General features: G+C 39.9%; 82 protein-coding genes and 1 pseudogene (1 of these 83 cut by a window edge). 76 read left to right on the top strand and 7 right to left on the bottom strand.

From position 1 onward, the window contains the following. The 9 genes from OC529_RS02670 to pcp all read left to right on the top strand — a co-directional run. Positions 1 to 33 carry the 3' portion of a hypothetical protein gene (locus OC529_RS02670; protein ID WP_000414803.1) on the top strand. The gene continues 147 nt to the left of window position 1, outside the view, so only the last 33 of its 180 coding nucleotides appear in the window; its start codon lies beyond the left edge, outside the window; it ends in the stop codon at positions 31 to 33. Positions 34 to 324: 291 nt separating this feature from the next. Further along, complete coding sequence (locus OC529_RS02665; protein ID WP_262081424.1) at positions 325 to 1,602, top strand: gamma-glutamylcysteine synthetase; 1,278 nt, start codon at positions 325 to 327, stop codon at positions 1,600 to 1,602. 75 nt (positions 1,603 to 1,677) lie between these two features. Then, a complete protein-coding gene (gene thrC / locus OC529_RS02660; RefSeq protein WP_262081423.1) occupies positions 1,678 to 3,162 on the top strand; it encodes a threonine synthase in 1,485 nt (494 codons plus the stop codon). Positions 3,163 to 3,222: 60 nt separating this feature from the next. Next, positions 3,223 to 4,503: an MATE family efflux transporter gene (locus OC529_RS02655; protein ID WP_173253265.1), complete on the top strand. Its 1,281-nt coding sequence runs from the start codon at positions 3,223 to 3,225 to the stop codon at positions 4,501 to 4,503. A gap of 3 nt (positions 4,504 to 4,506) precedes the next feature. Continuing rightward, positions 4,507 to 5,130, top strand: coding sequence for an HAD family hydrolase (locus OC529_RS02650; protein WP_173218876.1), 624 nt, complete (start codon positions 4,507 to 4,509; stop codon positions 5,128 to 5,130). A 162-nt stretch (positions 5,131 to 5,292) separates the two neighbouring features. Next, on the top strand, positions 5,293 to 6,468 hold the full coding sequence (locus tag OC529_RS02645; protein ID WP_262081422.1) for a LysM peptidoglycan-binding domain-containing protein: 1,176 nt from the start codon (positions 5,293 to 5,295) through the stop codon (positions 6,466 to 6,468). A 318-nt stretch (positions 6,469 to 6,786) separates the two neighbouring features. Further along, positions 6,787 to 7,212: a MarR family winged helix-turn-helix transcriptional regulator gene (locus OC529_RS02640; RefSeq protein ID WP_262081421.1), complete on the top strand. Its 426-nt coding sequence runs from the start codon at positions 6,787 to 6,789 to the stop codon at positions 7,210 to 7,212. 10 nt (positions 7,213 to 7,222) lie between these two features. Then, entirely contained in the window at positions 7,223 to 7,585 is a 363-nt protein-coding gene (locus tag OC529_RS02635) for a DUF1304 domain-containing protein (RefSeq protein ID WP_218764768.1), read from the top strand. Positions 7,586 to 7,697: 112 nt separating this feature from the next. Further along, the gene (pcp, locus tag OC529_RS02630) at positions 7,698 to 8,342 is read left to right on the top strand and encodes a pyroglutamyl-peptidase I (RefSeq protein WP_173275487.1); all 645 of its coding nucleotides are present in this window, start codon (positions 7,698 to 7,700) and stop codon (positions 8,340 to 8,342) included. A gap of 113 nt (positions 8,343 to 8,455) precedes the next feature. Here pcp and OC529_RS02620 read toward each other — a convergent pair whose 3' ends face one another. From OC529_RS02620 to OC529_RS02600, 5 genes are all read right to left on the bottom strand, one after another. Then, on the bottom strand, positions 8,456 to 9,334 hold the full coding sequence (locus OC529_RS02620) for a DUF975 family protein (protein ID WP_173275484.1): 879 nt from the start codon (positions 9,332 to 9,334) through the stop codon (positions 8,456 to 8,458). A 106-nt stretch (positions 9,335 to 9,440) separates the two neighbouring features. Further along, complete coding sequence (locus tag OC529_RS02615; RefSeq protein WP_262081420.1) at positions 9,441 to 10,586, bottom strand: tyrosine-type recombinase/integrase; 1,146 nt, start codon at positions 10,584 to 10,586, stop codon at positions 9,441 to 9,443. Between the two features lie 173 nt (positions 10,587 to 10,759). Next, entirely contained in the window at positions 10,760 to 11,356 is a 597-nt protein-coding gene (locus tag OC529_RS02610; RefSeq protein ID WP_262081419.1) for a DUF308 domain-containing protein, read from the bottom strand. Between the two features lie 230 nt (positions 11,357 to 11,586). Continuing rightward, a complete protein-coding gene (locus OC529_RS02605) occupies positions 11,587 to 12,021 on the bottom strand; it encodes a type II toxin-antitoxin system PemK/MazF family toxin (protein ID WP_262081418.1) in 435 nt (144 codons plus the stop codon). 184 nt (positions 12,022 to 12,205) lie between these two features. Then, positions 12,206 to 13,021 (bottom strand): S24 family peptidase, encoded by an 816-nt coding sequence (locus OC529_RS02600; RefSeq protein WP_262081417.1) that lies wholly within the window; start codon positions 13,019 to 13,021, stop codon positions 12,206 to 12,208. Between the two features lie 163 nt (positions 13,022 to 13,184). Here OC529_RS02600 and OC529_RS02595 point away from each other — a divergent pair, with 163 nt between their 5' ends. The 6 genes from OC529_RS02595 to OC529_RS02570 all read left to right on the top strand — a co-directional run bounded on the left by OC529_RS02595 (position 13,185) and on the right by OC529_RS02570 (position 14,777). Continuing rightward, positions 13,185 to 13,460 carry a hypothetical protein gene (locus tag OC529_RS02595; protein ID WP_173303013.1) on the top strand — a complete coding sequence of 92 codons (276 nt, stop codon included), beginning with the start codon at positions 13,185 to 13,187 and terminating at the stop codon, positions 13,458 to 13,460. 266 nt (positions 13,461 to 13,726) lie between these two features. Next, positions 13,727 to 13,885, top strand: coding sequence for a hypothetical protein (locus tag OC529_RS02590; RefSeq protein WP_153300024.1), 159 nt, complete (start codon positions 13,727 to 13,729; stop codon positions 13,883 to 13,885). Positions 13,886 to 13,900: 15 nt separating this feature from the next. After that, positions 13,901 to 14,110 (top strand): helix-turn-helix transcriptional regulator, encoded by a 210-nt coding sequence (locus tag OC529_RS02585; protein WP_001166514.1) that lies wholly within the window; start codon positions 13,901 to 13,903, stop codon positions 14,108 to 14,110. Between the two features lie 117 nt (positions 14,111 to 14,227). Then, on the top strand, positions 14,228 to 14,413 hold the full coding sequence (locus OC529_RS02580; protein WP_000274132.1) for a helix-turn-helix domain-containing protein: 186 nt from the start codon (positions 14,228 to 14,230) through the stop codon (positions 14,411 to 14,413). A 9-nt stretch (positions 14,414 to 14,422) separates the two neighbouring features. After that, entirely contained in the window at positions 14,423 to 14,569 is a 147-nt protein-coding gene (locus OC529_RS02575; RefSeq protein ID WP_262081416.1) for a hypothetical protein, read from the top strand. 46 nt (positions 14,570 to 14,615) lie between these two features. Then, positions 14,616 to 14,777 carry a hypothetical protein gene (locus OC529_RS02570; RefSeq protein ID WP_262081415.1) on the top strand — a complete coding sequence of 54 codons (162 nt, stop codon included), beginning with the start codon at positions 14,616 to 14,618 and terminating at the stop codon, positions 14,775 to 14,777. A 265-nt stretch (positions 14,778 to 15,042) separates the two neighbouring features. Here the strand turns inward: OC529_RS02570 and OC529_RS02565 are convergent, their stop codons facing one another. Beyond that, a complete protein-coding gene (locus OC529_RS02565) occupies positions 15,043 to 15,261 on the bottom strand; it encodes a hypothetical protein (protein WP_262081414.1) in 219 nt (72 codons plus the stop codon). Between the two features lie 144 nt (positions 15,262 to 15,405). Between OC529_RS02565 and OC529_RS02560 the strand changes: the two genes are divergently transcribed. From OC529_RS02560 to OC529_RS02545, 4 genes are read left to right on the top strand one after another with little or no spacing between them, the layout of a single operon-like run. Next, the gene (locus tag OC529_RS02560; RefSeq protein WP_166731631.1) at positions 15,406 to 15,594 is read left to right on the top strand and encodes a helix-turn-helix domain-containing protein; all 189 of its coding nucleotides are present in this window, start codon (positions 15,406 to 15,408) and stop codon (positions 15,592 to 15,594) included. After that, complete coding sequence (locus OC529_RS02555; RefSeq protein ID WP_262081413.1) at positions 15,591 to 16,466, top strand: DUF3102 domain-containing protein; 876 nt, start codon at positions 15,591 to 15,593, stop codon at positions 16,464 to 16,466. The genes OC529_RS02560 and OC529_RS02555 overlap by 4 nt, the downstream gene beginning before the upstream one ends. Next, positions 16,463 to 16,873 carry an ORF6C domain-containing protein gene (locus OC529_RS02550; RefSeq protein WP_166731633.1) on the top strand — a complete coding sequence of 137 codons (411 nt, stop codon included), beginning with the start codon at positions 16,463 to 16,465 and terminating at the stop codon, positions 16,871 to 16,873. Before OC529_RS02555 ends, OC529_RS02550 begins: the two co-directional genes overlap by 4 nt. 33 nt (positions 16,874 to 16,906) lie before the next feature. Further along, complete coding sequence (locus OC529_RS02545; protein ID WP_061438988.1) at positions 16,907 to 17,122, top strand: hypothetical protein; 216 nt, start codon at positions 16,907 to 16,909, stop codon at positions 17,120 to 17,122. A gap of 703 nt (positions 17,123 to 17,825) precedes the next feature. Here OC529_RS02545 and OC529_RS02535 read toward each other — a convergent pair. After that, complete coding sequence (locus OC529_RS02535) at positions 17,826 to 18,017, bottom strand: hypothetical protein (protein WP_125458557.1); 192 nt, start codon at positions 18,015 to 18,017, stop codon at positions 17,826 to 17,828. Between the two features lie 106 nt (positions 18,018 to 18,123). Here OC529_RS02535 and OC529_RS02530 point away from each other — a divergent pair, with 106 nt between their 5' ends. From OC529_RS02530 to OC529_RS02250, 57 genes and pseudogenes are all read left to right on the top strand, one after another. Then, complete coding sequence (locus OC529_RS02530) at positions 18,124 to 18,267, top strand: hypothetical protein (RefSeq protein WP_173275407.1); 144 nt, start codon at positions 18,124 to 18,126, stop codon at positions 18,265 to 18,267. 97 nt (positions 18,268 to 18,364) lie between these two features. Next, complete coding sequence (locus OC529_RS02525) at positions 18,365 to 18,655, top strand: hypothetical protein (RefSeq protein WP_261091258.1); 291 nt, start codon at positions 18,365 to 18,367, stop codon at positions 18,653 to 18,655. 10 nt (positions 18,656 to 18,665) lie between these two features. Then, positions 18,666 to 18,992 (top strand): hypothetical protein, encoded by a 327-nt coding sequence (locus tag OC529_RS02520; protein WP_262081412.1) that lies wholly within the window; start codon positions 18,666 to 18,668, stop codon positions 18,990 to 18,992. Between the two features lie 16 nt (positions 18,993 to 19,008). Next, positions 19,009 to 19,152, top strand: a complete 144-nt coding sequence (locus OC529_RS02515) for a hypothetical protein (RefSeq protein ID WP_000196747.1) — start codon at positions 19,009 to 19,011, stop codon at positions 19,150 to 19,152. A gap of 105 nt (positions 19,153 to 19,257) precedes the next feature. Then, positions 19,258 to 19,434, top strand: coding sequence for a hypothetical protein (locus OC529_RS02510; RefSeq protein WP_262081411.1), 177 nt, complete (start codon positions 19,258 to 19,260; stop codon positions 19,432 to 19,434). Further along, positions 19,431 to 20,183: a phage recombination protein Bet gene (gene bet, locus OC529_RS02505; protein WP_262081410.1), complete on the top strand. Its 753-nt coding sequence runs from the start codon at positions 19,431 to 19,433 to the stop codon at positions 20,181 to 20,183. The genes OC529_RS02510 and bet overlap by 4 nt, the downstream gene beginning before the upstream one ends. A 9-nt stretch (positions 20,184 to 20,192) precedes the next feature. Next, a complete protein-coding gene (locus OC529_RS02500; protein ID WP_262081409.1) occupies positions 20,193 to 21,257 on the top strand; it encodes a DUF1351 domain-containing protein in 1,065 nt (354 codons plus the stop codon). 2 nt (positions 21,258 to 21,259) lie between these two features. Continuing rightward, positions 21,260 to 21,529 carry a hypothetical protein gene (locus tag OC529_RS02495; RefSeq protein WP_262081408.1) on the top strand — a complete coding sequence of 90 codons (270 nt, stop codon included), beginning with the start codon at positions 21,260 to 21,262 and terminating at the stop codon, positions 21,527 to 21,529. Between the two features lie 94 nt (positions 21,530 to 21,623). Next, complete coding sequence (locus OC529_RS02490) at positions 21,624 to 21,749, top strand: hypothetical protein (RefSeq protein WP_262081407.1); 126 nt, start codon at positions 21,624 to 21,626, stop codon at positions 21,747 to 21,749. Positions 21,750 to 21,768: 19 nt separating this feature from the next. Beyond that, positions 21,769 to 21,960, top strand: a pseudogene (locus OC529_RS02485) (helix-turn-helix domain-containing protein); the annotation flags it as partial. Between the two features lie 148 nt (positions 21,961 to 22,108). Continuing rightward, entirely contained in the window at positions 22,109 to 22,534 is a 426-nt protein-coding gene (locus OC529_RS02480; RefSeq protein WP_262081406.1) for a hypothetical protein, read from the top strand. Positions 22,535 to 22,549: 15 nt separating this feature from the next. Continuing rightward, positions 22,550 to 22,717, top strand: coding sequence for a hypothetical protein (locus tag OC529_RS02475; RefSeq protein WP_262081405.1), 168 nt, complete (start codon positions 22,550 to 22,552; stop codon positions 22,715 to 22,717). Next, positions 22,704 to 22,892, top strand: coding sequence for a hypothetical protein (locus OC529_RS02470; RefSeq protein ID WP_262081404.1), 189 nt, complete (start codon positions 22,704 to 22,706; stop codon positions 22,890 to 22,892). Before OC529_RS02475 ends, OC529_RS02470 begins: the two co-directional genes overlap by 14 nt. Then, complete coding sequence (locus OC529_RS02465) at positions 22,885 to 23,388, top strand: DUF1642 domain-containing protein (protein ID WP_262081403.1); 504 nt, start codon at positions 22,885 to 22,887, stop codon at positions 23,386 to 23,388. The genes OC529_RS02470 and OC529_RS02465 overlap by 8 nt, the downstream gene beginning before the upstream one ends. After that, a complete protein-coding gene (locus OC529_RS02460) occupies positions 23,388 to 23,981 on the top strand; it encodes a hypothetical protein (RefSeq protein ID WP_262081402.1) in 594 nt (197 codons plus the stop codon). Before OC529_RS02465 ends, OC529_RS02460 begins: the two co-directional genes overlap by 1 nt. Then, entirely contained in the window at positions 23,978 to 24,238 is a 261-nt protein-coding gene (locus tag OC529_RS02455; protein WP_262081401.1) for a DUF1372 family protein, read from the top strand. Before OC529_RS02460 ends, OC529_RS02455 begins: the two co-directional genes overlap by 4 nt. Further along, positions 24,235 to 24,657, top strand: coding sequence for a hypothetical protein (locus tag OC529_RS02450; protein ID WP_262081400.1), 423 nt, complete (start codon positions 24,235 to 24,237; stop codon positions 24,655 to 24,657). Before OC529_RS02455 ends, OC529_RS02450 begins: the two co-directional genes overlap by 4 nt. A gap of 11 nt (positions 24,658 to 24,668) precedes the next feature. Next, on the top strand, positions 24,669 to 25,049 hold the full coding sequence (locus OC529_RS02445; RefSeq protein WP_262081399.1) for a YopX family protein: 381 nt from the start codon (positions 24,669 to 24,671) through the stop codon (positions 25,047 to 25,049). After that, a complete protein-coding gene (locus tag OC529_RS02440) occupies positions 25,042 to 25,221 on the top strand; it encodes a hypothetical protein (protein ID WP_160109930.1) in 180 nt (59 codons plus the stop codon). Before OC529_RS02445 ends, OC529_RS02440 begins: the two co-directional genes overlap by 8 nt. Further along, on the top strand, positions 25,172 to 25,732 hold the full coding sequence (locus OC529_RS02435) for an Lrp/AsnC family transcriptional regulator (protein WP_175879924.1): 561 nt from the start codon (positions 25,172 to 25,174) through the stop codon (positions 25,730 to 25,732). Before OC529_RS02440 ends, OC529_RS02435 begins: the two co-directional genes overlap by 50 nt. 94 nt (positions 25,733 to 25,826) lie before the next feature. After that, on the top strand, positions 25,827 to 26,252 hold the full coding sequence (locus OC529_RS02430; RefSeq protein ID WP_173214009.1) for an ArpU family phage packaging/lysis transcriptional regulator: 426 nt from the start codon (positions 25,827 to 25,829) through the stop codon (positions 26,250 to 26,252). A gap of 1,340 nt (positions 26,253 to 27,592) precedes the next feature. After that, entirely contained in the window at positions 27,593 to 28,039 is a 447-nt protein-coding gene (locus tag OC529_RS02425) for a terminase small subunit (protein WP_262081398.1), read from the top strand. Further along, a complete protein-coding gene (locus tag OC529_RS02420; protein WP_262081397.1) occupies positions 28,029 to 29,285 on the top strand; it encodes a PBSX family phage terminase large subunit in 1,257 nt (418 codons plus the stop codon). Before OC529_RS02425 ends, OC529_RS02420 begins: the two co-directional genes overlap by 11 nt. Before the next feature lie 11 nt (positions 29,286 to 29,296). Further along, positions 29,297 to 30,724 carry a phage portal protein gene (locus OC529_RS02415; protein ID WP_262081396.1) on the top strand — a complete coding sequence of 476 codons (1,428 nt, stop codon included), beginning with the start codon at positions 29,297 to 29,299 and terminating at the stop codon, positions 30,722 to 30,724. Further along, positions 30,693 to 32,579 (top strand): minor capsid protein, encoded by a 1,887-nt coding sequence (locus OC529_RS02410; protein WP_262081395.1) that lies wholly within the window; start codon positions 30,693 to 30,695, stop codon positions 32,577 to 32,579. Before OC529_RS02415 ends, OC529_RS02410 begins: the two co-directional genes overlap by 32 nt. Continuing rightward, a complete protein-coding gene (locus tag OC529_RS02405) occupies positions 32,572 to 32,841 on the top strand; it encodes a hypothetical protein (RefSeq protein ID WP_262081394.1) in 270 nt (89 codons plus the stop codon). The genes OC529_RS02410 and OC529_RS02405 overlap by 8 nt, the downstream gene beginning before the upstream one ends. Positions 32,842 to 32,892: 51 nt before the next feature. Further along, positions 32,893 to 33,171: a hypothetical protein gene (locus OC529_RS02400; RefSeq protein WP_262081393.1), complete on the top strand. Its 279-nt coding sequence runs from the start codon at positions 32,893 to 32,895 to the stop codon at positions 33,169 to 33,171. Between the two features lie 488 nt (positions 33,172 to 33,659). Then, entirely contained in the window at positions 33,660 to 34,226 is a 567-nt protein-coding gene (locus tag OC529_RS02395; protein WP_262081392.1) for a phage scaffolding protein, read from the top strand. A 26-nt stretch (positions 34,227 to 34,252) separates the two neighbouring features. Beyond that, positions 34,253 to 35,167: a capsid protein gene (locus OC529_RS02390; protein ID WP_173214028.1), complete on the top strand. Its 915-nt coding sequence runs from the start codon at positions 34,253 to 34,255 to the stop codon at positions 35,165 to 35,167. Positions 35,168 to 35,182: 15 nt separating this feature from the next. Next, positions 35,183 to 35,434: a hypothetical protein gene (locus OC529_RS02385; RefSeq protein ID WP_173214030.1), complete on the top strand. Its 252-nt coding sequence runs from the start codon at positions 35,183 to 35,185 to the stop codon at positions 35,432 to 35,434. Positions 35,435 to 35,451: 17 nt separating this feature from the next. Continuing rightward, positions 35,452 to 35,805: a hypothetical protein gene (locus OC529_RS02380; protein ID WP_173214032.1), complete on the top strand. Its 354-nt coding sequence runs from the start codon at positions 35,452 to 35,454 to the stop codon at positions 35,803 to 35,805. 1 nt (position 35,806) lies between these two features. Continuing rightward, positions 35,807 to 36,163 carry a hypothetical protein gene (locus OC529_RS02375; protein ID WP_112445688.1) on the top strand — a complete coding sequence of 119 codons (357 nt, stop codon included), beginning with the start codon at positions 35,807 to 35,809 and terminating at the stop codon, positions 36,161 to 36,163. Then, positions 36,150 to 36,578 (top strand): HK97 gp10 family phage protein, encoded by a 429-nt coding sequence (locus OC529_RS02370; RefSeq protein WP_050253783.1) that lies wholly within the window; start codon positions 36,150 to 36,152, stop codon positions 36,576 to 36,578. Before OC529_RS02375 ends, OC529_RS02370 begins: the two co-directional genes overlap by 14 nt. Next, positions 36,568 to 36,990 carry a DUF6838 family protein gene (locus tag OC529_RS02365; protein ID WP_050390754.1) on the top strand — a complete coding sequence of 141 codons (423 nt, stop codon included), beginning with the start codon at positions 36,568 to 36,570 and terminating at the stop codon, positions 36,988 to 36,990. The genes OC529_RS02370 and OC529_RS02365 overlap by 11 nt, the downstream gene beginning before the upstream one ends. Continuing rightward, the gene (locus OC529_RS02360) at positions 36,983 to 37,177 is read left to right on the top strand and encodes a hypothetical protein (RefSeq protein ID WP_173229635.1); all 195 of its coding nucleotides are present in this window, start codon (positions 36,983 to 36,985) and stop codon (positions 37,175 to 37,177) included. The genes OC529_RS02365 and OC529_RS02360 overlap by 8 nt, the downstream gene beginning before the upstream one ends. Beyond that, the gene (locus tag OC529_RS02355) at positions 37,177 to 38,460 is read left to right on the top strand and encodes a phage tail sheath subtilisin-like domain-containing protein (RefSeq protein WP_112445693.1); all 1,284 of its coding nucleotides are present in this window, start codon (positions 37,177 to 37,179) and stop codon (positions 38,458 to 38,460) included. Before OC529_RS02360 ends, OC529_RS02355 begins: the two co-directional genes overlap by 1 nt. Positions 38,461 to 38,478: 18 nt before the next feature. Then, entirely contained in the window at positions 38,479 to 38,943 is a 465-nt protein-coding gene (locus tag OC529_RS02350) for a phage tail tube protein (protein ID WP_173214034.1), read from the top strand. An 18-nt stretch (positions 38,944 to 38,961) separates the two neighbouring features. After that, on the top strand, positions 38,962 to 39,363 hold the full coding sequence (locus OC529_RS02345) for a phage tail assembly chaperone (RefSeq protein WP_050253802.1): 402 nt from the start codon (positions 38,962 to 38,964) through the stop codon (positions 39,361 to 39,363). Between the two features lie 168 nt (positions 39,364 to 39,531). Beyond that, positions 39,532 to 41,970, top strand: a complete 2,439-nt coding sequence (locus tag OC529_RS02340) for a tape measure protein (RefSeq protein WP_262081390.1) — start codon at positions 39,532 to 39,534, stop codon at positions 41,968 to 41,970. Between the two features lie 14 nt (positions 41,971 to 41,984). Continuing rightward, positions 41,985 to 42,647 carry a LysM peptidoglycan-binding domain-containing protein gene (locus tag OC529_RS02335; protein WP_262081389.1) on the top strand — a complete coding sequence of 221 codons (663 nt, stop codon included), beginning with the start codon at positions 41,985 to 41,987 and terminating at the stop codon, positions 42,645 to 42,647. Continuing rightward, a complete protein-coding gene (locus OC529_RS02330) occupies positions 42,644 to 43,609 on the top strand; it encodes a hypothetical protein (RefSeq protein ID WP_262081387.1) in 966 nt (321 codons plus the stop codon). The genes OC529_RS02335 and OC529_RS02330 overlap by 4 nt, the downstream gene beginning before the upstream one ends. Further along, positions 43,610 to 43,906, top strand: coding sequence for a DUF2577 family protein (locus OC529_RS02325; RefSeq protein WP_049500563.1), 297 nt, complete (start codon positions 43,610 to 43,612; stop codon positions 43,904 to 43,906). It begins immediately after the preceding gene. Further along, on the top strand, positions 43,903 to 44,301 hold the full coding sequence (locus tag OC529_RS02320) for a DUF2634 domain-containing protein (RefSeq protein ID WP_000106741.1): 399 nt from the start codon (positions 43,903 to 43,905) through the stop codon (positions 44,299 to 44,301). The genes OC529_RS02325 and OC529_RS02320 overlap by 4 nt, the downstream gene beginning before the upstream one ends. Further along, complete coding sequence (locus OC529_RS02315; protein WP_262081386.1) at positions 44,298 to 45,353, top strand: baseplate J/gp47 family protein; 1,056 nt, start codon at positions 44,298 to 44,300, stop codon at positions 45,351 to 45,353. Before OC529_RS02320 ends, OC529_RS02315 begins: the two co-directional genes overlap by 4 nt. After that, a complete protein-coding gene (locus OC529_RS02310) occupies positions 45,340 to 45,858 on the top strand; it encodes a DUF2313 domain-containing protein (RefSeq protein ID WP_049512697.1) in 519 nt (172 codons plus the stop codon). The genes OC529_RS02315 and OC529_RS02310 overlap by 14 nt, the downstream gene beginning before the upstream one ends. A gap of 10 nt (positions 45,859 to 45,868) precedes the next feature. Then, on the top strand, positions 45,869 to 46,915 hold the full coding sequence (locus tag OC529_RS02305) for a hypothetical protein (protein WP_262081385.1): 1,047 nt from the start codon (positions 45,869 to 45,871) through the stop codon (positions 46,913 to 46,915). Position 46,916: 1 nt separating this feature from the next. Continuing rightward, entirely contained in the window at positions 46,917 to 47,315 is a 399-nt protein-coding gene (locus tag OC529_RS02300) for a hypothetical protein (RefSeq protein WP_173278737.1), read from the top strand. Between the two features lie 8 nt (positions 47,316 to 47,323). Next, positions 47,324 to 47,731, top strand: coding sequence for a hypothetical protein (locus tag OC529_RS02295; RefSeq protein WP_262081384.1), 408 nt, complete (start codon positions 47,324 to 47,326; stop codon positions 47,729 to 47,731). Positions 47,732 to 47,748: 17 nt separating this feature from the next. Further along, complete coding sequence (locus tag OC529_RS02290) at positions 47,749 to 48,345, top strand: hypothetical protein (protein ID WP_262081383.1); 597 nt, start codon at positions 47,749 to 47,751, stop codon at positions 48,343 to 48,345. Beyond that, a complete protein-coding gene (locus OC529_RS02285) occupies positions 48,338 to 48,490 on the top strand; it encodes a hypothetical protein (protein ID WP_173214043.1) in 153 nt (50 codons plus the stop codon). Before OC529_RS02290 ends, OC529_RS02285 begins: the two co-directional genes overlap by 8 nt. 10 nt (positions 48,491 to 48,500) lie before the next feature. Beyond that, positions 48,501 to 48,938: a hypothetical protein gene (locus OC529_RS02280; RefSeq protein ID WP_262081382.1), complete on the top strand. Its 438-nt coding sequence runs from the start codon at positions 48,501 to 48,503 to the stop codon at positions 48,936 to 48,938. A gap of 17 nt (positions 48,939 to 48,955) precedes the next feature. Then, the gene (locus tag OC529_RS02275; RefSeq protein ID WP_112445810.1) at positions 48,956 to 49,432 is read left to right on the top strand and encodes a hypothetical protein; all 477 of its coding nucleotides are present in this window, start codon (positions 48,956 to 48,958) and stop codon (positions 49,430 to 49,432) included. Positions 49,433 to 49,438: 6 nt separating this feature from the next. Beyond that, positions 49,439 to 49,759 (top strand): hypothetical protein, encoded by a 321-nt coding sequence (locus OC529_RS02270; RefSeq protein ID WP_112445809.1) that lies wholly within the window; start codon positions 49,439 to 49,441, stop codon positions 49,757 to 49,759. A 5-nt stretch (positions 49,760 to 49,764) separates the two neighbouring features. Then, on the top strand, positions 49,765 to 50,547 hold the full coding sequence (locus OC529_RS02265; RefSeq protein WP_262081381.1) for a hypothetical protein: 783 nt from the start codon (positions 49,765 to 49,767) through the stop codon (positions 50,545 to 50,547). A gap of 8 nt (positions 50,548 to 50,555) precedes the next feature. Next, positions 50,556 to 50,873, top strand: coding sequence for a hypothetical protein (locus OC529_RS02260; RefSeq protein WP_112445805.1), 318 nt, complete (start codon positions 50,556 to 50,558; stop codon positions 50,871 to 50,873). A gap of 13 nt (positions 50,874 to 50,886) precedes the next feature. Then, positions 50,887 to 51,216 (top strand): phage holin, encoded by a 330-nt coding sequence (locus OC529_RS02255; RefSeq protein ID WP_262081380.1) that lies wholly within the window; start codon positions 50,887 to 50,889, stop codon positions 51,214 to 51,216. A 2-nt stretch (positions 51,217 to 51,218) separates the two neighbouring features. Then, the gene (locus tag OC529_RS02250) at positions 51,219 to 52,169 is read left to right on the top strand and encodes an N-acetylmuramoyl-L-alanine amidase (RefSeq protein ID WP_173214584.1); all 951 of its coding nucleotides are present in this window, start codon (positions 51,219 to 51,221) and stop codon (positions 52,167 to 52,169) included. Positions 52,170 to 52,669 lie beyond the last annotated feature (500 nt).

Raw genomic sequence — 52,669 nt, 5'->3', positions numbered from 1 at the left:
GAATATTATAAAATTGATGAAGAAATAAAATAGGTGAATACGCTAGTTCCTAAAAAGTTACTAAAAACAAAAAAATTGTTTTTTTAATAATAAAAATTGTTTTTTTATAACGTTGATTATGCTGACTTATAAAGATATAAAATCTTAAATACTAAAGCCTGCTGGGCTCAAAATCCAGTGTCCGCAAGGACGTGCCGGTTCGACCCCGGCCGCCGGTATAGTATAGAGTTAGGAACGTTGTTATTCTTCGTTCCTTTTTTATATTAGTTTTGGTATAATTATAGTTATTCAAATTTTATTTAGATTAAGAAAGTGTAGGATAGTATGTCTCGTTCTATCGATTTATTAAAACATCGGTATCTGAAAAATATTAAAGAAAATCCTGAATTGTTTGTCGGAATTGAGTTGGAGTATCCTGTTGTAAACTTGGAAGGGGATGCTACAAATGTTGAAATTATAAAGGATCTATTTCATTATTTAGTTTCCGCTCTGGATTTCATTGTAGAAAAGGTAGATGATTTTGGCAATCCTATCCAGTTAGTAGATCCGATAAGTCAGGATGCTATTTTATTTGAAGTTTCCTATACAACGATTGAGTTTGCGTTTGGTAAGGCTGAAACGATTCAAGAGGTCGAAAATCGTTTCAATAATTATATGGATGTAATTCAGAGACAATTAGGCGAATCCAATCATGCTATCGTTGGTTGCGGTATTCATCCCAACTGGGATAAAAATGAGAATTGTCCAGTGGCTTATCCACGCTATCAGATGTTGATGGATTATTTGAATTTGAGTAGAAATATTACTAAATCAGATTTACATCATTTCCCTGAATATGGTGCTTTTATCTGTGGGAGTCAGGTCCAGCTGGATGTTTCAAAGTCTAACTACCTACGGGTGATTAATGCTTTTACCCAAATTGAAGCAGTTAAGGCTTATTTATTTGCAAACTCTGAGTTTTCGGGTGCGGATTGGGATACGAAAATTGCAAGGGACATCTTCTGGGAAGAATCGATGCATGGCATCTATCCAGAGAATGTTGGGGTTAATGCTAGACTCTTTGATGATGAGGATGATTTTTTTGACTATCTAGATCATTCTGCAATTTTTACTGCGGAACGTGATGGACAAACCTATTATTTTTATCCGATTCAGGCTAGGGACTATTTGGCTACATCTGAAATCCAAGCATATGCTCTTAATGGGGATGAGATTCTTATTTACCCTCAAGAGAAGGATTTTGAAACTCATCGTAGTTATCAGTACCAAGACTTAACGACTCGAGGAACAGTTGAGTTTCGTAGTGTGTGTACACAGCCACTTGATAGGACTTTTGCTTCTGCAGCCTTTCATTTGGGATTGTTGGTTAATTTAAATAAGTTAGTAGCTTACTTAGAAACAGCACCTTTCTTTAAGAAATTTGATTGTGATTATAAGTTTTTAAGACGACAATTTTCTAAGAAAAAGCTTACAGATGAGGAAGAAACTACGATTATTGAATTTTCCAAAGACTTACTTATCCTATCTGAGGAAGGACTGGAGATGAGAAATAAGCAAGAAATGATTTATTTAGAGCCTTTGAAGAAAGAATTGGGACTATAATTTCTTTTATAAAGGGAGAATTTTCTGAAAAATCATGATATAATGGAAGAGACTATAGATAAAGGATAGAGAGTAATGACATTAGTTTATCAATCAACGCGTGATGCGAAAAATACAGTAACTGCCAGCCAAGCTATTTTGCAAGGTTTGGCTACGGACGGTGGTTTGTTTACACCGGTTACTTATCCAAAGGTAGATTTGGACTTTGACAAATTGCAAGATGCTTCTTATCAGGAAGTTGCTAAGTTAGTTTTGTCAGCATTTTTAGATGACTTTACAGCTGAGGAGTTGGACTACTGTATCAACAATGCCTACGATAGTAAGTTTGATACTCCAGCTATAGCGCCTTTGGTGAAATTAGACGGGCAATACAACTTGGAACTGTTCCATGGTTCAACAATTGCCTTTAAGGATATGGCCTTGTCTATCTTGCCATACTTTATGACGACTGCTGCTAAGAAACATGGTTTGGAGAACAAAATTGTCATCTTAACAGCGACATCTGGTGATACTGGGAAAGCTGCTATGGCGGGGTTTGCGGATGTGCCTGGTACTGAGATTATCGTCTTTTATCCAAAGGATGGTGTCAGCAAGGTTCAAGAGTTGCAAATGACCACTCAGACTGGTGACAATACTCATGTTATCGCTATAGATGGTAACTTTGACGATGCGCAAACAAATGTGAAGCACATGTTTAACGACGTGGCTCTTCGTGAAAAATTGGCTACCAACAAGTTGCAATTTTCATCAGCTAACTCGATGAACATTGGTCGTCTGGTGCCACAGATTGCCTACTATGTGTATGCTTACGCTCAGTTGGTCAAGACTGCTGAGATCGTGGCTGGTGATAAGGTCAATTTCACAGTACCAACAGGAAACTTTGGAAATATTTTGGCTGCCTTTTATGCCAAACAAATCGGTCTCCCAGTTGGTAAATTGATCTGTGCTTCAAATGACAACAATGTTTTGACAGACTTCTTTAAGACACGTGTTTATGATAAGAAGCGTGAGTTTAAGGTAACAACTAGCCCATCTATGGATATTTTGGTATCTTCAAACTTGGAGCGTCTCATTTTCCATCTTTTAGGTAATGATGCGGTTAAGACAGCTGAACTCATGAATGCTTTGAATAGCCAAGGTCAATATGAGTTGACTAATTTTGATGCAGAGATTTTGGACCTCTTTGCAGCTGAATATGCGACTGAGGAAGAAACAGCGGCAGAAATCAAGCGAGTTTATGAGTCAGATTCTTATATCGAGGATCCACATACGGCGGTTGCCTCTGCAGTTTATAAGAAATACCAAACGGCTACTGGCGATGCGACTAAGACAGTGATTGCATCAACAGCTAGTCCATACAAGTTCCCAGTAGTTGCAGTAGAAGCTGTAACAGGAAAAGCAGGCTTAACTGACTTTGAAGCCTTGGTTCAATTACATGAAATCTCAGGAGTTGCAGTGCCACCAGCAGTTGATGGCCTTGAAACAGCTCCAGTTCGTCATAAGACAACTGTGGCGGCTGCTGACATGCAAGCAGCGGTTGAGGCTTATCTAGGACTTTAAGACAGAGGGAGTAAACTCGGTTGGGAAACCAACTGAGTTTCTTTTCATCAGGAGGAAGGATTGTTTAAGAAAAATAAAGACATTCTTAATATTGCCTTGCCAGCTATGGGCGAAAACTTTTTGCAGATGCTCATGGGGATGGTGGATAGTTACTTGGTAGCCCACTTGGGCTTGATAGCTATTTCGGGTGTATCAGTAGCTGGCAATATTATCACCATTTACCAGGCGATTTTCATCGCTCTGGGAGCTGCTATTTCCAGTGTTATTTCAAAAAGTTTGGGGCAGAAGGATCAGTCTAAGCTAGTCTATCATGTGACTGAGGCCTTGAAGATTACCTTACTATTAAGTTTTCTTTTGGGAGCTTTGTCCATCTTCGCTGGGAAAGAGATGATAGGACTTTTGGGGACGGAGAGAGATGTAGCTGAGAGTGGTGGACTCTACCTATCCTTGGTAGGCGGATCGATTGTTCTTTTGGGCTTGATGACCAGTATGGGTTCCTTGATTCGTGCAACGCATAATCCACGTTTGCCCCTCTATGTTAGTTTTTTATCCAATGCCTTGAATATTCTCTTTTCCAGTCTAGCTATTTTTGTTCTTGATATGGGAATAGCTGGTGTTGCTTGGGGAACTATTCTGTCTCGTTTGGTAGGTCTTGTGATTTTGTGGTCACAATTAAAACTGCCTTATGCGAAGCCAACTTTTGGTTTAGATAAGGAATTGTTGATCTTGGCTTTACCAGCAGCTGGAGAACGTCTTATGATGCGGGCTGGAGATGTCGTGATCATTGCCTTGGTCGTTTCTTTTGGAACGGAGGCAGTGGCTGGGAATGCAGTCGGAGAAGTCTTGACCCAGTTTAACTATATGCCTGCCTTTGGTGTGGCTACAGCAACAGTCATGCTGGTAGCTCGAGCGGTTGGAGAAGATGATTGGGAAAGAGTCGCTAGTTTGAGCAAGCAAACCTTTTGGCTCTCTCTGGTTCTCATGTTACCCTTGACCTTCAGTATCTATGCTTTGGGTATACCACTAACTCATCTCTATACGACTGATCCTCTAGCGGTGGAGGCCAGTGTTCTAGTAACACTTTTTTCACTACTTGGAACCCCTATGACGACAGGAACAGTCATCTATACAGCAGTCTGGCAGGGTTTGGGCAATGCTCGGCTTCCCTTTTATGCGACAAGTATAGGAATGTGGTGTATCCGCATTGGAACAGGATATCTGATGGGAATTGTGCTTGGTTGGGGCTTGCCCGGTATTTGGGCCGGAACTCTTTTGGATAATGGTTTTCGTTGGTTATTTCTACGTTACCGTTACCAGCGTTATATGAGCTTGAAAGGATAGGAAATGCAAAAAACAGCTTTTATTTGGGATTTAGACGGGACTTTATTGGACTCTTACGAAGCGATTTTGTCAGGGATTGAGGAGACTTTTGCTCAGTTTGCTATTCCTTATGATAAGGAGAAGGTGAGAGAGTTTATCCTCAAGTATTCGGTGCAAGATTTGCTTGTGCGGGTGGCAGAAGAGAGAAAGTTGTATGTGGAAGTGCTAAATCAGGTGCGTGCCCAGAGTTTGGCTGAGAAGAATGCTCAGGTAGTTTTGATGCCAGGTGCGCGTGATGTGCTAGCTTGGGCAGACGAATCAGGAATTCAGCAGTTTGTTTACACTCATAAGAGAGACAATGCTTTTACTATTCTAAGAGATCTGGGGCTGGAATCCTATTTTACAGAGATTCTAACCAGTCAGAATGGCTTTGCGCGCAAGCCAAGTCCAGAAGCAGCTACCTATCTGATAGACAAGTATCAGTTGAATCTTGATAATACTTATTATATAGGAGATCGAACTTTGGATGTGGAATTTGCCCAGAATAGTAGGATTCAAAGTATCAATTTTTTAGAGTCGACTTATGAAGGCAATCACAGGATTCAAGCCTTAGCAGATATTTCCCGTATTTTTGAGGCTGAGCGATAAAAAGATTGTGTCAGTTTTGTGACAGAGACCTAACAAACTATTTCAAGTAATCGAGTTTATTACAAGGAATAGACAGTTCTGTTAAATAGGCCCGAGAGGGCTTTTTTTCTGCATTTTTTGTGTTATCATAGTCAGGTACTCATTTGAAAGGAATTTGAAAGAATGAAGAAAAGAATATTATTAGCCTCAACAGTAGCCTTGTCATTTGCTCCAGTATTGGCAACCCAAGCAGAAGAAGTTCTTTGGACTGCACGTAGTGTTGAGCAAATCCAAAATGATTTGACTAAAACGGATAACAAAACAAGTTATACCGTTCAATATGGTGATACTTTGAGCACCATTGCAGAAGCCTTGGGTGTAGATGTCACAGTTCTTGCGAATTTGAATAAAATCACCAATATGGACTTGATTTTCCCAGAAACTGTTTTGACAACGACTGTCAATGAAGCAGAAGAAGTAACAGAAGTTGAAATCCAGACACCACAAGTAGCTTCTAGTGAGGAAGTGACAACTGCGACAGCAGATTTGACAACCAATCAAGTGACCGTAGATGATCAAACTGTTCAAGTTGTAGATCTTTCTCAACCGATTGCAGAAGCTCCAAGCAAAAATGAAGTAGCAGCAAGTCCAGAAGTTACAGAGACAGTGACTGCTTCAGAAGAAGTGGCACCATCTGCAGAGACTTCTGTCCCAGAGGAGCAAACAGCCGAAACAAGCAGTGCAGTTGCAGAAGTAGCTCCTCAGTCAACGATTCCCACTGAGAAGCAGGAAACCCAAGCAAGTCCTCAAGCTGAATCAGCAGTGGAAGCAACTACAACGCCAGTAGAAGAAAAAGCAACTGAAACGACTGCAACAAGTTCAGAAGAAGCCTCATCAAATGAAGCTACAACAGCAGTTTCTACTTATCAACCAGAAGAGAAGAAAACAGTTTCAACAACTTATGCGGCTCCAGCTGCGCCTGATTATTCTGGACTTGCAGTAGCAAAATCTGAAAATGCAGGCCTTCAACCACAGACGGCTGCCTTTAAAGAAGAAATAGCCAACTTGTTCGGCATCACATCCTTTAGTGGTTACCGTCCAGGGGACAGTGGAGATCATGGAAAAGGTTTGGCTATCGACTTTATGGTACCAGAAGGCTCAGAACTAGGGGATAAGATTGCGGAATATGCGATTCAAAATATGGCCAGCCGTGGCATTAGTTACATCATCTGGAAACAACGTTTCTATGCTCCATTCGATAGCAAATATGGGCCAGCTAATACTTGGAACCCAATGCCAGATCGTGGTAGCGTGACAGAAAACCACTATGACCACGTTCACGTTTCAATGAATGGATAAACCAGACTTTGTAATATCATTTTGACGAATGAGATCTAGCTTTCGTGGTAGGAAGTGAGTCTCGTTCGTTTTTTCTTTGTCATACTCTTCGAAAATCTCTTCAAACTACGTCAGTTTTATCTGCAACCTCAAAGCTGTGCTTTGAGCAACCTACGGATAGCTTCCTAGTTTGCTCTTTGATTTTCATTGAGTATCAATATGAATGGGAAATGGAAGTTACCATTTTGTAATGATTGAATCATAATTCTTGCAATCTATTTTGCTTTGCATTATAATTGACTAGTCAACTATTGATTAGTCAATAGAAAGGAAGAAGACATGTTAGAGATTCAAGATTTACTGTATCAAATCCGCTTGTCTGAGCAAGCGAGTACGAAATTGTTTGAAAAAAGACTTGAGATTAGTTTGACACGGTATCAGATTTTATTATTTTTGTTGAAGTATTCCCCTTGTAATCAAATAGCGGTTCAGGAACGTTTGAAGATTGATCAGGCTGCTTTGACACGGCATTTCAAGATCTTGGAAACGGAAGGTTTGGTGGAGCGTCATCGCAATCCTAAAAATCAGCGGGAAGTGTTGGTAGAGGCTACGAAGTATGCCAAGGAGCAGTTAGTGGAGAATCCCCCTCTGAATCATATCAAGGTTAAGGAAGCGATGGAAAGTATCTTAACAGAGTCTGAGAGAATAGAACTCAGCTGTTTATTAAACAAATTAGTTTTGGGTATTGAGAATATAGAAATTTAAGGAGAAATAGATGTCAATTATGACAATCATTTTAGCAACGATTGTTGCTTTGGAGCATTTTTACATTTTTTATTTGGAAAGTATTGCAACGCAATCAGATGCGACTAGTCGTGTCTTTAACATGGACAAGGAAGAACTGGCTCGTCCGTCAGTAAGTTCATTGTTTAAAAATCAAGGGATTTATAATGCTTTGCTAGGAGTCTTTCTCTTGTATGGAATTTATTTCTCACAGAATTTAGAAATTGTGACTATTTTTGTCTTATTTGTGATTGGGGCTGCGGCTTATGGCTCTCTTACAGCAGATAAAAAAATTATTTTGAAGCAAGGTGGACCAGCTATTCTGACCTTGATTAGTATTTTACTCTTTAAATAAATTTGAAAGTCGGTACTAGTCTCGCTAGTCCTTTTCACTCTAGAATAAGGGAAATATGTTATACTTGTCTTTAAGAAAAGAGTTTTATTGAAATGGTTTTGAGGAGTTAGAAATGAAAGTATTAGTGACAGGTTTTGAGCCCTTTGGAGGGGAAAAGGTCAATCCAGCTTTGGAGGCCATTAAAGGTTTACCAGCTGAAATCCATGGTGCTGAGGTTCGTTGGTTAGAAGTGCCAACAGTCTTTCACAAATCGGCCCATGTATTGGAAGAAGAGATGAACCATTATCAACCTGACTTTGTCCTTTGTATCGGCCAAGCAGGTGGAAGAACTAGCTTGACGCCTGAACGAGTGGCCATTAATCAAGACGATGCACGCATTCCTGATAATGATGGTAATCAACCGATTGACCTTTCCATTCGCCCAGATGGTGCTTCGGCCTACTTTAGCAGTTTGCCGATTAAAGCGATGGTTCAAGCTATAAAAAAAGAGGGCTTGCCGGCCTCTGTTTCCAATACGGCAGGGACTTTTGTCTGCAATCATTTGATGTATCAGGCACTCTATTTGGTAGAAAAGAAATTTCCACATGTTAAGGCAGGTTTTATGCATATTCCTTATATGATGGAACAGGTGGTGAATCGACCGACTACCCCAGCTATGAGTTTAGTGGATATTAGGCGAGGGATAGAAGCGGCAATCGGCGCCATGATAGAACATGGAGATCAGGATCTCAAGTTGGTAGGCGGAGAAACTCATTGATAGAAAAAAGCTTGAGGGAAAACCTTCAAGCTTTTGGACGTTTTCGAGCCAATACTGCTCGGTAAAAAATCATTTTATTAATTTGAATGTAGGGTAGGAGTGAAAAACTAGCCCTACCAGGGGTAGTTTAGTTGGTATTTTTTACTAAGTGCTGCTCTAAGTACTGCTCTATAAAAGCTGATTTTAGTACATTGGATATAAGGTAGGAGTAAAAAACTAGCAATGCCAAAGGTAATCCAATTGAGGAAGTACCAAGGAAGAAGCTGTAAGTCTAGGACAAAGTGCTGGAACTTGTAGCCCTTCATAAAGGAACGGCTAGTTTTTAGGATTCGTCTTGGTGAGGCCTGTCCTAGGTCTAGACTATAACAGAGAAGAAATTCCACCTGTGAATAGGCATAATACTGTGGAATATAGAGGATATTTCCTACAATGATCAAGATGAGACTTGCAAGAAAGTAGAGTCCAAAGACCATGAGGAAACGCTCGGTTTCAACTGATGAGAGATCTAGATTTGGAAACTCAGGATGTAGGGGGACGAATTTTTTGGCTAAAAAGCTACTATAAAAGAGGAAGTAAATCCCAAGTAAATTAGGGATACTCCATAAAAAGAGATAGAAACGTTTGAGAAGTAGGGTCAAAAAGGTTTGAGAAAAGCGCTCCTCATCAAAGAGAGCTAGGCTGTTTTTTACAGATGGCTCCGTTTTAGAATCTTTCATGAGTGTCAGTGTTGCATAGACGGAACTGGTCAAAAGAACAGTCCCGATAAAGGAGACTAGTAGAGGAAAGAGGTAGGCTTGAAGTATTTGACCAAGTATGCTGAAAAATGGCTGTTCTAAAACAGTCCCGTGGATCCGAGATAAGGGATTAAGAAAACCAGATAAGATGACCAGCATACTGGGAAGGATATAGAGGAGAAAGAGACGGGGGGTGTCAGCCTGAAAATGTTTTGACTCCTGACGAATTGTTTTTAAATCAATTTTTGGATAGTTCATTCTCTTATTATACCATAAATAGTACACAGCTTGCTAATTCTTTGAAATCAGTGGGTTTCTATCGTGTTAAGTAAAAGTGAATACGAAATTGAATACGACTCTACTTTTAGCTGGATCGGATGAAATCCATAAGCTGATTAACGACTTCAACACGTTGATTATCGTTGATGTGGGTATACATATCAAGGGTAGTTTGAACATTATTATGACCTAATCTGTCCGAAATAATTTTGGCTGTAACACCAGCTTCAAATAGGAGAGAAGCATGTGTATGTCTAAACCCGTGAGGCGAAATTTTTTTAAGATTATTGTGTTTACGAAAAAATCTTAAAAGTTTCACTTTCATAGTTGCAGCTAAAAGCCATCCCCCGCTATTGTTCGTAAAAATATAATTCGATTCATGTTTGTAAGGCACACTAGCCTGAAAATATTCTTTTATTTGCTGACGTTTCCAGAGTTTCAATACATTCAGAGTTTCATCATCTAAGGTGATCACTCTCTTACTCTTTTTGGTTTTAGGGTCATGAACAGTTTGTTTGTCACCAATTACGACAGCTGTTCGAGAAATACTTAACAATTTATTTTCAAAGTCAACATCTGACCACATGAGTCCGATAGCTTCTCCAGTTCTCAAGCCAGAAAAAGCGAGCAAGTGAAAAAAGGTGTAGTCTACTGGCTTACAATTTGCTTTGTAAACTTTAAGAAACTCCGTTAGTTCCTGTTTTGTATAGTGGTTCTCTTTGCCCTTTAAGGGTCTATTTTTAGGCTTGATAATCTTGTCCAAGGGATTTAACTTAATGATGTCAAGAGAAACGGCATACTTGAAAATACGGCTGATTACAGAGTAGTAATTGGTATATAGGATATAGCGATTACTTAACTTGATAGCAACCTTCTGACAATAAGCTACACTGATCTGTTGAATCTTCATATCTGTAAAATATGAGTCAATCATAACATCAAGTTTCTTCTTAGTATTCTGATAAGTTGTTGGTTTTACAGTGCTCTTATAGCTATCAAGCCACAAATCAGCAACTTCAGCGAAAGTAGGGTTCTGGAAATCTTCGTTGTTTGAAAAACCATTCTCTTCAACATCTAAGAGAAGGTCACGTTCGGCAGCCTTTGCCTCTTTAATGGTTTTAAAACCACGTCTTGTTGTGCGTTTTTCTTTTCCAGTAGCAGGGTCTATGCCCAAATATGTTTGAAAGAGATATCTAGTCTCTCCTTTTTTTGTGATGTATTTTTTTATCATAAAAAAGTCCTTTCTTTTCGATTGCTTGCCCGCATAGTTGAAAAGGTGTAGAACTTATGATAAACTATAGTTGTATTTTTTTATCATCCTTTCCATTGCTTGCTTGATGGAAAGTTGAATCCTCACACTCAAAGTTTGGCGATGGCGAGTGTGGGGATTTTTTGTTGTCTTTTTTACTCTAGACCTGAGCTGACTTTAGAAGTCAACAAGAAAGAACCGTCGTCTTGTTTTGAAAACGAAAGAATAACGCTCTTATATTTGCTACCAGTAGAAGTATATGATACTGTCTTGCTGTCGTGGTCATTTACTGAACTAGTTGTCACATTGTTAGGTTCTCCGTGAACGCTAGCAACGTCATCGTAGTTAGTTCCACCAGCTCCATAGTTGATAATATCACCAACTTGAAGCGCATCAAACTGTTCTTTTGTCCAGTTAAATTTAGCATCTTCCTCTTTTTGAGATGATTCGATAGAAGAACTTACAGAGCTAACAGTCTCTTCAATGTTTTTACCTAGTTCTTTCAATGATTTAGCGTACATTGCTTGAGTTACTAATACAATAGCAATAGACACGACTGCTAGAACCGTCCCAATAATAGCTAGTGTTTTTGGTCTTTTTCGATTTACTGCAAAACCAATTAAACCGAAGATAAGAGCTAAAATAGCTAGAATGAATGAAAAATTATTAATGATAGGCATCCAAGACCCAAATAGAGCGATTGCTCCGAAAATAATAGCCAAAATACCTAAAACTTTGCGTTCTTCATTCATAATGAAACCTCTCTCAGCTTTTAATGTGGATCAGTTATTGCACATTTTTTTATTTCCATTTTGCGCAACTATTTCCAAAATGAAAATAGTTGTTAAATAAAAAATTAAAAGCCCAACTCATAAGAGCAGGGCTAGAGATGTCCTCTTGGGACAGTATCATCTATTTTGTCGTCAAGCGACTTTATGATTCTATTCTAACCCTAATTATGATAAAAGTCAATATTGTTTGTTTAGTATAAATCTAGTCCAAGAACTTCTTTTATCTTGTCTAGTAGTTTTTTATGGTCGTTTGTATCTAGCTTGTAAGCTGGTCTATAAACTTTATCATATAACTCTTTTCCTGTTGCATCTAGCATTACTTGTCCATCGCTGTCAATCTTTTTCTTTGTTTTATAGACGATTTTCCGTTTGTCTATTTCTTGGATTTTTCGGACATAAGCATAGGCTTTGGGCTTGGAAGGAGTATTTTGATATTTACTATTTTCAATCGTGATACCACCACGATATTTCTTTCCTGATTTTTTACCAGTTAAAGGTGCTACTAGGAGTGTCCCATCAGCTTTGTCAGGAGTTGTTAAGATGATAGCGTAGTGTTTTCCGTAAAATTCATTCCCACCTTTTTGTGGGAAGTTGATTAGATAAACTTCGCCTTGTTGAAATTTCATATAATGCTCCAGATAATAAAATAAGGTGTACCTCTTAGAAGTACACCAGACAGTTTTGTCCTTGACGAACAAGGCTTTATAAATAAATATCGTATCCTTGACGAACAAGGCTTTTGACATTATTAGTGTACTTCTTTTTTTATTTTTTGTCAAGTAATTGTTTCCAAAAAGGAAACAGCTGGTTTTATTCCTCTCTATACACCCCGACAACTGCATAGATCTTGATGTGTGTGTCTTCGGCTGGTGGGAAGTCTAGGATGATATCTTCGTATTTGTCATTGAGCGACACTAGTCGTAAGCGTCCGTTTTCGGTATAGATCTTTTTGAAGTAAGAACGGTCTCCATATGCGATAACTGCCAAATCTCCGTTGTAGGTAGTCAGTCCCTTGTCTACTAAATAGAGGATATCTCCGTCTTGGTAGTCAGGCTGCATGGAGTCTCCGCTGACCTTAGTCGCAATATCGTGGCGTGGTGGTTGCTCGTCAACCTCTATAGTCTCTCTGTCTGTATCATCGTAACCAAATCCATAGTTAAATCCAGAAGCTGCTGCCGTCTCAGATACAACCTCAACTTGGTACAAGCTGATAACTTCCGATACTTCGTTTTTCTTCGTTTCTTCTTCGTTTTGCTCTGTGTACATCTCGCCGTTTGCTTTTTGCCTCTCCAGAAGCTCCTCAGAAGTCCGTAGCACGATTTTTTTATTATCTGGGGTTAATTGTACCACCTTGTCCGTTATCTGCTGTGTGAGCAAATCTGGGGACGCTGTGGGGGTGTCTGCTTTACGAATAGGTGGAAATAAATCGTCAATGGTTACGCTGAGAGCAGAGGATATTTTAAACAAAGTATTCTTTTTAGGAGTACGGAAACCTTTTTCATAGTTTGCTATAGTTGTATCCCCCATATCCACTAAAGTAGCTAATTCTTTTTGTGTTAATCCACGCTGCAACCGATATTCTTTTATTTTTGTACCAATGTATATAGCTAATTCTTTGTCAGTCATATATTTCTCCTGAGTGTTTTCTTAAGTAGATTATAACAAAATATTCACGGAAAGAAAAGTTTTTTTGTTTTTTCGCAAAAAAACTGTTGACACTTCACGAAAAGTGAGGTATAATATAATCAAGCTTAAGGAAATAACAAAAAACAAACCGGAGGGAAATAACATGAATACATTAAACGAGAAAGCAATCAACATCTTTAAAGCAGTAGCTAAGGAAACTTTAATCCAAGGCACTTACGAGGAAAACTTCCTCTACAGCCAACTTGAAACATTCTGTACTAACTGCCGTCAATTCGCTTTTGGATGGACAGAGTTAGCAGAAGAGATTGAACGTCAAGAGCGTTACCTTCTCGATTCTGGTTTCACTCAAGAGGAAATCGATGACATTCGTTTTGATGCAGCATTTGCAGGAATGTTTGATAAACTAAATGTAGCCTGATTGGTATCACCAAGGTTCGAATCCTTGGCAGGTTGTTGCTCCAAGAGCAAAATAAAACAGGAGGTGCAGCCAATGAGGCGACAGGAACAAAGACCTAAAAAAAGAGAATTCGGCTTAAAAATCCAAATTCTCTGGTTCAAAATTGAGTTCCATTACTCAATAGAGTGGTAGGAACTTAAGGGGCTGACCTAAAGCCCCTCCCCTTTAAAGGGGTACTGTCATTGTATCATATAGGCTGTATCTCCTGCAAGAAAAAGGAGAAAAATATGGATTGGAAAAAATTCTTGTTTGGTAACTTTGATTACGAAAAGATGAATCAAGACAATCATGCAAAAACTTCCTTGGAAATTCGAGGTGGACTTATTCCGAGTATATTGTTCTGGTCTGGTATTATCGTACTAATTTTATATTTAATTTTCAGATAGGGAGGTGATTATGGTTTGCAAATTCTTTTATATAAACTGAGGAAGGAAAAAAATATTTCTCAGAAAGAAATGGCAGATGTTATCGGAAAAAGTGAGAATAGCTATCGCAACAAAGAATTAGGTAAACAAGATTTTAAACTGAGTGAAATGTTCAAAATCGCCCATTATTTCGGTAAAGAATTGGGCGATATATTCACACCTCAGACTTCACGAAAAGTGAAATAAAAACACCTAACATCAAAAAAGGTCAAACTTTTTCAAAATCGATAGAATAATTCTATCAAAACTGTTGACAAGTACCAACAGTTTTGAAAAGACCTATTAGTAGAAAGGAAAAAGTCGATGTACGGAGCGAAAATGAGGGAGCTGAGAACGGCTCAAAAGCTGGGTTTGCGTGAGCTTGCTAAGCGAACCCTGATAGACTACACGACCTTGTCACGGATCGAGAACGACCTGAAGGCGGTGACGCTGTCGCAGGCGGTGGTCATCGCCAAGGCGCTAGGGTGTAGAGTAGAAGATATGTTGTAGGAGGGGAAGATGAACGAACTAAAAATAAGAGAAGATGGTATCTATTTGAATAACCAAAAATTAAAAGGTGTGCAAGCAATCAAAACAAAAAGCACGGCTGAAAGCAACCATGCTACTGTCTTACTTAAAATTTATTGCCAAGCTGATTTGAAATGAGGTTGGTATTTGATTTCGTTATATCACAAACATAAAGGAGAACGGAATGAACGAACTAGTATGGTTTTATTTCACTATCATTATCAACATAGTCATTGGTTTTGCTACATACTACGCCAGCAAAAGAGATAGAGAAAAGCGCATCAACGGGTTTAAAAAAATACAAGATGATGAGCTTGAAAGAATTAGAAATAAATTTAATTTATGATTTTTTAGAAGTCTTTAGTTAGAAAGGAGAACGAAATGAACGAACTAGGACTAATCATAGTAACAATCGTAAATGTAGTTTGTGCTGTAATAAATCTATTTTGCTTTATTAAAGACAGGATGGAATGATTTGTGTTTAAAAATGAAACGGAAGGAATGGATTATAAATATGAGACCAAGAAAATATCCGTATAGTAAAAAGCAGGTTCAGTATAGAACTGTGAAACGAAGTCTTGGACTAGGTAAGGGGATTATCATAGAGCGTGTTATTGAGGATAGTTCTCCCCCTTCTCCCCGTACTCTTTCTTTAGAGCCGCAAGGATGGTGTGGTGAAGTTCTGCGTAGTACACCATGATGTCGTTAGCATTTACCATTAGATGGCCATTGTCGCTGTTTCGCCATAAACTGGAAGAAGTTTCTGTTAATGATGTTGGCAGTAGAGAAACGGTTATATCGTGGGCTATTTCAGATAAACTTTTTTGCACTGGTGATTCCTCCTTTCTGTTGGAATTTTGACTAAAACGTGAGAGGTCCTAGTCAAGAATGATTATAACACAATATAAATTAAGTAACAATATGTAGTGTTTTTATATGTTTAAAATACAATATATTGGGGAAAGGAGCAATGTGTGTGGAAGAAGTTTAAGCATTTGTTGATTGAAAAAGGGATGACACAGAAGGCATTAGCTGAAAAAGCTGGTATTAGTCCAAATACAATCAGAAATATCAAAACCGAGCGTATTTCTTTTAAGAACATGTGCAAAATCGCTGACGCACTGGAAGTCAGCTTGGATGAATTTAGAGAGGAGAGGGAATGAATGAAATATCTTTATCAAACAACCTCAATCAGATTGAACTAGAAATCAATCATCACAAACAAATTGCAGGGCAATCAATTTGGGAAATCGGCAGACGACTCAATCATGTCAAAGAACGTAATCTTACCCACGGTCAATTTGGAAGTTGGGTAGAGAGTATAGGAATTGCTAGAACAGAAGCAAGTAGATTTATAAAAATAGCTGAAGAGATTCCAAATTTGGGCACGTACACAAATTTGGGGACAAAAGCCCTTTATCTCATCGCAACACTTCCAGAAGAAGAGAAACAAGCTCAAATTAACAGGATTGAGCAAGGTGATAACCCAACGGTAAGAGAATTGCAAGATTTGAAGTTAAAATTTTCTGCAGCTAAAAGAAAAATACTGGAACTGCAAAGGGGGCAAGAATCGACTAAGGAAATCGTGAAAGAAGTTCCTGTTATGCCAGCAGACTACCAAGAAGCTCTCCAGAATCGTCAAAAACTAGAAGAGCGTGCCAAGTCTGCAGAGGAAAGGAATGCTTTTCTTGAAGCGCAATTAAAAGACCTCTACGCTCAACGTGCAGAAGTGGATGAAAAATCGAACAAGTACGATGAATTGACAAAAGCCATCCAGCAATCCCAAGGGCAGTTGGACGACTACCAGAAAAAAATCGCTTCCTACAAGAATATCCTTAGCCTTATCCAGAAAGGGAATGATTTTCTTGCCAATATGGGCGGTCTCATCTACGCAGATGAAGAAAAAGTCCTGCATACTGACGGTGTTGCTGGTCAGGAGTTCGACAGTTTCGTCAATCGAGGCATCCGATTCTTTACGGATTTACAAGCAATCAGAAATAAAGACAATCAAATCTTAGAGGGAGAAATCTTATGACGCATGAAGTAGTTGCAATTCAACCAAGCGAATTAACCCAAGAAGATATTTTAATTCAGGTTCTACAAACTCAAAAAGAATTAAAGAAAAATCAGGAAGTGTTAGCAGGGGATGTTGATTATTTAAAAAATGAGCAACCTGTTAATCCGTCCATTTGTCTGGAACTTGAAAACTTGAGAAAAATCAAAGTTATCAAGGCTCTTGGCGGTAAGGATAGCCAAGCTTATAAAGACCGTTCTTTTGCTGGCAAAGTCTTTCGTCAGGCTGCTAAAGACTTTAAAGAATTCTTTAGGATTCCACGGTATGACCTGCTGAAGAAAAAAGACGAAGAGAGGGCTTTTGATTACTGGAAGTCATGGGAACCATCACATAATACCAAGATGGAAATCAAGACCATAAATGGGTAAATGCTAAGCAATTTAGAGAAGGAGATAGTAAAGATGCAACCAGGTAAAGGGAGACCAGCAAAAAAGAGTAGCCGTGGAGTTCGCACGGTCGCAATCTCAGATGAACTATTTGAGGATTTATATGAGCTAGCTCAAGGAAGCGGAATACCAATCAGTCAAGCGGCGGATTATATCTTTAAAAACGGACTGAAAAACGTCCGCATAGAGACGGAAACAGTCACCAGAAAACGCTTGGTATTTGAGGATTAGGAAGGAGAAATCATGTTAGATTTTAAGAACTTGGAAGCTCAGCTCATCTTTCAAAAATCCAGTTAATGATTACACTTCTGTCAGCAATGATTTTCTCAAAGATTCGAACCTAGAGCCTGCTTCTATCGGTATCTTGATGGTCGTCCTCAGCAATAAAGAGAACTGGCTGGTCTATCCAGAAGAAATCGCAAAGCGCTTAGGAGTGAGTCGGGATATGGTAGATAGGCATTTCAAAAAGATAGAGAAGGCAGGTTATCTCAGAACTTTTAAAAAAAGTCTCGGCAGAGGGCGAGGAGTTCAGACTTTCAGATTCTTCTCAGATACAAAAATAACTGATTTTCAATTTGAGATGATGCAACAGAGTTTAGAGGAGGCTTTAGAAAAGTTATCCACAGGTTAGCAGTTACATTTCCTTATTTTACAAATCTGTATTTTACAAATCTGTATTTTACAAATCTGTATTTTACAAATCTGTATTTTACAAATCAGTAAAATAAGGCACTAATAAGTATTAAATAACAACAAGTATTAAATAACAATAAATATTAAAAGACAACCAGTCCTACTCCTCTAAATAAATAAAAGAGAGGGTAGAAAAAATAAATTCAAAGGAGAAACGGAATGAGACCAAGACGATATCCGTATAGTGGGAAAAGAAAAAAGCCTATCAATTTTCAGATAGACTTAGAAAAATTCAAGCGTCTTAGCTATGAAGCCATTCATGATACTTCTCAAGTAACTCAATAGTAGTTATTGCAGAAGTTAAACTACTGACCATCCCAAGTTGCAATCCGTCGGTATGGTCAATCTGTTTAGTAGCTTCATTAGCTTTAGCAGCAATATCTTGCATATCTTCAGCTGTTAAAGATTCTCGAAAATCTTTAAAGGATTTCATAAAATCACCTCCTTTCTGCTTATATTATAGCAGAAATGGAGATTAGAGACAGAAAGGAGCAGTAGGAGGATATTTCATCGGTCTTGAGACTGATATAGGAGGTTGAATGGAAGATAAAATTATTGAACTTGCTGATTACTTCATCAGCGAAAACACAACGTACAGAGAAGCTAAAATAGCGTGTGAGAAGCTATTGAGACAAGTCAGCCATGAGATTGAACTCAGGGCAATGGAAAGCAAGACTTTTTAAACAAAAAAGCACCTGACGGTAATCAGGCGCATACTAAAATAATCAAAATCATTATATCACAAAAATGCTTGCCCGCATAGTTGAGAGGATGTAAAAAATGGAAGGTATAACGTTACAATTACGATTGGACGGTGAAAGTGCTGAATTGTTCACCAATCAATTGTTGGCTTTTGCTGAAAAGCAGGTCAAGGAGCAGTTAGAGAATGACCGCATGCCAATTAATCAACAGGCTTTGATGAAGAAGTTTGGCTTTAATCATGCCTATGTTAAGAAGTTAGAACGCAAAGGATTAAGATTTCGTAAGCAAGGAAAAGATATTATGTATGATATCAATGATGTTTATGAAATTTTGGAATTAGAGAAAGAAGTACGAAAATTAAGAGCGTAAGGAGATAAAAATGTTTGAACCACCATTAGTTAGCCAATTATTAGGAACTGGCGCAGTGATTTTAGGATTTATCAGCGCAGGAATCCTAGTTCATCAGATGGAGAAACAGGAAGAGGAAGAAAGACGTTTGCAAGAAGAATATGACACGCAAGTGGTTAGAGCTTGTAATGAATTGCTTGAAATGGGTCGTGAAATTGAAAGAGAACAAATCCGCAAGAATATCCGTCGGGAGTTCAAAGGCTTTACCTACGACAATGAACCGCCTGTAGGATTGCGCCCTGAGCCACTAGCCTTGCCAGAACCACGAAGAGCACGCCATGCAAAGTATTTGGGATAGAGCAAAGGAGACGCTGATGACTAGAATTGAACTTGAAAACCGTGTATGGCTTTTGGCCAATCATGAAGAAAAAAACGAATTGCTGGATCTTGGACTAACATCCAAGGCCAGATATGTGAAACGAGTGCTGGAACTTGGAAAGGTGTATGCTCATGTTTGATTATGACAGAGATATAATGCAACCGCCTGAGGAGCAAGAAGAACTTGACCCTAGCCAATACATCTATGTTGGATGTGGGCAGTATCGATATGTGGGTGATGAAGTATGATTGAGGAATTACTTGCAGAAATCGACAACTGGCGAGCTGAGTATATTCATCTTGGCCGAGAGCTGGGGCAAATCATCAACGACCAACAGGACATTATTTTGAAATTGCAAAACGAAAATCGACGCTTAAAGCGTGAAAATTGGAATTTGAAGAAGACGAAAGGAAGAAAATGACAAATAATCAATTAGCAACGCAGACAAAACGTGATATTACTATTGACCCAAGTTTACTGACCGGAGCAGACATCAAAAAGTATTTTGACCCACAAAACCTGTTGACTGAAAAACAAATAGGTCAGGCTCTAGCCTTATGTAAAGGTCGCAATCTTAACCCATTTGCTAACGAGGTCTACATTGTGGCTTACAAAAATCGTAATGGAGGCACAGAGTTCAGTTTGATTGTCTCTAAAGAGGCTTTCTTGAAACGTGCCGCTCAATGTAAAGACTATGAGGGATTTGAGGCTGGAGTAGTGGCGGTAGATAGCGAGGGTGTTATACACGAACGCAAAGGGGCAATCATGCTCCCAGGAGACACATTGATAGGCGGATGGGCAAGAGTGTACCGTAAAAATTTCAAGGTACCGGTGGAGATTTTCGTTAGCCGAGAGGAATATGACAAGAAACAAAGCACCTGGAACTCTATGCCGGCTACCATGATTAGAAAGACGGCTCTGGTAAATGCTCTTAGAGAGGCTTTTCCTGAGGATTTAGGCAATATGTACACAGAGGATGACGGCGGAGAAACATTTGACCGTATCAAAGATGTCACGCCTCAAGAGAGCCGTGAGGATGTCGTGGCACGCAAGATGGCTCAGATTGAGCAATTTAACAAAGAGCAAGAGGCAAATCATGCAAATCCCGAACCTGCTCAAACTGAGGAGACAATCCAGGGCGAGTTGCTAGACGGTGAACTTGAATATTAGGAGGACAACATGCAAGAATTACAGGTTATTGATGATAAGAAAATCAATAAAATTTATGAAATGATTACAACGGATGAGCTTACTAGAGAGTCTTTTGAAAAAGACCTCATAGAGGCTACTGAAAAGTACAAGGACTATATTCCTACAGCTAGTACTCTCAAAGATGACAAGGCAAAGCGAGCTGAATTTAATAAGCTAATTGAGTCTAAAAATCGTATCCGTATCGACACTAAAAACTTGCTATCAGAGACAGCTAACACATGGGATAGTTATGCAAAGTCAATTATTGAACCATTTGCAACCGTAGTTAGTGAATTTGATAAAGGTATCAAGGAAATTGAAGAACATCAAAGACAACTAAAAATAGATACGGTTAAGAGTTACATAGCCAACAAATCAGCTGAGTACATGCTGGACCCTCGCCTATTTGATGAAAAGGCCCTTGAGTATGTCAAGGCTAGCGATTTCATGGCTGACGGCGTGACGCTTAAAAAAGCCACAATGAAATCACTTGACGACATGGTCACATTTGAGTTTCAGAGACAGCAAGAATTTGAAAAGGCTAAGTCAGCTATTTCAGGGTTATGTGCTGAGTATGGCATGACTGACTCACCTTACATTAGACAGCTGAAAGACTTGACTCTTGCTGGGGTCTTTGAACAAATCAAAGCTGACTATGAATTTGAAAAGCAAAAGGAAGAGCTCAGGCAGACTCAAGAACGAGCAGAGCGAGATAATCAGGAGCTTTTAGCAGCTCAACAAACTAAACAGCAGGAACAAGTTCCAAAATCAACGGAGACCCCAAGTTTTGACCCAGAGACAGGCGAAAACTTGGACGGTGAGCAAATCCCCCAAAATGAGCCTAACGCTCTTAGAGGGGCTGAAAACAACCTAAAACGATATACTCAAAAAATGACTTTAGAGGTGTATTTTGTAGACACAGCCGAAAAAGACCGTTTCAAGGCTGGTCTAAGTCAACTCGGATTTGATTTTAAAAAGAACTATCAAGTCAGCGGTTATCAACGTATTGAGCCATTGACTCAGGCTGAACTCAATGAGCAATGTGGGTGGTAAGTATGAGTAAACAAGTAAAAGATATACTAGAAACTCATGACACAGGCTGCCCACATGGTATTACATTCGCTATACATCAAAACAAAGAGGAATGTATTGCGTTATTTGGTCGTTCTGGATGGCCTGGTCTCAAACCTCGATTTATTTGTTGGAATGAAAGTGTTGAAAACCAAACAACATACAAAACTGAGGAATCCTTACTTAATGCCTATGTTTGTGATGTTGAAAAAATATCGGAAGATTTTATTATCATTCAATTATTGCCCTTTTAAGAGGGGAAAAATAATCAAAAACCAACTATTTCCATTTGGGAAACAACTCAAAAACCAACAAGCCGTGCATTCTTGTAAAACTGCGAACTAGAAAATGCGTCAAAAAAACGGTCGTGTGACCTTGGATGAATGGCGCAAAGAATTTCACTCACGCTTGCCTTGCTCACAATTTGGCAGGCGTGGGATTTTGGTAGGAAGTATGGCAGAGAGGAGATTATGAAACTGAATGAGGTGTTTTGATGAACAGACTAAAAGAATTAAGACAAGAAAAAAAGCTAACTCAAAAGGAAATAGCAAAAGAAATGAGCATATCAGAAAAGACTCTATCACGCTGGGAAAACGGAGAAAGCCAAATTAAACCAGAAAAAGCCCAGCAACTAGCTGACTACTTCGAGGTAAGCGTTGGATATCTGTTGGGGTATGAAAGTAACCCATTGGAACGATTGGAAAGCTTAGTTGATGAACTAAAGGAGCACAAGGACTTGTTAGGAATTCTGGATTGGTACACAGCTTTTGATTTAGCTAATGACATTCTTGCAATAGCAAGCGTGGAAAAAGCTAGATGGCTAGGGAGGTTGAATGCAGGAAAGATTGATTCTTAAATTTGAGTTAAACAGAAAGCAGATGATTAACTCAAATGATAGACCGCACTTTCATCAAAAGTCTAAAATCACTAAGTTTTTACGGCAGTTGGCCGAATACGAGGGCAAGAATGTACTGAGAGATTACTTTGGGTTGCCTTACAGCGAGGACAAGCCTTGCAAGGTTAAGGTTCGGATATATCCTCCGACAAATCGGAAGTATGACCCACCGAACTGGTCGCCTACAAGCAAGGCTTTGTTTGACGGTTTGACGGACGCTAATATTTGGACAGATGATAACTACAATGTGATAGTATCGACTGAGTTTATGCACGGTGGCAAGTCTGGAAATAAGAATTATAGGATTGAGCTGGAGATTTACGAATATCACGAGATATTGCAGAGGATAGTGGATGGGATTTGATAGGAGGATAGAAATATGATTGGAGTAACCTATCAGGAAATTCATCTCTTTGTTGAATTTTTGAAAGAGCAGTACGGGCAAGGTCGTCCAGACTATATTGAAGCACTGAACGACTTAGACGGCTTGGCGAAAGTCTCCTACAGAGAAGCTATTGAAAGATTTTTAGAAGATGAAGTACGATAAACAGATTGTGATTGACGGATTGAAACGCACAATCGAGCAAAACGAAGAGAAGATAATCGAGTATTCGAAGCCGTGCGATGAACGGAAAAGACGCATTAGAGAGCTGGAGCGCGATTTGTTGAAGAAAAAGAATAAAGAATTAAGGCAGAAAGTAGAGGAGTTGAAAGATGAATAAGCAGGAATTGATTGAGAAATACGAAGCGGTTGAATGTCTTGTAGGTATTGTTAGCGGAAAAACTATTCTAAAAAGCGTTCTAAAAGACTTGAAACAACTAGACGAACCAGAAAAAGTCAAAGTACCGCAGTTTGTGGCGGAAAAAATTGAGTATTTCAAAAAAACTGGTGACTGGGATTTGTTTCAAGCGATGGATTATTTATTTGGAAAAAAAGAAATCAGGGAATGGCTTGAGGATAAAAACAACCAAGAAACATTTGCTCGTGCATGGCTTAACGGCTACGAGGTCGAGGAAGAGAGGCGGTATCGGGTTAAGATTAAAGGGAATATTAAAGAAAATATGTTGGTTTATGGAGAACTTTTGGAAAGGTATTACTTTACAAAAAGCCTTAGTTTAGACAATGCTATATATTCCCACACCCGTAAAGAACTAGAAGAAGCTGGATTCGGCTGGGTGTTCGATTGTCCAGGTATTGAGATTGAGGAGGTGGAGTGATGGAAGACAGTGTTTGGCTAGGCTGGATTGCCGAGGTTATGGCAACTAAACCTGTTGACAACGAATTGATAGAAAGCAGCCGTGGCCAAGAAGTCGTTGATTTGCTATTAGATTTAGAAAGAAATGATTTTAATTGGCATAGAGGAGACGCAGATGTTTTTTGGATAGATGTCCAGATGTGTGTCAAGTACAATCTTTCCAATGCAGAAATTAAATTTTTAGCTAAACAACAACCAGGCGTTGTAAATTATAAGAAACACGCAAAAGAAAGAAATGCTTATTCAGAGATGATGAGAGGGTTAGAAAAGTTAAAAGAGCTTAACTTTCCAGAAATCTACAATCATTCATTTTCTCCTGATGATGAAAAGAAGAGATTTGAAGAAGAAATGGCGGTTGAACAAAACTACATATCGCCTTACCAAAAATTAGATGAAGTTCAAAAACGTTTTTATGAAAATCAATTTTTATTTGGCAAAAAAGTGATGGAAGCTGCAATGAAAATTGTATCAAGTGAAAAGAAAATAGGTGTTGATAATTTCTTCAACATTGGAAGTCATCGAATTAAATTCACTGTTGAGGAGGTCACAGATTGAAACGATTCATAGCTATCTGGATATTATTGTCCGCTGGACTAAACATCTGGCAGATGGACAGGATTCGAGATTTGGAAGAGAAGAAGCCGTTGGTTATCTACAAGGCGGATAACGTAGGCGCTGAGATATTTGGTAAAGTCGTCGAGAAAGGACGACACGGCAAGCTGTACACGATAACCATTCGTGACTACGGTGTGTTCGTGGTTACGAAGGACGTGTATGAGAAAGTGAAAGTTGGGGATGAGGTGTTACTATGACAGAAACTATTAAACTACCAGACTATTATGAGCCTGATTGGAAAAATGCAAGGTACGGGTCGTTGGAAGAACTTAAAGAATTGTTGCTCTTTAAGCGTATTGTGAAATGGGATAAGGACTTTTTGCTGCTTGAAGACGGCACAAAGGTCACTATTGAAATGTCTGAAAGTGATTGCTGTGCCTCAGCAGGTGGGGAGTTCCAAGATGTATTACTTGACGCTGTGATTACTAATGTTGAAATTGGAGAACCGGAAGAAATCCCCGACCATTGGGGAACTGGTTATAAAAACAAAGTAACTATCTTCCATAATCAGAACCCTGTAGCTATTGCCAATTGTGAAGCAGAGCATAACGGCTATTATTACAGCGTAGGCTCTTTAGTGATTGGTGATATTCATTTTCCAGTTGTTAATGCTTAGGAGGATTTAACATGATTCCAAAATTTAGAGCGTGGGATACCACAAATAAAGAGATGTTTAAAGACACTTTCTCAATAACAGAAAGTGGGCAAGTTGTAGTGGTTGAACAGGAGGATGTCATGTGCCCTCCAGATTATGTTTTTGTTGATAATCTAGTCATCATGCAATCAACAGATATGGTTGATAGGGATGGCAATATTATCTTTGATGGCGATATAGTCAAAATGTCTAAGGATGTCTATTCTGAACCGACTTATTACGAGGTTGTAAGGCATTATGGAGGAGCCTATCGTCTTGAATCTAAACAATACGGATGTGAATTGTGGCTACGACATGCTGATTGTGAGGTCGTTGGGAATGTGTACGAAAACAAGGAGTTACTAGATGCCTGACGTAGAATGGATTATGGAGAATTGCCATATGATGCGTGACAATGGTATCTGGGCAGGAGAGAAACAGATTTCCTACGCTAGTCCAGATGGGCAATATACGTATTACATCAACAAGAGAAAAGATGGCACTTATTATTTACATGGAGCGTATAAACATTATGGCAGGACGTAGATGGACGGAAGACGAGGTTGATTATCTGGAGTGGTACGTCTTGTCCAGAGAAGAGCATGATTTAACACAGGCTTGCAAGTTTTTGGATAGAAGTTACCAAGCAGTTCGGTCAAAATTAGCCAAACTCCAGAAATACAATCCTAACTTGCAATTTCAGCCCAAATGGTCAGACGCAGATGATAGCTATATCCTGAAATACTACCAACGCTTTTCGTACAAGACCTTGGCTCGTATCTTAGGACGTAGTGAGAAAGCCATTCGAGACCGTATCCGAAAATTAGGGAAACGAAAAATTTTAGACTTGACTATATTTCACAAAGATGTAGTTTCGCTAGCCAATCAAGGTATAGCTGTAAAAGATATCGCACAAAAATTAGGACTACATTACAATCAGGTATATTACTACTTGAATAAACATCATATTCCTTACAAAAAGCGAGAGTTTAGAAATCAAAGTAACAATTTCGCTTGGAGGAATTTGAATGATATGATTTTTATGAGGAGGACTTAACATGACAGACAACATAAACAAACCAATACAATAACACTAGTTTTTGATGGGAAAATAATTTAAAACATTAGTTAAAATAGAAACGAGGTGAGCGATGCCTTTCTTTCCAGAAATAAACGAAGTCAAAACAAAAGAAAACGCCAAGAAAGTATTAGAAGGATATCCTCATTGGCGTCGTGTAGCGAATGATACAGATGGTCAGAAGGTGACAACTACGTACTCTTTTACGCCTCGGTGTCCTGGGAATAATGCAACTAGTCAAGTGGAGAAACTGGCAATTCGAAAAGTTGATGCAGAGTTAGAGATAGATGCTATTGAGCAGGCAGTTAGTAATTTACATGATCCTTACTATCGTAAAATCATATACGAGAAGTACCTTGTATGGTATCCTAAAAAAGATGAAACAGTATATAATGAGCTTGCAATCTCAGAAAGTTCATATTATGAAATTCTTGGAAAGGCTCTACTGGCATTTGCAGAGCTATATCGAAATGGTGAACAAGTTGTAATTCTGGAGTAAGAGCGGAGTAAGTCAAGAGTAATTATCAATTTTAACGTGCTAAAATAGTATTATCCAATGATTGGCAACGAACAGTCATGAGGACTCCTAAAAATACAGAGGTTTCGGCCTCTTAGACAGTAAGGATAGGTTAGCAGGTTGTTTGGGTCTCCTTTAAAATTTTTACCAAGCGTGCGTTTTACTGCTAGACCAGTTGGTTCGATTCCAGCTGCTGTCATTTGAGTGTTTGTGTCCCAGAATGGGGTAGGCAGTAGGCTTAGCATTCATATATCACTCATTAACTTAAAAATGGTTGCAGAAGTGACCGAACCTCGCATGGTTGCGTAGCTACTTATATCCTAGGTAAGTTATAAGCTAGAGGGTTTGATTCCCTCAGAGGTTGTAAAGACTACAAAAAATAAAAATGAAGTCAAAATTTAATACACACGCAAGGTTGTAGTCGTCTTGCATTTTTAGGGCTTAGCCTAGATAATCTGTGGTAACTCAGGAAAAGGATGTTTTTAAATCTATCAAACATCCTGCCAGAAATGGTCAATCTAAGCAATTTAATCTTAACTATTTCAATTTTGGAATAGGTGGGCGAAGTTAAAGCAGGGAGATTCCAACGGCAAGGTGCTGAGGAAATGCAAACGTGGCAGTTTGGCTGTGAAACGAGTCTATAAGAGGAAAGAGGTATTTGGTTCGAGGTGCAACAAGAGCTTAATACTATATCTTACAAAAATTGGGCGCCTCCCAAAAGTATGTAAGGTGAGTTGATTGTCCGCAAAACAATCGATAACAAGCAGGCGCTGTGCATTTTGTTCTTCAAAAGAGAATGAAACACATGGCGATGCGTGTCTGTGATAGATGAAAGATGATTTTTATATTTTAAAAGCTATTCAAGATAGAAAAAACTCAAAAAAAGCAAAAGTCATCGCCCGTCACAAACGAAAGTGTACTTCGGCAATTAGATTGCCTACTCAAGTCTCGCAAGGATAAGAGTAAAGTCAAAGAGTAAAGCAGCTTAGACTTTTAGCGGGGTCTTCGTTAATTGAAAAATGGCTTAGTAGTTTGCGATGTAAGGAGTGATTGGTCTAACCAATCGTGCATGAGTGATACAAGTAGGAATATTTGTGGACAAGGTAATAAACTATAAGTTATCCAAAGTCACTCGTTTAAAGCAGTAGTCTCATGCTAGCTAATGGATATATGGTAGACGGATTAAGTCCTGTTTAGGGAATTAAGATGTCACAGGTTCGAGTCCTGTCGTTCCAATTGCGATTTTAATTCGCAGTGAGAGGTCTTGAAAAGGTCACACATCGTGTGGCTTTTTTTGATTTTTTGAAAGGTGGTGATGGAAAATGAACGATAAACAGAAACACTTCGCTGATGAGTACATCATCAGTAGAAACGCAACACAATCTGCAATTAAGGTGGGGTACTCAGAGAAAACGGCATATAGCATAGGACAAAGATTGTTGAAAAATGTTGAGATTTCTGAATACATTAAAAAACGTACTGAAGAACTTTTTGACGAGCGTTCAATGTCAATCGTAGAAGCCTTGGCAATCTCTGCTAGTATTGCTAGAGGAGAAACTCAACAAGGGTATTCTAAAAAAACTGTAAAGACTGCTGAAGGTGTGGAGGTATCGGAAACGACTTATGAATTTACTCCGACGATTGAAGAAAGACAACGCTCTATAGACCACATATTCAGAGTGAATGGCGCGTATTTAGAGAGAAAAGAAATCGAGATGTCTTCGGCTGTTCAATTCGTTGATGATATAGGAATCAGCAATGAAGCGTAGAATGAGTGAGTTTATCCCAAAGGCTTTTTACTCTATGTGGCGTGCAGCATTTGACCATAAAATCTTACATGTGGTTGAAAAGGGTGGCCGTGGTTCTGGCAAGTCCAGCGACATCGGACACGTTATTGTTCAATTGATTATGCGCTATCCAGTCAATGCGGTGTGTATTCGTAAGACAGATAACACATTAGAACAGTCGGTTTACGAGCAATTGAAATGGGCGATTAGTAAGCAAGGGGTCAGTCATTTATTTAAGATTAATAAATCCCCTTTGAAGATAACCTATATCCCAAGAGGAAATTATATTATCTTCCGTGGTGCACAAGATCCAGAGCGTATTAAATCCTTGAAAGACAGTCGCTTTCCGTTTGCGATAGGCTGGATTGAGGAGTTAGCTGAGTTTAAAACTGAAGATGAAGTAAAGACAATCACCAACTCACTCCTACGTGGAGAATTGGCTGATGGTCTTTTTTATAAGTTCTTTTACTCTTACAATCCTCCAAAAAGAAAGCAGTCTTGGGTGAATAAGAAATATGAGAGCGTTATACAGCCTCCTAACACCCACGTACACCATTCGACATACAAAGATAACCCTTTTATCGCTAAAGAGTTTATAGAAGAAGCAGAGGCCACGAGAGAGCGTTCAGAGAAGCGTTACCGTTGGGAGTATCTGGGGGAGGCTATCGGTTCGGGTGTAGCACCGTTTGAAAATCTGGTATTCCGCAAGATTACAGACGATGAGATAGCAAGGTTTGATAACATTCGGCAAGGTAACGACTTTGGATATGCCAATGACCCTTTGGCTTTTGTGAGATGGCATTATGACAAGAAGAAGCGAGTTATCTATGCTATCGATGAGATTTATGGCGTGAAGATTAGCAACCGTGAGTTGGCTGAAAGAATCCGTGAGAAAGGCTATCAATCTCAGATGATAACTTGTGATAGCGCAGAACCTAAGTCGATTGATGAGTTAAAACTGCAGTTGAATATTCCGCTTGTTCAAGGCGCTAAGAAAGGTCCTGATAGTCGTGAGTATGGAGAACGCTGGTTGGATGATTTGGATGCGATTGTGATAGATCCAGAACGCACACCGAATATCGCAAGAGAGTTCGAAAGTGCCGACTATGCAGTTGACCGTGATGGAAATCCCAAACCCAAGCTAGAAGAAGTAAACGACCACACAATCGACGCTACAAGATATGCGTTTGAAGACGATATGAGACAGCCAGGAATATCATTCTGGTAGGAGAAGGAGAAATGTTGAGTAATTGGTTTAAATGGTTAATCAGGCGGTTGTTGATTAAGAATACAACCCAAAATGAAATACTAGAGATTGAGATAAGAGAACATCAGGCATCTGAGAAAGTAAGCACGATGAAAGAGGCTTACAACTACTATCGAAATCGCACGGATATTCGAAATAAGAAAGTAGATGTTGATTGGCGGACGAACTCAAGGATTGAATTAGGTTTATTTAAGAAGCTGGTAGACCAGAAGGTCGGGTATTTGTTTTCTAAACAACCTACCATCTCGCTAGAGGGAGAAGAATCACAAGATTTTTTAGATAGCGTGTTTGACGAGGATCTTTTATCTACGATTAAGTCACTCGGTAAGGAAGCAGTGATAAAAGGGATAGCCTACGGCTTGCCTTATTACGACGAGAACGGCCGTCTACGCTTGTTTAAAATCCCAAGTGAACAGATTATCCCTTTTTGGAAAGATGAGCGTCATTTGGAATTATCCGCCTTTGTGCGTGTCTACAAACAAGCCGTCTACGAAAGCGGAGTGAAGAAGACCAAAACATTTGTAGAATACTACGATGAACAAGGAATTACAGATTATATTTGGACAGGTTCACACCTTGAACTCAATCCACTATCCAAGGAGACCAAGGGAAATTTTTATTATGTCAATGCAGACGGTACACGGACTCCTTATACTTGGGAGAAAGTGCCTCTGATTCCATTCCGCTACAACGAGTATGAGGACGGTCTTTTAGTCCAAACCAAGTCTTTGATTGATAACATTCAACTTCAAATGTCTACTAACGCTGATATGTTGGCAGATATGCCGAAGCTGATTTATGTTTTGAAAAACTATCAAGGTGCAGACCTGGGCGAGTTCATGAATAATCTGAATAAGTTCCGCTCTATCAAAGTTTCTAGCGATGGTGGTGTAGATACCTTGCAAGCAGACAATGATACCAGCGGAGTTGAAGCGGATATCGAACGCTCTCGTAAGTTCTTGTATGAGGCTGCACGAGCCATTGATACCCAAGATGATAATCTAGGTAATGCGAGTGGTCAGGCTCTTAAATGGCGCTATACAGACCTTGATTTGGATTGTAATGAGCTGGAAAATGAGTTCCAAAAAGGTATTAAGCAATTCCTTTGGTTTGTAGAACAATACGCCACAAATAAAGGAGTAGCGTTTGACTCATCTAAATTTACTTATGTCTTTAATCGTGACATCATTTCAAATGAGTCTGAAGCTATTCAAGATTGTGTAAACTCAATCGGCATCTTAGACGATCTAAGCATTCGTGAACAACATCCATGGTATCAACCAGAGGTTGAGAAACGATTGAAAGAACAACAGGAACAAGGACAAGATCCATACTCTCAGACCAATTTCAAAAAGGTAGATGAAGATCATGACGACCAAGGACAAGAAAAAGATAGATGAGTATTGGACTGAGCGTGCTTTACAACAGGAACAAAACGCTCAGATAGTTGCTGATAGGTATATGGCCCAGATTGGCCAATCTTTAGCAGATTATAAACACCAGCTGGTTTCTGAGATTGAGAAGTTCTATGCCAGGTATGCAGTTGATAATAAAATGACTCACGCAGAGGCCAAGCAATATCTGACAGATAAAGAGCGCAGAGAGTTTAAGCATGTAACCCTTGAAAGATTCCGTGAGATGGCCTTAAATCCTGACACACCGACACCTTTGTTGGACGCTTTGAGCTATCGCCATCGTATTAGTCGCAAGGAGGCTTTGCTTGCCGAAATTGAGCGTCTAACAGCTGAACTATACGGAAAGCCAGACGGCATACATGACAAGGTCACAGAGGCTCTGAGTGACGTCTACATCAAGGGTAAAATCCATCAAGCTAAGAACTTGGCACATTTTGGAATCATAGAGAAACCAATATTGGGTGTCGATGCAGTTAAGCATAAGATGGCTAGCAATTGGAGTGGTAAAACCTTTTCTGAAAATGTTTGGGTTCATAAAGAAGTTGCTTATAAGGCAATCAGTGATGTCCTGAATAAAGGCCTAACAGGAGGCTGGTCTATTGATAGAATGGCTAGAGCTCTTTCTGAACGCACAGGAGTCGCCTATCATCGAGCAGATACGCTTGTCAGGACTGAGACGACCTTTTATAATAACCTCGCGACGCTAGATACCATCAAGGAGTTGGGCGGTGACCACTACGAAATCGTAGCGGTATTAGACAGTCGTACAAGTGAGATTTGCAGGTTAGAAAATCACGAGGTTCATTCTGTTAAGGAATATAAACCAGGTCGAACCGCACCGCCATTCCATGTCCGTTGCCGTTCTACTATCAGGCCTGCAGTTAAATCTGATAAGAAAGGCAAGACTGATAAGACTGATAGGACAGAAGAAGCAGAACAGATTAGCCCGTATCTCGATATATTACTAAATAACGCCCCTGTAAAAATGGCAAAAGAGAAGCGTTCTCTGGACGAAATCTTCGCAGGTTGGGAGCGCGAAGGGGAAGCGATTAAAGAAAAACTGTTTGCGAAAGACGGAGAAAAGGAGAACGTTGAGAAATCGAAGGGAAATATAAAAAAATTTGACTTTTACCCATTAACGGAGGATAATATAGGTGACAAAGAAAGAATATTAAACATATCTAAAAGATTGAAGGCAGTTTCGGAAGAGTACGAAAAAGAAACTGGTAAAAATATTTTAGAATTATTCGCAAATAAAAAATTGATAGATCGTTCCAAACCGTATGATGATGAGAAGTCTAAATTTATAAGATTTTTATATAAACGAGTTGGCTATGATAGGAAACCGAATATTCTTAATGACAACGATATTGTTGTATTAGAGACCATATACCGTGGTGTAAGTGATAGCAAATCTGGAGAAATAAATTCAAAAACTTTAATGGATAATTTCAGAAACGGAAAACTAGACCTAAGCGGTAGAGTAAAATCTGCACATGGTCGAGGTTTGTACTTCGGAAGTCGTTTCGTTGCTGAGAGATATGCTAGTAAAGGAACAAATCCACTACTAATCAAAGCTTTTTATGACCCTTCTGATTTTAAATTTTTAACTGATGAACTTTACAAAAAAGAAAAGCATACTTGGTTGAAAAATTTAGACGATGATAATGAATTATATGAATATTACTATTTTTTGATGAGTCAAATAGGAATAAATGACTCTAATGCAGATGTTTTCGCTGTCCTACATGGTTACGATGGTTTTAAAGCGATGCATAATGATGGGTTGTATACAGTTGTTTATAACCGTAGTAAGTTAGGAGTGCTTAAAGATGATTAAAATTTCAATTAGTTTGTTGCTAGATGCAATTGAAGATAACATTGACGAAGAAGCGCTTCAATCTATCGATTTCGAGAGCCAGATTAGAAAAATTACAAAAGAATTCCAGGGAGAAAATGGTGAATTCTTAGTAAAAGAAGAAGCCTTTGAAACATTACCTTTGGATAGAGAGACAAAAAATAAAATCATCGACCAAATAAAACAAAATAGTCAAAATGTTTTCGAAGATGATTTTGACACATTGTTGCAATTATATTATTAAGCACCTAGAGAAATCTAAGTGCTTTTATTATGCTTTGAAAGGAGGTAGGAAATGAAATACAGAAAGAAGCCTGTAGTAATCAAGGCCGTCCAACTCAACGAACGTTGCTTGATTGAAGAGGATTGGTTCTGGGACGCAGTAACAAGGAATGAGATTATCGTTCACGATAATGGCAAGTGGAATAAAAATCCAGCATGGTGTGAGATCAAAACACTTGAGGGGGTTATGATCGCAAAAACAGGAGATTATATCATCAAAGGTGTGCAAGGTGAATTTTATCCATGCAAACCTGACATTTTTAAAGAAACATACGAAAAAGTAGAGGAATAAAGACATGTTTATATGGGATTTGGTATCAATTTTACTAGGTTGGATTATATTTTTTGCATTAATTTTGTTCGTAATAATTAAATTATTCGAAGTAATCTCAGCAGTCATTTCAACTCTAAAAGTCGGAATTGAATACATAAAGAAACTGAAACAATTGAAAAATAAATAATCTAACCGCATCGAAATCGAGGCGGTTTTCTTATGCTCTAACCGTATGGAATCCCGTACGGTTAAATTTATATATTGGAGGTATTACCTTGAGGATGTATACAAAAATAGCACTAACAATTGCTGTAACCGTCATTACAACAAAGCTAGTGCTACACATAGAAGAACAGCGAAAAATCAGAGACTTACATAATCGAATTGCTAAATTAGTTCAAATCGACTAGTGTCTTTCGCCCTGGGCATGGCGTTAAAAGGCTTTTTTACTTTACCAAAATGTCGTGGTCGTTGCCACGTTAAACAAACGTACAGGAGGAAAAGAAATGAATCGTAAATTTTTGGAACAGTTAGGATTGACTGAGGAACAAGTTGAAGCAGTTATGTCCGAACACGGGAAATCAACACAGGACCTACAAGCAAAGGTATCTGCTGCAGAAGATAATGCCAAGGGCTTGCAAGACCAGTTGAGAGAGCGTGATAAGGACATGAAACAGCTCAAACAAGACGCTGAAGGCAATGCTGAACTACAACAAAAATACTCAGACTTGGACAGCAAGTACAAGACAAAACAGAAGGAACATGAACAACAACTCAAGACAATGCAGTTAGATCATGCTATTGAAATGCACTTGAGCGGTAAGGTTCATGACGCTGGAATCGTGTCTAGTCTACTAGACAAGTCTAAATTGGGATTAGGTGACAACGGAGCGGTGACTGGATTGGATGAACAGTTAACGGCTTTGAAGGAATCTAAAGGCTTTTTATTTGCTCCAGAAAAGGCTGTAGAACCACATATCGCTGGTGCTAAGCCACAAGGGGCAACACAAGAAGAAACAGTTGCTAACGACCTGACAACGCAGATGATCAATGCGTTTACGTCAGATCTATAATCAAAAAATAGAAAAGAGGAACAGATATGCCAGCAACATTGAACTATGCACAGGCTTACCAACAAGGTTTGCAAAATCGTTATAGTGAAAACGGACTGTTATTCACTAACAAACTTTGGGACTCTCCATCAAACACGCTTTTGAAATTTACAGGAGCTAAAGAAGTGAAAGTGCCGCGTCTTTTGATTAAAGAAGGGCGCAAGGACCGTACACGTCGCACGATTACGAATATTGACGCTAACTATGAAAACCAATGGGAAACATACACATTGACTAATGAGCGTTATTGGTCAACACTAGTAGACCCATCAGATGTTGATGAAACTAACTATGTTACTTCCATTGCTAACATTACTAAGACATTCAACGATACTGAAAAAGTTCCAGAAATGGATAAATTCATGGTATCTAAATTGTTCTCCCGTAAGAAAGCACTTGATACAGAAAGTAAACAAATTAAGTCCTTGAATTTGACTGAGGAAAACTTCCTTGCAACCTTCGATGAGTTGATGGAACAAATGGACGAAGCTGGAGTACCAGCAGAAGGTCGTGTTATTTTCTGTACACCAGCAGTTAAACGTATGATCAAAAACATCAAGGACTTTGGTCGTACAGTCAATATCCACGGTCAAGGCACGGTGATTGACCGTTCTATCGGTCGTTTGGACGATGTGACGATTGAACCAGCTATTCCATCTGACCGCATGAAGACCTTGTACAACTTCACAAATGGCGCTAAAGTTGACCCAACTGCTAAACAAATCCATTTCTTCTTGATTCATATTCCATGTATGGCAGCGCCACAAAAATATGAATTTGTAGGACTTGACGCACCAAGTGCTTCTTCAAGCGGTAACTACTTGTATTACGAACAATCTTACGATGATGTATTGCTATTCCAGACTAAACATGAAGGTCTAGCCTTTGTTGTCGCACCTTAAAGAGGAGGATAGAAAATGATAACAGTAAAGAAAGAAAATCGTGTCCTAGATATCGATGAACTAGAAAAAGCAACCTTCCTGGAAGATGGCTACGATGTGGTAAAAATCAAAGATGGCGAATATGTCGTCGTAGAGCCAGCAACCAGCGGACGTACCTATACCATTCAGGAGTATCAAGCAGTAGTTGCTGAACGTGACCAAGCTCTTGCCGAACTTGAAAAAGTGAAAGCTAAGAAAACGAGCAAGAAAGACGAAGAAGAGAAATAAGGAGGGTGTTTCTGCTGATGGAGAAGATGACACTTGAAGAAATTCAACAGCATAACGAAGATGCTAGACAAGCCTTGATTGACTTGTACGAACAACGTTATTTAGGCTATCCAGAAGAGTTAGTGGTCGATGAAGTCATGCAGAACATTCTTAACTACTGTAATCGTGAGGATTTTCCTTTAGAGTTGCGATTTGTGGCCATGCAGATGGTTTATGTTGTTTGTAATCCTGACCAAGCTGTCCAAGGCAAGAATATTTCCGTTGGAGATACTCGTGTCGAATTGGCTAAGTCAGACCTTGCCAGACGTGCTGAAAGTGTCTTGTTGGACTTTACGAGTCAGCTACAGAGGTTCAGAAAGTTGAGGTGGTAGGATGAATATCAATGATGTTCTATCTCAGGCAACACCAAGCATTGAATGGACCTATGATAAAAAGATGGATGTGTTTGCTTCTGTCGAGAGTACGAAAACAAACGGAGCTGATTTTGTAGAGTTCAAAGAAATCTACAAGAAGGTTCCCTGTCGTGTCTCTGTTCGTAACTTAGTGAATACTGAGCAGAACGAAGCGCACCAACTCAAGACAGAACACAAGATTTTCTGTTCGCCTAAATTTACTATCAAAGCTGGTAGTAAATTGGTCGTAGATGGTGTTCAGTACCTGACCAGTGAAGACCCGATGGTCTATGTCACGCATCAAGAAATTGTGGTGAGACGACATGAGTGGTTATGATGATAGTGATGTTCAAGAGTTCTTGAAACGACTTGAACGGGCTCAGGCAATCATTGATTCTGAGTTTATGCAGGCTGCTAAAGATATCGGCCTAGCCTTTTTGAAAGAGGTTAAGGAACGAACACCAAAGGGCTTAACAGGTAAGTTAAATCAATCGTGGAAGATGGAAGTAAGCAAAAATGGGAATGTGTATGAGGTTATCGCATTCAACCCCATGGAATACGCTTCTTTCGTCGAAAGTGGACACCGTCAACAAGTAGGGCGTTATGTCCCTGCAATCGGCAAGCGTTTGGTCAATCCTTGGGTGGAAGGACGCTTCATGATGAGACTGACAGAAGAACAGATTAAACAGAAAATTCCACAAATCACACAACAAATCGAAGAGAGGCTAAAGGAGGAATTAGGTGGATTATAGTATTAGACCACTCGTCATCAAGCAACTCAAAGATGTGTTTGGGTGCAAGGTCTATGATGAACAAATCCAGCAAGGATTGAAAACACCTTGTTTTATTGTAGATGTGAAGCCTGTGACTCGAAAGCGGTTGGCAAACCAAAACGATAAGCAGGTTTTTATTGTCTTGCTGCATTACTACACCGAAAAAACAACAGACTTATACCAAAAGTTTGAAGAGATTGAAACGGTGTTTAATTCGCCTTCCTTTCGTTATTTAGGGGATAAGTACCCTATCAATGATTTGAAGGTGGAATACAATGCCAATGACTTGATATGCACATTTACAATCACTCGATACGTTCGATGGGTTGAAGAAGAACCAAGAATGCAAATATTAGAAAGGATAGGTGAAACTTCTCATGGAAATGAATGAAGAACTAGGTTATGTAACCGAACCAGTGGTACCAACCACTGAAGAAAAATTTGGTAAAGAGGCATTGCTCAAGTATTTTGAAGATGATGCAACTTTGTTAAACGTTTTGCTGGAAGATGACCAGTCATACTCACTAGCAGAAGTAAGACGCATTTTAGAAGACTGGAGAAAGGGTGTGGCTAACTAATGGCACAATGGAGAGTACAGAATAAACGAGTTCCAAAGGCCTACATCAATTTCGTATCAAGAGATGATGTGATTGTTCCTTTGGAAGACAATACGATTGCAGCAGTTATGATTGCTGGATCTTGGGGAGAGCCTGGTGCTTTTACCCTTGTTGACGGTACAAGCAACTTCCGTCGCCTATTTGGTAAACCGATTGATGAACTTCTTCCAATTCGTGAAGCCTTGAAAGGTACCGGTAAGGTTCTTGTCTACAACGGTGTGAACAACACTGGGCTACAGGCAACGAAAACAGAAAACGATATGGTCGTTACAGCTAAATACAAAGGATTAGCTGGTAACCATATTCATGTTATCTTCAAGAAACAAGTTGATACTGGCTTTGAAGTAACAACTGTTTTCTTTGGAAAAGAAGTTGATAAACAAATCATCACAGCCTTGCCATTTAAGAATGACTATGTGAATGTAACGGGCACTTTAACAACAGAAGATAAAACAATCTTGCTTGAAGGTGGTACTGATGGAGCTACAACCAATTCAGAGGTTGAAGATTTCCTAAATGCACTCGATACTCAAGACTTCCGTGTCTTGGCTCTGGGTACAGATGAAAGTGCAACGAAAGCACTTGTTACGGCTCATATCAAGAAATGGCGTGACGCTGGTCGTTCAGTCATTGCAGTCTTGAATGATTACACGGATGCTGACGATGAAGGTGTTGTATCAGTCGGTAACGGGGTTACATTGAGCGATGGTACGAAACTAAGCGCTAAGGATTGTGTTTACTTCGTAGCTGGTAAGTATGCAGGGGCTGGCTTGCAATCCAATACATTCAAGTCTTATCCAGGCGCTATCGACTGTGAGCGTAAGAACGAAGCAGAGGCTGAAAAGCTCATCAATAAAGGTCAGCTTATCTTTGCTTATCGAAATGAAAAAGTGATTATCCTGTCAGACGTGAACTCATTTACTAGCTATACGGCAGAACACAGTCGTATTTTTGGTAAGAACAAACTTGTCCGCACCATGGATAATATCAATACCAATGTCAAGTATATCTTTGAGAACTACTTCATCGGTAAAGTGCCAAACAACGTGAATGGTCGTGAGTTGTTTAAACAGCGAATCATCACAATGGTCCTTGATCCACTTGCTCAAAAGCAAGCCTTGGAGTATAAAGCGAAAGATATTGAGATTTCACAAGGTATCACCAAAGAATCTGTCGTGGTAAACTTGCCAGTTGTCTTGACGGACGCTATGGAAATCTTGTACATGACGGTTATCTGTGATTAAGAAAGGAGAAACTAGCTAATGGCTATTATGAACCAATTAGATGCTTTGTCAGCTAAGGAAGGAACAGTCTTCTTTACAATCAATGACAAGCAATATGAACTAGCAGAGCTTATCTCGCTAGAAACAAAGGTTGAATACACAAAAGCTGATGTTACCCCTCTCAACTCTCGTATGAAGGGTGGTAAGATTGTCGGCGCAGAAGGTACAGGTTCGTTGAAGATGTACTACCACCGTCCAGAATTAAAGGCGATGGCTTTAAACTATGTCAAACAAGGTATTTTGCCTCGTATTGATATCAAGTGTACTAACGAAGACCGCACATCTCGTGCAGGTCGCTATACCATCGTTTTGAAAGGGGTTCTGTTCAAAGAATCACTTATCTTTAAACTAGATGGATCAGCGGATGAGGTCATTGACGAAGAAACGGACTTCACATTCCAAGATTTTGATATTTTATCAGAATTCCAAGAAATTACATACTAACATAAGGAGGAAATAGTGGTGAGTGGATTAAAAGCATTTTTGAAACAAAATAAAAAAGGGGAAGAGACTAAGGATGTCTTGCTTCCTTCTTTTGAGGAACCAGTTAAAATTCGAGTGTTGAGTGCTCGTGAAGCGGACTTAATCAATGACCGTTGCTTTGTCAATAAGCCTGGTCGCAACGGACGCCAAGAGCGTGTATTTGACGGTGTTAAATATAACCGTGAAATCTGTATTGCGTCTATCGTGGTTCCTGACCTTAACGATAAAGAATTGCAAGATTCGTATGGAGCAATGGGAGCTTCTGAGTTATTCGGTACTATGTTTAACTGGGGCGAAAGCGCCTTGATTTTGGAAGCTGTGACCGAACTCAGCGGTATCAACCAAACATTCCAAGACAAGGTTGACGAGGCAAAAAACTAATAAAAGAGGACGCGGAGGCAAAACTTGCCTACTTCGCCCTCGTAAACTATTACATTCGCCCTAGTGAATTTGTGAATATGGATGTAGAAGAAAAAGCCTTTTTCGCTGCAGTCATGCACGAAGAGGGGCTACAACGTAAAAAAGCAATGAAGAAGTGAGGTGATTCTATTGGCAAATATACAAACAACCATGTCTTTGACCGATAGAGTCACAGGCACTTTAAATAGAATCTATGCAACTATGGAGCGTGTCAAAAATGCAGGTTCTGGCATAGATAAAGCTATGAAGGCTCAAGAATCCGCTATGAAAAAAGCTGGTGATTCTGGTCAATATTTTGTCAATAAAGCTGGGCGAGTCGTTGATGTCAACGGTAGGTTTGTCAACAGTGCAACTCTAGCAGCTGCAGGACTCAAAAAAGAAGAACTGGCTCTAAGAGATTTAGGGAATGCCTCGAATAATACTTCTAACAAGCTAAGTAGATTAGTATCTTTGAAAGGTTTGTTGAAGACCACTTTAGCTGGTATTGCAGTCGGTAAAATTACCAAACAAGCTATAGGCATGTCAGACGAGTACGCCAATATGCATGCTCGTTTAGATATGATTCGAGATAGTACGCAGACGACAGAGGAACTGCAAAAGTCTATCTATACATCCGCACAGCGTACAGGCTCGGCCTATACAACCATGGCAAACGGTGTCGCTAAGATGAGGATGCAAGCTGGCGATGTTTTCCAAAACAACGGTGAAACAATTGCCTTTTTGGAAACTATGAACAAATCCTTTGTTGTTGGTGGCGCAAGCATTGAAGAGCAAAAAAGTGCCATGCTTCAGCTTACTCAGGCTATGGCCAGTGGTAAGTTGCAAGGTGATGAGTTGCGTTCTCTAGCTGAAACTTCACCAGCCTTAATCCAAGCCATCGCAAACAAGTTAGGCGTTAGCCGTGGCGAGGTTAAGAAACTTGGAGCAGACGGGAAGATTACGGCCGACATTGTCAAAACTGCCATGCTGGAAGCAAGCGATACGATTGACAAGCAATTCCGCAATATGCCCCTAACTTGGGGCAGGGCATGGCAGAACTTCCTGAACTTTGTGACCAAAGCGCTTGAACCAATATCGATTAAGATAAATCAGATAGTGAACTCGTCAGCTTTCCAACAATTTGCCCAGATTGTAGCCACGGTGCTTCAATATGTCGTTCAAGCGGTTATCTTTGCCATGGATATGATTGGGGCTGTTTGGAATATGTTGGCGCCGATTGCTCAATTTGTTGCCGATAACTGGTCTGTGATTCAACCAATTATTATTGCCGTAGCAATTGCTATAGGTGCCTATGTAGTTGCCATGAACGCAGCAGAAATCGCCACTAAACTATTTAGTATTGCTACCAACGCGGCTAAAACAGCTATGGCTGCTTTTAATGCAGTTTTGGCAATGAACCCAATCATGTTGATTGTAATGGCAGTCATTATTCTTATCGGCCTCTTCTATGCCTTGGTCGCATGGTTTAACAATCTTACTGGTGCAGCCGTATCAGCTACAGGAATCATCATAGGGGCTATATTTTACCTAGGAATGACCATTTGGAATATACTTCTTATTATTGTCAATGCAGCTATCTGGGTGATTAATATGATGCTACAGGGTGTTTTTTGGTATGTTAATACCGCAATAGCATTCTGGATGTTTCTATATCAGGCTATCTTAACTATTTTGATAGGCATTTTAGACTTTATCGACTGGTTTGTTACTGGTGCAGTTAATTTATGGAACGAGATGTCTTTCCAAGTTCAAAGCGCTTGGTATGATATCGCTCAAGGCGGACGTGATATGGCTGTCGCTATTGCAGGTTTCGTAGATAATATGGTCAATAGTGTTATTGGTGCAGTTGAGGGGATGATTAACTCTGTTCTTGGCGGATTTAACAAGATGATAGGGTTCTTAAATGGCCTTGGGTTGAACGTCAAAGCAGTTGGTTCAGTCTCACTAACCAGAAGCAACTTCGCTGGAAATATCGCTGGTGCGATTGATAGTATGCAAAAACCAGTTAAAAAAACCTTTGAAGGTCTGCACTTGGCAGATGGTCTGAAACAACACAAGGCTGGTTTAGAAACTCCGCACCTTGACACTCCACAACTGAGTTATCTTGAACTTGGAGACCGAATGGGAGCCTTTAACAAAGGATACGAAATCGGTAAAGGTATTGATAAGGCTGTCGGTGGTTTCTTCAAAGGAGCTGGAGATGCCAACGGTGCAGGAAACAATTTCTTGGGTGGCCAAGGCACTACACCTTACGAACTCAGCCCAGCGAGTTCAGTACCTGGACAAGGAGACGGAGGAAAAGATGGCGGTCACAATCCTACCGGTGGTAAATTAGATAAAGTCGGAAAGATTGAAGATGAAATCAAACTGGACGATGAATACATCAAGTTAATTAAGGACGTTGCGACAATGAAGTGGCAACAGAACTTTATTACCTTGAAACCAGAGATTGTCACCAATATTGACTCCATTAACAACGCTGGCCAGTATGCCAACGTATTGGATGATTTGAATGCAACGATTGTAGACGCTTTGAATAATGGCGCTGATGGTCTTATGGCTTACTAGGAAGGAGGTAGCAGATGTTTATATTTATTGAAGGCATTAAATTGCCAGTGAATCCAGAAGAAATCAAACTGGAGGACAAACAAGGAATTGAGACAGTCGCTATCATCGATACTGGTAACGTTCCGCTTGTCGGAAATCCAGAGCTTCAATCGATTGAGTTTGAATCCTTTATTCCTAGTGGAAGATATGACGGAAACTACCAACGGAATAGCCGTGTCTCTCCAGAATCCTTTGTATCATCTATTCGTAAATTTAAGACGGAAGGCACTCCTATTCAATTAATGATTGGGGGTGCTTTTGGTTCTGCTATTAACGGGAAATTTATAGTGGAACAATTCGATGTCTCTACCAAGACGGGATATGAAAATGACCTGATTTATAAGATTAAGTTCTTACAATATCGGTCTCATAAGCCACGTAAGGTCACTATTAAAGACAAAAAAGCACTTGAGGCTACTAAAAAGAAACCTCAGGCAAAAGCTACTGAAGAACGTAGCCCTACGACTGAGAAACCTGCTCAAAAAAGCCATACGGTTGTTAGTGGGGATACTCTTTGGGGAATTGCTCAGACATTTTACGGAGATGGCAGCCGATATACTGAAATCTACGAAGCCAACAAAGACAAAATCAAAGACCCTCATTGGATTTATCCTGGACAGGAGTTTGTGATACCATGATGCAATTATTCTATCAGAACAATAAAACTGGAGATACATGGGATTTAGCAACTGTGTCTGAAAAAGTCGAATTCAAGACAACTAGAAAAGGGTCAGCTTGGAGCGTGGAGATTACCTTGTACAACTCTACAAAAGTAGCTTTTGAATACGGTTCTCCACTTGCTTTCAAGCTAGATGATAAAGAGGTATTCTTTGGTTATTTGACCAAAGTCAAGTACGAAAAAGATACCAAAACAACCTTGACCTTTCACGACCAGATAAAGTACTTGTTACGCAATATCAACTTTGTTGCTAAGGACAAAAATGTCAATCAAATCGTCTCGGCAATCGCAGGAGATTTTGATTTGAAGATTGGGGAACTAAAAGCCCCAGCCGTGACTTTATCCCCTCAATTGAAGGAAGATAAGAAGGCTCTGGATATTATCCAAGAAGCCATGGACGAGACTTTGGTACAAAGTGGAGAATTGCTGGTTTTGTATGACAAGTTCGGAGAGTTGACGCTAACAACTCCCAAAAACTTACCAATCCAATACATCATCGGAAATGAATCATTTATGTCTAGCTTTGAGTTTGAAGGTTCGATTGAGGATAGTGCCAATATTGTCCGCTTGATCCAAGAGAACAAAGAAACCAAGAAGAGAGAGGTCTACATCTATCAGGACAGCTACAATATCGGCGCTTGGGGAAAACTCCAGTACATGAAAAAAGCGGATGAGAAAGCAACTGAGGGGCAAATCAAGCAATGGGGCGAAATGCTCTTGAAGATGAAAAACCGTCCCAAAGAAACGTTCAGTCTGAAAGCTGATATTGGAAGTATTGACTTTTTAGCAGGTCATGCAGTCTATGTGGATGTTAAGGATATTGAGAAGAAAGGGTGGTATGTCATTGAAGAGGCAACTCATTCTTTTAGCGATGAAAAGCACACGATGGAAATTAAATTATTTATGGCAGGAAGTGAGTAGATGGAAGTAATAGAAAATCTAAAGAAATTGATTAGTAATTTCATTGAAAATCGCCAGTTCGCAAAGATAACGACTGGTGTCGTTTTATCGGTTTCTCCACTCAAAATCCAATTGACCAATGAGTTGATTTTGGATGATTCTATGCTCGCCGTCACATGGACCGATGAAGCATTGGATCCTGAGTACGTAGGTCAAACCCTTCATCTCATCAGACAAGATGGTGGAGGGTTTTATTATGTCTTGTACAAGAAGATATTCCACTACAAGCGCAAAGTGAAAGGGGGTTCTGATGAATGAGTACTCCTAAAACAAACTTTTTAAACATCGCTAAAAATGTTGTTGAAGCTAAGAAACAGCCTAGCTTAACACTAGATGAAACCAATATCTTGCTAGAAACAGATGGCATTCATGCTCTGAAGCAATCAATCAGACGAATGCTGACGACTGAACGGTTCATCTATACGATTTATGATCATCGCTACGGTGTTGAGTTAGACGCTTTATTTGGTGGGGATATGGATTATGCCCAGATGGATATCGCACGGCGCATAAAAGAGGCCTTGTATGAAGATGACAGGATTCATGAGGCTCACTCTTTTTCTACCAAGGTAAAGAAAGATGAGTTTTATGTGCAGTTCATGGTTGATAGTGATTTTGGAACATTTGAGATGGATTTGGAGGTAAAGCGATGATTAAGGTAAAAACATATCCAGAGATTTTAGAGGATATGCTGGCCTTGTTTGATGATAGGTATGACAAGAGACAAGGGTCTGTCTTGTACAATCTAGTTGCGCCTGCAGCTCGAGAAGTTGCCATTCAGTATACGGTTTTAAAATCGTATGAGGAAGTTAACTTTTTAGATACGAGTACAGGAATCTTCCTAACTCGTTTATGTAGGCAGTTCGGAGTTGAACGTTTGCCAGCTACGGCATCGGTTCGATTGGTTCAATTCAAGCAAGAAATCCCACTCGGGACTCGTTTCAGTGTGGTTAATAGTGAGTATAATTTCCGTGTCTTAGAACGTCGCTCTGGATTCGAGTATAGCGTAGTAGCTGAACAAGTCGGAAATGCACCTAACTATGTAAGAGGGCAACTCATCAATATTGATGTGTTGAGCGACTTTAAAGGGGCAGAAATCGGCTCTGTCATCGTTGTAGGAGAAGACGAAGAGACAGATAAACAACTCCGTAAACGGACTATTGAGTATCTGAAAACACCGACCTTAAACGGGAACATTGCCCAATACAAGAAATGGGCAAGTGAGTTTGTTGGTGTAGGTTCGGCACTTATCGAACCGCTCTGGAAGGGAGAAAACACGGTACGTGTATCTATTACGGATGCTGACGGTAACGAAGCTAGTTCAGAGCTGGTAAAGAAGTTCAAGAATTATCTAGATCCTGAGCCAAGTGGCCATGGGTTAGGTGTAGCTCCGATTGGTGCCTATGTGACTGTGCAGTCTGTAAGTGGCTACGACGTTCGTATTACCGCAACAATCAAGATTGATGAAGATGTAGATATCGCAACCATCAAGCACGAGGCGAAAGTCCAACTCATTAAATACTTACGTGAAGAAGCATTTGAAGAGAAAGAGGTTCGAAATTATAAAGTTGCCACGATCATTGACAGAATTAATGGGGTTCGAGATGTGGACCGTATTTTGTTGAATGACAGGGAACAAAGTATTGAACTTTCTACCAACATGCTTCCGAAACTAGCGGAGGTAACTATCAATGTCACAAGTTAGATATCGTATGTTATCGGCTTTGCCAGAGGTCTTAGATCCAACAATCAATGATTTGTTTGAAACTGAGATTCCAGAGCTGGAATTGATTACAGACTTAATCTTTGACACAAGACGGTTGATGTTGTTGCCAGAAGCGACCGAAGACTGGATTACACGTTGGGAAAAAGCTTTGCAGGTAAAACCGAAAACAATTGATTTGGAAGAGCGAAGGCGGTATCTAATCACTTTAATTTCTTCCAAAATAAAAATAAACTCAGTGAGTTTACAAAAAATTACAAAGAGCTTTACGAATGTCAATAATTTAGTAACGGTCAAGGGTTCGGCGGTACATATCCGATTTTTAGGAGAACTGCCAACTGGATATTTGAACCGTTTTTTAAAGTATGTGCGTGAATTGATTCCTGCTCACTTAGGAATCCAATTCTCGGTTGAAGCGCCAATGATGAACACAATTTATATTAGCGCTCATACATTCAGTGATATTCGTTCAGTTCGATTTGAATAGGAGGAAATAAATGGGATATTTTATCCAGCCTATTGTGACCGATAAAGCAATCAGCGAAACAGCTTTAGCAATTCAAAATAGAGAACCACTGGTTTTCACTCGAATAGCTTTGGGTAGTGGCCGGCATCGGACGGACGCTGGCAAGAAGAATGATGTAGCTCAAATAGTTCATTCTTTGCAAGTGACACAGTCTTTATCGACGGATGTAGCTGACACGATTCGTCTCACAGCGAGGTTTGATAACTCACGGATTGAGCGTGAAATGATTGTGAACGAAATCGGTGTGTTTGCAAAACGTGGGAATCATGAAGAATTCATGTACATGTACACTTGGGCAGAACAGGGAGATGTGATTCCTCCTAAAACATCTGCTTATGTATATCGAGATTATGATTTCAATACGACTATTAGTAAGAATAGTCAGATTACCATTCAATACAATGCGACTGACTTGGTTTATGCAACTGTCCCTGAATTGAAAGCGACAGAAAGAAAGCTACAAACCAATATCGATAATCATATTGAAGACACTGCCCGTCACGTTTCTGACCAGGAACGGACACGCTGGAATGGGAAAGCCGACGCAAGTCACAGGCACAAGGTTGCAGACATCGACGGTCTGCCTGAAAAAATTGACGAGGTCACTAAAAACAAGGCCGAGAAGGTTGACCTTACAGGTCACATCCAAAACCACAACAATCCACACGGTGTCACTAAGCAACAGGTGGGATTAGGGAATGTTACTAACGTAGAACAGGCTAGTAAGCAAGATTTTCAAAATCACTTAAACAATCACAACAATCCACATAGCGTTACAAAGCACCAAGTTGGTCTGGGTAACGTAGATAACGTTAGACAAGCAAGTTATGAGTCTGTAGAGGCTTTAAAGCGTGAGTTTCAGGAGCACGAAGATAGGCTAAACGCTATCGAGTACATGTTCTTGCAGAATGATTTCACTGCTCCGATTCGTACGGAAGACGGTACAGAACATACCTTACTTGCTGATGAAAACGGCCGTGTGATTGTTGCTGATTGGAAATATATTATGGAGGTATAACATGGCAGTAATTAGTACACAGACACGAAAAGTAACTGATTTGCCACAGGCTAGTCAGGTTAACAACTCGGACAACATCATGATTCATGATGGGCGTGGGTTGAAAAAAGTGTCTGTGCAGACTTTTAAAAACGGAGTGAGTCCAACTCCCTCAACCGCAACAGCTGGTTCAAACGGAGTTGTCAGACCTGATAATTCAACGATTACAGTCGATAGTTCGGGTGTTTTGCGAGTAAACAGGTCAGCGCTTGGGATTCCAAGTACACCGTCCGAAGTGATCGCGAATAAATTTGTAAACCAAAACGGAAACCAACAAATGAAGTATTGGTATGGTTCGAAAGCCCAATACGAAGCAGTCCGGACCAAAGATCCCAACACAATCTATGATGTGTATGAGTAGGTGGTATTATGGCTACAAGAGAAGGAATCTATGTCGGAGGACATGAGATTATAGAACGATATGTTGGTAATCGTTTGGTTTGGGAGAAATGGGTCTATGTTGGATATTTCCGGAATCTAAGAACTCCGTTTGAATCACAAGACTATTTGATTTTTGATTCAATAGATTTAAGTGATTTCAACAATAAATATCGTGACGAGAGCAAAGTAAATGATGTTAAAGTACGGATTAAGCACCAGAACAATACAATTACAACTGTTTATGCGAAGTATGCGCGGTTGTACGATAGGGATACAAGGCCAGATAATTTCAGTAGAGGAAGTGCGCTCTATATCTCATTTAAAGACGATAATCAAAGACAAGTATTCAAAAGTAATGTCACTAGAAACGATTCACTATACTTTTATTTTAAATAATCAGGAGAACATTAAACATGGAATTTGTATTAGTAAATAAATTTTTTAGAGTTGACAAGACGGAAGTCTCTATTCAATGCGACAAGCCGTTTACTTTTTTCACTCGTGAGTTGGAGGGTGACCGTTTGGGTGACACGGACGAAACGCTCATTGAAGCAGTCAAAGAGATTCTACGTACCGAACTTGACCCAACTAGCGCCATTGTCAAAAACCAAGAACAATTGGCTAAAACGCAAGAACAACTGGCTAAGACGACGGAAGCGCTGGAGAGAGCCAACCAGCTCATGGAAGGCATGCAGAAGGTCAATCTCCAGAATGCTCAGGATATTGAGGATATCTTAGCACGATTGGAAGAGCTGGAAGCTCAAGGAGAGTCTGACCGGGAGGAGAAAGAAGAGGCAGAGGAGGACACCCCTCAGGTTACGGACACAGAAAACCAAGCTGATGAACCAGCCCCAGCGCAGCCAACTACTGAACAACCAGTAGCAGAAGCACCTACACAACCAACCCCAGCGGTAGAAGATAACAAAGAAAGCGAGAAAGAAGATGACATTTCTGAAACGACAAACCAAGAGAGCCCTAGTGAAGACAATGGAGGTAGCAACAATGAGTAAGATTACACTAGACCAAGCAAAAATCGACATGTACATCAACCTACTGGAACGTGGAGCAGTTGACTTTTCATGGGTACATAAACGCTGGAAAGACCGTGTGCGCAAGGAATTGAAGCGCCGTGGTTTGAGCCATCTGGCAGACTAGCGAGGTGCTTATGGATGTCTTACAACAAACAGAACATTTCTTCATGAACGTGCTATCAGCAGCGACGCCAATCGTCGTGGCTTGGTTGGGCTATAAAATGCCGAAGAAAACAAAAGAAGAAACAGATAAAATCGTCTCGGAACTAACCGATGTTAAGAAACAGATTGAAGATGTCCAGACTACCGCTAAAGATAGCAATTCCAAAATCGATGAAGTACAAGAGAAGTTGAAAGTGCACGACGAGGCGCATCTAAATACCATGAAGTTGCGCCTTGACCGTGATATGCGACGGGCTATTCGTAGAGGGTTCACTTCAAAAGACGAATTTTCACTAGTGGAAAGTCTGCACAAAAGCTACAAGGCTTTAGGAGGTAATGGCTACATAGACCGCTTATTCAACGATTTTGAAAAATTGGAGATTAAGGAAGACATCTTAGTAGATGATTAGATAGAAAGAGGTGCAGAATGGTCTGTAATCTCAATATGACCAATTTGTTGCAGATTGACGGTGGGCATCTGATTAAGCAAGGGGACTTGGCTTCCACCTTTGGTTTTGCCCTCTTAGACGAAGACTACCAAGTCATCTCCTCTCTGGAAGGGGAGGAGGCGCTGATCAGTCTGACCAAGGAGGGCTACCAGTGGAAGAAGCAGGTAGCTGTTATCAGTCAAGGTGTGAGTTTTCATCTGGACGCTATCTTGCCGATTGGGAGTTATCGCTTGGAAATCACGGCTGGAGGCTATGTTTTTCCCAGTGATAAATCTGTCCATATCAAGATAGTCGCCTCAGATAAGGAATTGGTCACAGAAGAAGTCCATGCTTTAAAAGAGCTGGATATCGCAGAAGAAGTAAAAAAACAGCTTGCAGGTAGAACTGTAGGCGAGAACCCAGTAGGTCAGGAATTGCCAGACCTACTCTTTTATTACAATTTAGGAAAGGTGTAACACAAAATGGATACTACAAAATTAACAGCATTTGCGCAGGCAGTGGGGGAAGATAACAAAAAGGTAAACGAAGAGCTGAAAACGAAAGTCAGCACGTCTGCCATGAATCAGGCAATCGCCCAAGCTAAATCTGAAGTTAAGGCTGAAATCTTGGGTGAAGGTACCCCTGAGAATTTGGATACGCTGAAAGAAATCGCGGAAAAAATCACGAGCATGGGACAAGATGAAAATAGCGCACTTCTTGGCAAAGTAACTGAAGTCAGCGGACGTGTAGACCAGATTGCCAATGTTGATTTGGTCGCAACCTATAACGCAGCGAAAGCGTGAGTGCTATGAGTAACCTTGAAAATCTAGCAAGAGCAATCGGTGAGGATGTCAAGGCTATCAAAGAAGACTCAGAGCTAAAGGATAGGGAGGTTAAGAAAAGACTGGACACCCTTGAGAGTAGACCGAGAGTCCATCCAGAAACCCTCGTTACAAAAGCGGAGCTGGAAGAGAAAGGCTACTTGACCTCCCACCAAGACTTGTCTACTTACGCTCAAAAATGGGAGTTGTACAATGATATCCCCATCAAGGCTAGGATTTCCGCCTTAGAAAATCGTCCATCATTCGATACGCTGACACCGACTCAACGGGATAGCTTAAAAGGGGATAATGGGCATAGTTTAAATGCCAGCGTTCGTATTGAGGGTTCTTATAAGAATGGCTCTACTAGCCAATTGAATCTGTTTGCGGATGTATTCTACGATGGCGAAGCAGTCACGAGTGGCTATACTCTTGATTACTACTACAGAGGTTTTGGGAATAATAGCTGGGGTGTTTTGAGAAATCAAACGCCTGATGCAAATGGTAAATTTGGTCAGTGGAACGCTTCTCAGCGCTCTGGTGGTTGGTTCGAAGTCCGTATTGAAGTGAATTACAGAGGATTGAGAGCCTCTGCTTTTACTCATTTGGATAATATCAACGATGGTGAACGAGGAGCAACGGGGGCGCCTGGTCAGAACATTGTCAATCAGAACGGTTCGCAGGCACTCAACTATTGGGCAGGAACACAAGCACAGTACGATGCCCTTCCAACCAAAGACCCTCACACGATTTACGATATTTTTAAGTAGGTGAAGCTATGAGAGATAGAGTAAGAATCATGTTAGGAAGTAGAGAGATTGTCAAACGCTATATTGGTGATAGGTTGGTGTGGGAGAGTGGACCGTCATTATTATTGGAAGTGTTAAACACAAGAATGTGGCAGTACTGGGGTGGGTACAATATTGATATTAAAGGTAATGATATTAAGGTTACTGATATACGATATGTACAACTCAATAATGGTAAATTAACAAGAATTAAGGCTGATATGTATAACCGAGGAGTCATATATCTAACTGGTACAAACTTAAGGGATTATATAGGTACCGTTAATGTTAAGTTTTATGGAGAATAGAAAGGAAAAACACATGACACAATTTAATGAAATCATCATTGCCTTTGCGACAGGCTTTTTAGCGGTAGTCGCAGGCAGCATGGTAAAAACAGTAAAAGATTATCTTTTGCGAAAAGGCGGAGAAAAAGCGGTTATTATCGCTGAAATCCTAGCCAAGAACGCAGTTAATGCCGTGGAGCAGGTAGCTCAAGAGACAGGCTTTAAAGGTGATGAAAAATTGGCACAGGCTCGTGCTAAAATCCGTGCAGAGCTGACCAAATATAACATCAGCATGACGAACAAGGACTTGGACACCTTTGTGGAGTCAGCCGTGAAGCAGATGAATGACGCTTGGAGGGAGTAGGGATGGATATCGATACAAGCAGACTACGTACAGGCTTGCCACAAGTCGGAGTGCAACCTTATAGACAAGTACATGCTCACTCAACAGGCAACCGCAACTCAACTGCTCAAAATGAGGCGGACTACCACTATAGAAAGGACCCTGGACTTGGGTTCTTTTCTCATGTCGTTGGAAATGGCCGTGTTATGCAGGTAGGACCTGTTGATAATGGTGCCTGGGACGTTGGGGGTGGTTGGAATGCTGAGACCTATGCAGCAGTTGAATTGATTGAAAGCCATTCAACTAAAGAAGAGTTCATGACAGACTATCGCCTTTATATCGAATTGCTACGAAATCTAGCAGATGAAGCAGGTTTGCCGAAAACTCTTGATACAGACGACTTGGCAGGTATCAAAACGCATGAATACTGTACGAATAACCAGCCGGATAACAGTAGCGACCACGTTGACCCGTATCCTTATCTTGCGAAATGGGGTGTTAGCCGTGAACAGTTTAAGCGAGATATTGAGAACGGCCTAGGCGCCGAAACAGGCTGGCAGAAGAACGATAAAGGCTATTGGTATGTACACTCAGACGGCTCTTATCCAAAAGACAAGTTTGAGAAAATCAACGGAACCTGGTATTACTTCGACGGTTCAGGCTACATGCTTGCAGACCGCTGGAAGAAGCACTCAGACGGCAATTGGTACTGGTTTGACCAATCAGGCGAAATGGCCACAGGCTGGAAGAAAATCGCTGAGAAGTGGTACTATTTCGACGTAGAAGGTGCCATGAAGACAGGTTGGGTCAAGTATAAGGACACATGGTACTACCTAGATAGTAAGGACGGAAACATGGTATCTAATGAATTCGTCAGAGCAGGTCAAGGCTGGTACTACATCAAGGCAGACGGAACAATGGCTGATAAGCCAGAGTTCACAGTTGAACCAGATGGCTTGATTACAACAAAATAGAAAGACTTCAAAATAGATTACACTAACCGCAGGCTCAGGCTTGCGGTTTTTTTGTTGCTTAAAAAGGTTGGATTTAAAATCCAAGCAATGTAAATCGAATAAACGCATTTCAAATGCGTAAAATCATCTGCTTGTGAGAGTAGTAGTTTTGTTAAAAATAAAAACAGTGACATTACTCACTGATCCTTTTGTAAACTATTAGAATGAAATTGCAACCTTCTCAACTATACGGGCAAAGATGATTATGAAAATGAATACGAAGATGAATACGATTTAAAAAAATGATAGCAATTAACGAAAATGATTTTAATGAAAAATAAGTAAAAACTCAACTATTGAAAAGCAATGATAACTATTTGTAAACACAAATTCTTTATACCATAAATAGTACACAGCTTGCTAATTCTTTGAAATCAGTGGGTTTCTATCGTGTTAAGTAAAAGTGAATACGAAATTGAATACGACTCTACTTTTAGCTGGATCGGATGAAATCCATAAGC

Source organism: Streptococcus sp. Marseille-Q5855 (genome assembly GCF_946901985.1).
Taxonomy (GTDB): domain Bacteria; phylum Bacillota; class Bacilli; order Lactobacillales; family Streptococcaceae; genus Streptococcus.
The sequence above is the reverse complement of the archived record's forward strand: the minus strand, read 5'-3'. Positions and strand labels throughout refer to the sequence as shown.

Excerpts from the sequence above, each read along its gene's own strand:
- OC529_RS02515 (WP_000196747.1), top strand. The coding sequence starts at position 19,009 with ATGACTAGAATTGAACTTGAAAACCGTGTATGGCTTTTGGCCAATCAT.
- OC529_RS02335 (WP_262081389.1), top strand. The coding sequence starts at position 41,985 with ATGTTTATATTTATTGAAGGCATTAAATTGCCAGTGAATCCAGAAGAA.
- OC529_RS02490 (WP_262081407.1), top strand. The coding sequence starts at position 21,624 with ATGCGTCAAAAAAACGGTCGTGTGACCTTGGATGAATGGCGCAAAGAA.
- OC529_RS02370 (WP_050253783.1), top strand. The coding sequence starts at position 36,150 with ATGAGTGGTTATGATGATAGTGATGTTCAAGAGTTCTTGAAACGACTT.
- OC529_RS02425 (WP_262081398.1), top strand. The coding sequence starts at position 27,593 with ATGAACGATAAACAGAAACACTTCGCTGATGAGTACATCATCAGTAGA.
- OC529_RS02310 (WP_049512697.1), top strand. The coding sequence starts at position 45,340 with ATGTCACAAGTTAGATATCGTATGTTATCGGCTTTGCCAGAGGTCTTA.
- OC529_RS02320 (WP_000106741.1), top strand. The coding sequence starts at position 43,903 with ATGAGTACTCCTAAAACAAACTTTTTAAACATCGCTAAAAATGTTGTT.
- pcp (WP_173275487.1), top strand. The coding sequence starts at position 7,698 with ATGAAAGTATTAGTGACAGGTTTTGAGCCCTTTGGAGGGGAAAAGGTC.
- OC529_RS02445 (WP_262081399.1), top strand. The coding sequence starts at position 24,669 with ATGATTCCAAAATTTAGAGCGTGGGATACCACAAATAAAGAGATGTTT.
- OC529_RS02375 (WP_112445688.1), top strand. The coding sequence starts at position 35,807 with ATGAATATCAATGATGTTCTATCTCAGGCAACACCAAGCATTGAATGG.
- OC529_RS02470 (WP_262081404.1), top strand. The coding sequence starts at position 22,704 with ATGAAGTACGATAAACAGATTGTGATTGACGGATTGAAACGCACAATC.
- OC529_RS02260 (WP_112445805.1), top strand. The coding sequence starts at position 50,556 with ATGAGAGATAGAGTAAGAATCATGTTAGGAAGTAGAGAGATTGTCAAA.
- OC529_RS02595 (WP_173303013.1), top strand. The coding sequence starts at position 13,185 with ATGAATACATTAAACGAGAAAGCAATCAACATCTTTAAAGCAGTAGCT.
- OC529_RS02665 (WP_262081424.1), top strand. The coding sequence starts at position 325 with ATGTCTCGTTCTATCGATTTATTAAAACATCGGTATCTGAAAAATATT.
- OC529_RS02650 (WP_173218876.1), top strand. The coding sequence starts at position 4,507 with ATGCAAAAAACAGCTTTTATTTGGGATTTAGACGGGACTTTATTGGAC.
- OC529_RS02570 (WP_262081415.1), top strand. The coding sequence starts at position 14,616 with ATGAACGAACTAGTATGGTTTTATTTCACTATCATTATCAACATAGTC.
- OC529_RS02250 (WP_173214584.1), top strand. The coding sequence starts at position 51,219 with ATGGATATCGATACAAGCAGACTACGTACAGGCTTGCCACAAGTCGGA.
- OC529_RS02330 (WP_262081387.1), top strand. The coding sequence starts at position 42,644 with ATGATGCAATTATTCTATCAGAACAATAAAACTGGAGATACATGGGAT.
- OC529_RS02635 (WP_218764768.1), top strand. The coding sequence starts at position 7,223 with ATGTCAATTATGACAATCATTTTAGCAACGATTGTTGCTTTGGAGCAT.
- OC529_RS02435 (WP_175879924.1), top strand. The coding sequence starts at position 25,172 with ATGGCACTTATTATTTACATGGAGCGTATAAACATTATGGCAGGACGT.
- OC529_RS02495 (WP_262081408.1), top strand. The coding sequence starts at position 21,260 with ATGAGTAAACAAGTAAAAGATATACTAGAAACTCATGACACAGGCTGC.
- OC529_RS02530 (WP_173275407.1), top strand. The coding sequence starts at position 18,124 with ATGGAAGATAAAATTATTGAACTTGCTGATTACTTCATCAGCGAAAAC.
- OC529_RS02420 (WP_262081397.1), top strand. The coding sequence starts at position 28,029 with ATGAAGCGTAGAATGAGTGAGTTTATCCCAAAGGCTTTTTACTCTATG.
- OC529_RS02640 (WP_262081421.1), top strand. The coding sequence starts at position 6,787 with ATGTTAGAGATTCAAGATTTACTGTATCAAATCCGCTTGTCTGAGCAA.
- OC529_RS02450 (WP_262081400.1), top strand. The coding sequence starts at position 24,235 with ATGACAGAAACTATTAAACTACCAGACTATTATGAGCCTGATTGGAAA.
- OC529_RS02510 (WP_262081411.1), top strand. The coding sequence starts at position 19,258 with ATGATTGAGGAATTACTTGCAGAAATCGACAACTGGCGAGCTGAGTAT.
- OC529_RS02295 (WP_262081384.1), top strand. The coding sequence starts at position 47,324 with ATGGCTACAAGAGAAGGAATCTATGTCGGAGGACATGAGATTATAGAA.
- OC529_RS02555 (WP_262081413.1), top strand. The coding sequence starts at position 15,591 with ATGAATGAAATATCTTTATCAAACAACCTCAATCAGATTGAACTAGAA.
- OC529_RS02395 (WP_262081392.1), top strand. The coding sequence starts at position 33,660 with ATGAATCGTAAATTTTTGGAACAGTTAGGATTGACTGAGGAACAAGTT.
- OC529_RS02280 (WP_262081382.1), top strand. The coding sequence starts at position 48,501 with ATGGATGTCTTACAACAAACAGAACATTTCTTCATGAACGTGCTATCA.
- OC529_RS02305 (WP_262081385.1), top strand. The coding sequence starts at position 45,869 with ATGGGATATTTTATCCAGCCTATTGTGACCGATAAAGCAATCAGCGAA.
- OC529_RS02390 (WP_173214028.1), top strand. The coding sequence starts at position 34,253 with ATGCCAGCAACATTGAACTATGCACAGGCTTACCAACAAGGTTTGCAA.
- OC529_RS02645 (WP_262081422.1), top strand. The coding sequence starts at position 5,293 with ATGAAGAAAAGAATATTATTAGCCTCAACAGTAGCCTTGTCATTTGCT.
- OC529_RS02430 (WP_173214009.1), top strand. The coding sequence starts at position 25,827 with ATGCCTTTCTTTCCAGAAATAAACGAAGTCAAAACAAAAGAAAACGCC.
- OC529_RS02550 (WP_166731633.1), top strand. The coding sequence starts at position 16,463 with ATGACGCATGAAGTAGTTGCAATTCAACCAAGCGAATTAACCCAAGAA.
- OC529_RS02475 (WP_262081405.1), top strand. The coding sequence starts at position 22,550 with ATGATTGGAGTAACCTATCAGGAAATTCATCTCTTTGTTGAATTTTTG.
- OC529_RS02410 (WP_262081395.1), top strand. The coding sequence starts at position 30,693 with ATGACGACCAAGGACAAGAAAAAGATAGATGAGTATTGGACTGAGCGT.
- OC529_RS02535 (WP_125458557.1), bottom strand. The coding sequence starts at position 18,017 with ATGAAATCCTTTAAAGATTTTCGAGAATCTTTAACAGCTGAAGATATG.
- OC529_RS02520 (WP_262081412.1), top strand. The coding sequence starts at position 18,666 with ATGTTTGAACCACCATTAGTTAGCCAATTATTAGGAACTGGCGCAGTG.
- OC529_RS02600 (WP_262081417.1), bottom strand. The coding sequence starts at position 13,021 with ATGACTGACAAAGAATTAGCTATATACATTGGTACAAAAATAAAAGAA.
- OC529_RS02465 (WP_262081403.1), top strand. The coding sequence starts at position 22,885 with ATGAATAAGCAGGAATTGATTGAGAAATACGAAGCGGTTGAATGTCTT.
- OC529_RS02275 (WP_112445810.1), top strand. The coding sequence starts at position 48,956 with ATGGTCTGTAATCTCAATATGACCAATTTGTTGCAGATTGACGGTGGG.
- OC529_RS02400 (WP_262081393.1), top strand. The coding sequence starts at position 32,893 with ATGAAATACAGAAAGAAGCCTGTAGTAATCAAGGCCGTCCAACTCAAC.
- OC529_RS02525 (WP_261091258.1), top strand. The coding sequence starts at position 18,365 with ATGGAAGGTATAACGTTACAATTACGATTGGACGGTGAAAGTGCTGAA.
- OC529_RS02285 (WP_173214043.1), top strand. The coding sequence starts at position 48,338 with ATGAGTAAGATTACACTAGACCAAGCAAAAATCGACATGTACATCAAC.
- bet (WP_262081410.1), top strand. The coding sequence starts at position 19,431 with ATGACAAATAATCAATTAGCAACGCAGACAAAACGTGATATTACTATT.
- OC529_RS02480 (WP_262081406.1), top strand. The coding sequence starts at position 22,109 with ATGCAGGAAAGATTGATTCTTAAATTTGAGTTAAACAGAAAGCAGATG.
- OC529_RS02385 (WP_173214030.1), top strand. The coding sequence starts at position 35,183 with ATGATAACAGTAAAGAAAGAAAATCGTGTCCTAGATATCGATGAACTA.
- OC529_RS02580 (WP_000274132.1), top strand. The coding sequence starts at position 14,228 with ATGTACGGAGCGAAAATGAGGGAGCTGAGAACGGCTCAAAAGCTGGGT.
- OC529_RS02460 (WP_262081402.1), top strand. The coding sequence starts at position 23,388 with ATGGAAGACAGTGTTTGGCTAGGCTGGATTGCCGAGGTTATGGCAACT.
- OC529_RS02500 (WP_262081409.1), top strand. The coding sequence starts at position 20,193 with ATGCAAGAATTACAGGTTATTGATGATAAGAAAATCAATAAAATTTAT.
- thrC (WP_262081423.1), top strand. The coding sequence starts at position 1,678 with ATGACATTAGTTTATCAATCAACGCGTGATGCGAAAAATACAGTAACT.
- OC529_RS02590 (WP_153300024.1), top strand. The coding sequence starts at position 13,727 with ATGGATTGGAAAAAATTCTTGTTTGGTAACTTTGATTACGAAAAGATG.
- OC529_RS02545 (WP_061438988.1), top strand. The coding sequence starts at position 16,907 with ATGCAACCAGGTAAAGGGAGACCAGCAAAAAAGAGTAGCCGTGGAGTT.
- OC529_RS02440 (WP_160109930.1), top strand. The coding sequence starts at position 25,042 with ATGCCTGACGTAGAATGGATTATGGAGAATTGCCATATGATGCGTGAC.
- OC529_RS02615 (WP_262081420.1), bottom strand. The coding sequence starts at position 10,586 with ATGATAAAAAAATACATCACAAAAAAAGGAGAGACTAGATATCTCTTT.
- OC529_RS02355 (WP_112445693.1), top strand. The coding sequence starts at position 37,177 with ATGGCACAATGGAGAGTACAGAATAAACGAGTTCCAAAGGCCTACATC.
- OC529_RS02325 (WP_049500563.1), top strand. The coding sequence starts at position 43,610 with ATGGAAGTAATAGAAAATCTAAAGAAATTGATTAGTAATTTCATTGAA.
- OC529_RS02300 (WP_173278737.1), top strand. The coding sequence starts at position 46,917 with ATGGCAGTAATTAGTACACAGACACGAAAAGTAACTGATTTGCCACAG.
- OC529_RS02270 (WP_112445809.1), top strand. The coding sequence starts at position 49,439 with ATGGATACTACAAAATTAACAGCATTTGCGCAGGCAGTGGGGGAAGAT.
- OC529_RS02290 (WP_262081383.1), top strand. The coding sequence starts at position 47,749 with ATGGAATTTGTATTAGTAAATAAATTTTTTAGAGTTGACAAGACGGAA.
- OC529_RS02350 (WP_173214034.1), top strand. The coding sequence starts at position 38,479 with ATGGCTATTATGAACCAATTAGATGCTTTGTCAGCTAAGGAAGGAACA.
- OC529_RS02380 (WP_173214032.1), top strand. The coding sequence starts at position 35,452 with ATGGAGAAGATGACACTTGAAGAAATTCAACAGCATAACGAAGATGCT.
- OC529_RS02265 (WP_262081381.1), top strand. The coding sequence starts at position 49,765 with ATGAGTAACCTTGAAAATCTAGCAAGAGCAATCGGTGAGGATGTCAAG.
- OC529_RS02315 (WP_262081386.1), top strand. The coding sequence starts at position 44,298 with ATGATTAAGGTAAAAACATATCCAGAGATTTTAGAGGATATGCTGGCC.
- OC529_RS02575 (WP_262081416.1), top strand. The coding sequence starts at position 14,423 with ATGAACGAACTAAAAATAAGAGAAGATGGTATCTATTTGAATAACCAA.
- OC529_RS02620 (WP_173275484.1), bottom strand. The coding sequence starts at position 9,334 with ATGAACTATCCAAAAATTGATTTAAAAACAATTCGTCAGGAGTCAAAA.
- OC529_RS02415 (WP_262081396.1), top strand. The coding sequence starts at position 29,297 with ATGTTGAGTAATTGGTTTAAATGGTTAATCAGGCGGTTGTTGATTAAG.
- OC529_RS02405 (WP_262081394.1), top strand. The coding sequence starts at position 32,572 with ATGATTAAAATTTCAATTAGTTTGTTGCTAGATGCAATTGAAGATAAC.
- OC529_RS02360 (WP_173229635.1), top strand. The coding sequence starts at position 36,983 with ATGAATGAAGAACTAGGTTATGTAACCGAACCAGTGGTACCAACCACT.
- OC529_RS02605 (WP_262081418.1), bottom strand. The coding sequence starts at position 12,021 with ATGAAATTTCAACAAGGCGAAGTTTATCTAATCAACTTCCCACAAAAA.
- OC529_RS02610 (WP_262081419.1), bottom strand. The coding sequence starts at position 11,356 with ATGAATGAAGAACGCAAAGTTTTAGGTATTTTGGCTATTATTTTCGGA.
- OC529_RS02255 (WP_262081380.1), top strand. The coding sequence starts at position 50,887 with ATGACACAATTTAATGAAATCATCATTGCCTTTGCGACAGGCTTTTTA.